The organism is Altererythrobacter aquiaggeris, from assembly GCF_037154015.1.
Taxonomy (GTDB): domain Bacteria; phylum Pseudomonadota; class Alphaproteobacteria; order Sphingomonadales; family Sphingomonadaceae; genus Aestuarierythrobacter; species Aestuarierythrobacter aquiaggeris.
On record NZ_JBANRL010000001.1, the window covers coordinates 456958 to 512513 of the forward strand.

60 protein-coding genes and 1 tRNA gene (2 of these 61 only partly in view) are annotated in these 55556 nt (G+C 58.8%); 33 read left to right on the forward strand and 28 right to left on the reverse strand.

What is annotated here, in order from left to right; genetic code table 11:
• The 5 genes from WFP06_RS02205 to WFP06_RS02225 all read right to left on the reverse strand — a co-directional run.
• Positions 1–653, reverse strand: partial view of a DNA cytosine methyltransferase gene (locus tag WFP06_RS02205; protein ID WP_336987606.1) — the start only. Its footprint begins 1573 nt before the window's first position; the window shows 653 of its 2226 coding nt (coding positions 1–653); its start codon is at positions 651–653; its stop codon lies off the left edge, out of view.
• A gap of 452 nt (positions 654–1105) precedes the next feature.
• A complete protein-coding gene (locus WFP06_RS02210) occupies positions 1106–1423 on the reverse strand; it encodes a hypothetical protein (protein WP_336985619.1) in 318 nt (105 codons plus the stop codon).
• A complete protein-coding gene (locus tag WFP06_RS02215) occupies positions 1420–1683 on the reverse strand; it encodes a hypothetical protein (protein ID WP_336985620.1) in 264 nt (87 codons plus the stop codon). The genes WFP06_RS02210 and WFP06_RS02215 overlap by 4 nt, the downstream gene beginning before the upstream one ends.
• Positions 1684–1718: 35 nt before the next feature.
• Positions 1719–2465 (reverse strand): hypothetical protein, encoded by a 747-nt coding sequence (locus WFP06_RS02220; RefSeq protein WP_336985621.1) that lies wholly within the window; start codon positions 2463–2465, stop codon positions 1719–1721.
• A 263-nt stretch (positions 2466–2728) separates the two neighbouring features.
• The gene (locus WFP06_RS02225) at positions 2729–3307 is read right to left on the reverse strand and encodes a hypothetical protein (protein ID WP_336985622.1); all 579 of its coding nucleotides are present in this window, start codon (positions 3305–3307) and stop codon (positions 2729–2731) included.
• Between the two features lie 147 nt (positions 3308–3454).
• On the opposite strand from WFP06_RS02225, the gene WFP06_RS02230 reads away from it, so the two are divergent.
• A complete protein-coding gene (locus WFP06_RS02230; RefSeq protein ID WP_336985623.1) occupies positions 3455–3817 on the forward strand; it encodes a ribbon-helix-helix protein, CopG family in 363 nt (120 codons plus the stop codon).
• Positions 3818–3932: 115 nt separating this feature from the next.
• Here the strand turns inward: WFP06_RS02230 and WFP06_RS02235 are convergent, their stop codons facing one another.
• The 4 genes from WFP06_RS02235 to WFP06_RS02250 form a co-directional block, all read right to left on the reverse strand.
• A complete protein-coding gene (locus tag WFP06_RS02235) occupies positions 3933–4517 on the reverse strand; it encodes a hypothetical protein (protein WP_336985624.1) in 585 nt (194 codons plus the stop codon).
• A gap of 75 nt (positions 4518–4592) precedes the next feature.
• The gene (locus WFP06_RS02240) at positions 4593–5156 is read right to left on the reverse strand and encodes a hypothetical protein (RefSeq protein WP_336985625.1); all 564 of its coding nucleotides are present in this window, start codon (positions 5154–5156) and stop codon (positions 4593–4595) included.
• A gap of 117 nt (positions 5157–5273) precedes the next feature.
• Positions 5274–5651 carry a hypothetical protein gene (locus WFP06_RS02245; RefSeq protein WP_336985626.1) on the reverse strand — a complete coding sequence of 126 codons (378 nt, stop codon included), beginning with the start codon at positions 5649–5651 and terminating at the stop codon, positions 5274–5276.
• 617 nt (positions 5652–6268) lie between these two features.
• Entirely contained in the window at positions 6269–8569 is a 2301-nt protein-coding gene (locus tag WFP06_RS02250) for a DUF5906 domain-containing protein (RefSeq protein ID WP_336985627.1), read from the reverse strand.
• Between the two features lie 624 nt (positions 8570–9193).
• Here WFP06_RS02250 and WFP06_RS02255 point away from each other — a divergent pair.
• A complete protein-coding gene (locus WFP06_RS02255) occupies positions 9194–9595 on the forward strand; it encodes a hypothetical protein (protein WP_336985628.1) in 402 nt (133 codons plus the stop codon).
• Between the two features lie 97 nt (positions 9596–9692).
• Here the strand turns inward: WFP06_RS02255 and WFP06_RS02260 are convergent, their stop codons facing one another.
• Positions 9693–10889 carry a tyrosine-type recombinase/integrase gene (locus WFP06_RS02260; RefSeq protein ID WP_336985629.1) on the reverse strand — a complete coding sequence of 399 codons (1197 nt, stop codon included), beginning with the start codon at positions 10887–10889 and terminating at the stop codon, positions 9693–9695.
• 337 nt (positions 10890–11226) lie between these two features.
• Here WFP06_RS02260 and WFP06_RS02265 point away from each other — a divergent pair, with 337 nt between their 5' ends.
• A complete protein-coding gene (locus WFP06_RS02265) occupies positions 11227–12009 on the forward strand; it encodes a SpoIIAA family protein (protein ID WP_336985630.1) in 783 nt (260 codons plus the stop codon).
• Positions 12010–12139: 130 nt separating this feature from the next.
• Here the strand turns inward: WFP06_RS02265 and WFP06_RS02270 are convergent, their stop codons facing one another.
• The gene (locus WFP06_RS02270; RefSeq protein WP_336985631.1) at positions 12140–12412 is read right to left on the reverse strand and encodes a hypothetical protein; all 273 of its coding nucleotides are present in this window, start codon (positions 12410–12412) and stop codon (positions 12140–12142) included.
• 135 nt (positions 12413–12547) lie between these two features.
• Positions 12548–13723, reverse strand: coding sequence for a DUF8173 domain-containing protein (locus WFP06_RS02275; protein WP_336985632.1), 1176 nt, complete (start codon positions 13721–13723; stop codon positions 12548–12550).
• A 355-nt stretch (positions 13724–14078) separates the two neighbouring features.
• On the opposite strand from WFP06_RS02275, the gene WFP06_RS02280 reads away from it, so the two are divergent.
• Positions 14079–14276, forward strand: coding sequence for a hypothetical protein (locus WFP06_RS02280; RefSeq protein ID WP_336985633.1), 198 nt, complete (start codon positions 14079–14081; stop codon positions 14274–14276).
• A 122-nt stretch (positions 14277–14398) separates the two neighbouring features.
• Positions 14399–14764 (forward strand): hypothetical protein, encoded by a 366-nt coding sequence (locus tag WFP06_RS02285; protein ID WP_336985634.1) that lies wholly within the window; start codon positions 14399–14401, stop codon positions 14762–14764.
• Between the two features lie 88 nt (positions 14765–14852).
• On the opposite strand, the gene WFP06_RS02290 is transcribed toward WFP06_RS02285, so the two are convergent.
• The 3 genes from WFP06_RS02290 to WFP06_RS02300 are packed head-to-tail and all read right to left on the reverse strand — an operon-like array spanning position 14853 to position 16886.
• Positions 14853–15470: a response regulator transcription factor gene (locus tag WFP06_RS02290; protein WP_336985635.1), complete on the reverse strand. Its 618-nt coding sequence runs from the start codon at positions 15468–15470 to the stop codon at positions 14853–14855.
• Positions 15463–16623, reverse strand: coding sequence for a PAS domain-containing sensor histidine kinase (locus WFP06_RS02295; RefSeq protein WP_336985636.1), 1161 nt, complete (start codon positions 16621–16623; stop codon positions 15463–15465). The genes WFP06_RS02290 and WFP06_RS02295 overlap by 8 nt, the downstream gene beginning before the upstream one ends.
• Before the next feature lie 2 nt (positions 16624–16625).
• On the reverse strand, positions 16626–16886 hold the full coding sequence (locus WFP06_RS02300) for a hypothetical protein (RefSeq protein ID WP_336985637.1): 261 nt from the start codon (positions 16884–16886) through the stop codon (positions 16626–16628).
• A gap of 265 nt (positions 16887–17151) precedes the next feature.
• Here WFP06_RS02300 and WFP06_RS02305 point away from each other — a divergent pair, with 265 nt between their 5' ends.
• The 10 genes from WFP06_RS02305 to WFP06_RS02350 all read left to right on the forward strand — a co-directional run bounded on the left by WFP06_RS02305 (position 17152) and on the right by WFP06_RS02350 (position 24426).
• Positions 17152–17469, forward strand: a complete 318-nt coding sequence (locus WFP06_RS02305; protein WP_336985638.1) for an ArsR/SmtB family transcription factor — start codon at positions 17152–17154, stop codon at positions 17467–17469.
• 76 nt (positions 17470–17545) lie between these two features.
• Complete coding sequence (locus WFP06_RS02310) at positions 17546–18475, forward strand: MBL fold metallo-hydrolase (RefSeq protein ID WP_336985639.1); 930 nt, start codon at positions 17546–17548, stop codon at positions 18473–18475.
• A gap of 9 nt (positions 18476–18484) precedes the next feature.
• Entirely contained in the window at positions 18485–18913 is a 429-nt protein-coding gene (locus tag WFP06_RS02315; protein ID WP_336985640.1) for a YeeE/YedE family protein, read from the forward strand.
• A 4-nt stretch (positions 18914–18917) separates the two neighbouring features.
• Positions 18918–19361 (forward strand): YeeE/YedE family protein, encoded by a 444-nt coding sequence (locus tag WFP06_RS02320; protein WP_336985641.1) that lies wholly within the window; start codon positions 18918–18920, stop codon positions 19359–19361.
• Between the two features lie 9 nt (positions 19362–19370).
• Positions 19371–19733, forward strand: a complete 363-nt coding sequence (locus WFP06_RS02325; RefSeq protein WP_336985642.1) for a protein tyrosine phosphatase family protein — start codon at positions 19371–19373, stop codon at positions 19731–19733.
• A 5-nt stretch (positions 19734–19738) separates the two neighbouring features.
• Positions 19739–21499 carry a SulP family inorganic anion transporter gene (locus tag WFP06_RS02330; RefSeq protein ID WP_336985643.1) on the forward strand — a complete coding sequence of 587 codons (1761 nt, stop codon included), beginning with the start codon at positions 19739–19741 and terminating at the stop codon, positions 21497–21499.
• 73 nt (positions 21500–21572) lie between these two features.
• Positions 21573–22097: an ANTAR domain-containing protein gene (locus WFP06_RS02335; protein WP_336985644.1), complete on the forward strand. Its 525-nt coding sequence runs from the start codon at positions 21573–21575 to the stop codon at positions 22095–22097.
• A gap of 51 nt (positions 22098–22148) precedes the next feature.
• The gene (locus WFP06_RS02340) at positions 22149–23156 is read left to right on the forward strand and encodes a 2-hydroxyacid dehydrogenase (protein ID WP_336985645.1); all 1008 of its coding nucleotides are present in this window, start codon (positions 22149–22151) and stop codon (positions 23154–23156) included.
• A gap of 248 nt (positions 23157–23404) precedes the next feature.
• Complete coding sequence (locus WFP06_RS02345; protein ID WP_336985646.1) at positions 23405–23980, forward strand: NAD(P)H-dependent oxidoreductase; 576 nt, start codon at positions 23405–23407, stop codon at positions 23978–23980.
• 8 nt (positions 23981–23988) lie between these two features.
• Positions 23989–24426, forward strand: a complete 438-nt coding sequence (locus tag WFP06_RS02350; protein WP_336985647.1) for a hypothetical protein — start codon at positions 23989–23991, stop codon at positions 24424–24426.
• A 77-nt stretch (positions 24427–24503) separates the two neighbouring features.
• Here the strand turns inward: WFP06_RS02350 and WFP06_RS02355 are convergent, their stop codons facing one another.
• Positions 24504–25568, reverse strand: coding sequence for a YihY/virulence factor BrkB family protein (locus WFP06_RS02355; protein WP_336985648.1), 1065 nt, complete (start codon positions 25566–25568; stop codon positions 24504–24506).
• Between the two features lie 83 nt (positions 25569–25651).
• On the opposite strand from WFP06_RS02355, the gene WFP06_RS02360 reads away from it, so the two are divergent.
• Genes WFP06_RS02360 through WFP06_RS02370 form a run of 3 tightly spaced genes read left to right on the forward strand, consistent with a single transcriptional unit; the run spans position 25652 to position 32423 of the window.
• Positions 25652–28012 (forward strand): autotransporter assembly complex protein TamA, encoded by a 2361-nt coding sequence (locus WFP06_RS02360; RefSeq protein WP_419716211.1) that lies wholly within the window; start codon positions 25652–25654, stop codon positions 28010–28012.
• Positions 28012–32262 (forward strand): translocation/assembly module TamB domain-containing protein, encoded by a 4251-nt coding sequence (locus tag WFP06_RS02365; RefSeq protein WP_336985650.1) that lies wholly within the window; start codon positions 28012–28014, stop codon positions 32260–32262. The genes WFP06_RS02360 and WFP06_RS02365 overlap by 1 nt, the downstream gene beginning before the upstream one ends.
• Positions 32262–32423: a hypothetical protein gene (locus WFP06_RS02370; protein ID WP_336985651.1), complete on the forward strand. Its 162-nt coding sequence runs from the start codon at positions 32262–32264 to the stop codon at positions 32421–32423. Before WFP06_RS02365 ends, WFP06_RS02370 begins: the two co-directional genes overlap by 1 nt.
• 241 nt (positions 32424–32664) lie before the next feature.
• Here the strand turns inward: WFP06_RS02370 and WFP06_RS02375 are convergent, their stop codons facing one another.
• Together WFP06_RS02375 and WFP06_RS02380 are read right to left on the reverse strand one after the other, a co-directional pair.
• Entirely contained in the window at positions 32665–32943 is a 279-nt protein-coding gene (locus WFP06_RS02375; protein WP_336985652.1) for a hypothetical protein, read from the reverse strand.
• Positions 32944–32950: 7 nt separating this feature from the next.
• A complete protein-coding gene (locus tag WFP06_RS02380; RefSeq protein ID WP_336985653.1) occupies positions 32951–35833 on the reverse strand; it encodes an MASE1 domain-containing protein in 2883 nt (960 codons plus the stop codon).
• A gap of 62 nt (positions 35834–35895) precedes the next feature.
• Here WFP06_RS02380 and WFP06_RS02385 point away from each other — a divergent pair, with 62 nt between their 5' ends.
• The 3 genes from WFP06_RS02385 to WFP06_RS02395 all read left to right on the forward strand — a co-directional run bounded on the left by WFP06_RS02385 (position 35896) and on the right by WFP06_RS02395 (position 38700).
• On the forward strand, positions 35896–36672 hold the full coding sequence (locus WFP06_RS02385; RefSeq protein WP_336985654.1) for a TonB family protein: 777 nt from the start codon (positions 35896–35898) through the stop codon (positions 36670–36672).
• Between the two features lie 76 nt (positions 36673–36748).
• On the forward strand, positions 36749–37837 hold the full coding sequence (locus WFP06_RS02390; protein WP_336985655.1) for a mannose-1-phosphate guanylyltransferase: 1089 nt from the start codon (positions 36749–36751) through the stop codon (positions 37835–37837).
• Positions 37834–38700, forward strand: coding sequence for a class I mannose-6-phosphate isomerase (locus WFP06_RS02395; RefSeq protein ID WP_336985656.1), 867 nt, complete (start codon positions 37834–37836; stop codon positions 38698–38700). Before WFP06_RS02390 ends, WFP06_RS02395 begins: the two co-directional genes overlap by 4 nt.
• On the opposite strand, the gene WFP06_RS02400 is transcribed toward WFP06_RS02395, so the two are convergent.
• The 4 genes from WFP06_RS02400 to WFP06_RS02415 are packed head-to-tail and all read right to left on the reverse strand — an operon-like array spanning position 38646 to position 41323.
• Positions 38646–39029: a response regulator gene (locus WFP06_RS02400; RefSeq protein WP_336985657.1), complete on the reverse strand. Its 384-nt coding sequence runs from the start codon at positions 39027–39029 to the stop codon at positions 38646–38648. The genes WFP06_RS02395 and WFP06_RS02400 overlap by 55 nt on opposite strands.
• Before the next feature lie 46 nt (positions 39030–39075).
• Positions 39076–39372, reverse strand: coding sequence for a polyhydroxyalkanoic acid system family protein (locus WFP06_RS02405; protein WP_336985658.1), 297 nt, complete (start codon positions 39370–39372; stop codon positions 39076–39078).
• Positions 39373–39374: 2 nt separating this feature from the next.
• A complete protein-coding gene (locus tag WFP06_RS02410) occupies positions 39375–40118 on the reverse strand; it encodes a hypothetical protein (protein WP_336985659.1) in 744 nt (247 codons plus the stop codon).
• Positions 40118–41323: a toxic anion resistance protein gene (locus WFP06_RS02415; RefSeq protein WP_336987607.1), complete on the reverse strand. Its 1206-nt coding sequence runs from the start codon at positions 41321–41323 to the stop codon at positions 40118–40120. Before WFP06_RS02415 ends, WFP06_RS02410 begins: the two co-directional genes overlap by 1 nt.
• A gap of 134 nt (positions 41324–41457) precedes the next feature.
• Here WFP06_RS02415 and WFP06_RS02420 point away from each other — a divergent pair, with 134 nt between their 5' ends.
• Entirely contained in the window at positions 41458–42999 is a 1542-nt protein-coding gene (locus WFP06_RS02420) for a DUF389 domain-containing protein (RefSeq protein ID WP_336985660.1), read from the forward strand.
• Here WFP06_RS02420 and WFP06_RS02425 read toward each other — a convergent pair whose 3' ends face one another.
• Positions 43000–44739 (reverse strand): fatty acyl-AMP ligase, encoded by a 1740-nt coding sequence (locus WFP06_RS02425; protein ID WP_336985661.1) that lies wholly within the window; start codon positions 44737–44739, stop codon positions 43000–43002.
• A 109-nt stretch (positions 44740–44848) separates the two neighbouring features.
• On the opposite strand from WFP06_RS02425, the gene WFP06_RS02430 reads away from it, so the two are divergent.
• The 4 genes from WFP06_RS02430 (at position 44849) to WFP06_RS02445 (ending at position 46923) form a co-directional block, all read left to right on the forward strand.
• Positions 44849–45430 carry a regulatory protein RecX gene (locus WFP06_RS02430; RefSeq protein ID WP_336985662.1) on the forward strand — a complete coding sequence of 194 codons (582 nt, stop codon included), beginning with the start codon at positions 44849–44851 and terminating at the stop codon, positions 45428–45430.
• Positions 45430–45912, forward strand: coding sequence for a DUF192 domain-containing protein (locus WFP06_RS02435; protein ID WP_336985663.1), 483 nt, complete (start codon positions 45430–45432; stop codon positions 45910–45912). Before WFP06_RS02430 ends, WFP06_RS02435 begins: the two co-directional genes overlap by 1 nt.
• 85 nt (positions 45913–45997) lie before the next feature.
• Positions 45998–46390 carry an NADH:ubiquinone oxidoreductase subunit NDUFA12 gene (locus WFP06_RS02440; RefSeq protein WP_336985664.1) on the forward strand — a complete coding sequence of 131 codons (393 nt, stop codon included), beginning with the start codon at positions 45998–46000 and terminating at the stop codon, positions 46388–46390.
• A 2-nt stretch (positions 46391–46392) separates the two neighbouring features.
• Positions 46393–46923 (forward strand): DUF2155 domain-containing protein, encoded by a 531-nt coding sequence (locus WFP06_RS02445; RefSeq protein WP_336985665.1) that lies wholly within the window; start codon positions 46393–46395, stop codon positions 46921–46923.
• Here the strand turns inward: WFP06_RS02445 and aat are convergent.
• Entirely contained in the window at positions 46833–47543 is a 711-nt protein-coding gene (aat, locus tag WFP06_RS02450; protein WP_336985666.1) for a leucyl/phenylalanyl-tRNA--protein transferase, read from the reverse strand. The two genes, WFP06_RS02445 and aat, sit on opposite strands and share 91 nt — an antisense overlap.
• Before the next feature lie 84 nt (positions 47544–47627).
• Here aat and WFP06_RS02455 point away from each other — a divergent pair.
• Together WFP06_RS02455 and WFP06_RS02460 are read left to right on the forward strand one after the other, a co-directional pair.
• Positions 47628–47703 (forward strand) — tRNA-Trp (locus tag WFP06_RS02455).
• Between the two features lie 168 nt (positions 47704–47871).
• Entirely contained in the window at positions 47872–48018 is a 147-nt protein-coding gene (locus tag WFP06_RS02460; protein ID WP_336985667.1) for a hypothetical protein, read from the forward strand.
• Positions 48019–48139: 121 nt separating this feature from the next.
• On the opposite strand, the gene WFP06_RS02465 is transcribed toward WFP06_RS02460, so the two are convergent.
• The gene (locus WFP06_RS02465; protein ID WP_336985668.1) at positions 48140–49681 is read right to left on the reverse strand and encodes an alanine/glycine:cation symporter family protein; all 1542 of its coding nucleotides are present in this window, start codon (positions 49679–49681) and stop codon (positions 48140–48142) included.
• A 299-nt stretch (positions 49682–49980) separates the two neighbouring features.
• Between WFP06_RS02465 and secE the strand changes: the two genes are divergently transcribed.
• The 4 genes from secE (at position 49981) to rplA (ending at position 52046) form a co-directional block, all read left to right on the forward strand.
• Complete coding sequence (gene secE / locus WFP06_RS02470; protein WP_336985669.1) at positions 49981–50187, forward strand: preprotein translocase subunit SecE; 207 nt, start codon at positions 49981–49983, stop codon at positions 50185–50187.
• A gap of 37 nt (positions 50188–50224) precedes the next feature.
• Positions 50225–50761 carry a transcription termination/antitermination protein NusG gene (gene nusG / locus WFP06_RS02475; RefSeq protein ID WP_336985670.1) on the forward strand — a complete coding sequence of 179 codons (537 nt, stop codon included), beginning with the start codon at positions 50225–50227 and terminating at the stop codon, positions 50759–50761.
• Between the two features lie 147 nt (positions 50762–50908).
• Positions 50909–51340 carry a 50S ribosomal protein L11 gene (gene rplK, locus WFP06_RS02480; RefSeq protein ID WP_336985671.1) on the forward strand — a complete coding sequence of 144 codons (432 nt, stop codon included), beginning with the start codon at positions 50909–50911 and terminating at the stop codon, positions 51338–51340.
• A gap of 4 nt (positions 51341–51344) precedes the next feature.
• On the forward strand, positions 51345–52046 hold the full coding sequence (gene rplA, locus WFP06_RS02485) for a 50S ribosomal protein L1 (protein ID WP_336985672.1): 702 nt from the start codon (positions 51345–51347) through the stop codon (positions 52044–52046).
• A gap of 165 nt (positions 52047–52211) precedes the next feature.
• On the opposite strand, the gene WFP06_RS02490 is transcribed toward rplA, so the two are convergent.
• From WFP06_RS02490 to WFP06_RS02500, 3 genes are all read right to left on the reverse strand, one after another.
• On the reverse strand, positions 52212–52766 hold the full coding sequence (locus WFP06_RS02490; RefSeq protein WP_336985673.1) for a lipocalin family protein: 555 nt from the start codon (positions 52764–52766) through the stop codon (positions 52212–52214).
• Between the two features lie 362 nt (positions 52767–53128).
• Positions 53129–53890: a competence/damage-inducible protein A gene (locus WFP06_RS02495; protein WP_336987608.1), complete on the reverse strand. Its 762-nt coding sequence runs from the start codon at positions 53888–53890 to the stop codon at positions 53129–53131.
• A 33-nt stretch (positions 53891–53923) separates the two neighbouring features.
• The gene (locus tag WFP06_RS02500; RefSeq protein ID WP_336987609.1) at positions 53924–55417 is read right to left on the reverse strand and encodes a flavin-containing monooxygenase; all 1494 of its coding nucleotides are present in this window, start codon (positions 55415–55417) and stop codon (positions 53924–53926) included.
• 110 nt (positions 55418–55527) lie between these two features.
• Between WFP06_RS02500 and WFP06_RS02505 the strand changes: the two genes are divergently transcribed.
• On the forward strand, positions 55528–55556 hold the 5' end (the start) of the coding sequence (locus WFP06_RS02505; protein ID WP_336985674.1) for a TonB-dependent receptor plug domain-containing protein. 1993 nt of this gene lie beyond the right edge of the window; only the first 29 of its 2022 coding nucleotides appear in the window; the start codon lies at positions 55528–55530; the stop codon falls past the right edge of the window.

Sequence of the window (55556 nt, forward strand, 5' to 3'; positions counted from 1 at the left end):
CGAGAAGTTACTATTTCCGAATGGTTCAATGCTATATGATTTGGAACCTCAGTCCCTTTTTCAGCAAGATCAGATATCGCAGCCCAAGTGGTATTGTAGGCGGATGAATGATTGGGCCCATGCGTTGGTTTTGGAAAAGTAAATGCACCATTTTCCTTCGTTCCAAAGAATATAACGCGCTTTCTAAACTGGGGCACGCCGTAATCAGCCGCGTCTAAGACTTTCCAATACATCCGATATCCGAGATGTGAGAAGGTTTTCAGAATGCTGTCCTTAAACTTTCCCCCATACATGGTAACTAGAGACTTGACGTTTTCAATCAGAATGAATCGAGGATCTAAGTCAGCGACTAGATTGGCGTATGCGTTAAAAAGAACATTTCGAGGGTCGCCCGACAGTTTGTCGCCGAGCGTGGAAAACCCTTGGCACGGCGGTCCGCCGACTATTATGTCTGGCCGTATCCCGCCCGTTACTTTGAGAAAGTCATTTGACGTAAGAGTCCTGATGTCCCCGCGTAGGAATGGTATCTCTTCCTGGTTGCGCAAATGGGTAGCTTCAGCACCTGGCGCTATATCTGATGCTGCAATGAGCTTGAGGCCCGCCTGCTCCAACCCGAGATGAAGACCGCCACCCCCCGAAAATAGGGCAATCATCTTCAACTGACTCTCTTCAACCAAAGGCCTAACCCCTACTATTGACGCGCCGAAAATATGAAAATTTGCAAACGGCAAATTCGCTTAGTGACTGGCATTCATCACCCTAGGCTAAGAACATCTAGGGAACAAATCCAACCTTGCGTGGCTTACGTCTCAGTGTCTAGTGTTAGTCAGGCAAAACTGCCGTTGGCTAGCAGAGCAAGCACGAGAATCGCATTTGTCCACAGTGCAGCCAGAACCAACCCAAGAGCCATACGGCTTGTTTTAGACCTTCGGCGCGTGTGACCGCATGATCGCAGTTTTCGGTCACCGAGAGCTCGTAGCGGTGCGATCCGGTGAATTTACAGGCATCCTTTTGCATGGTCGTCTCCTTCCACTGCACTGTGTCATGCAAAAGGCCGCCCGGGAGCGTCCCGAGCGGCCTAATGTTTGCGATCATGTTTGGTTGTTCAACTCATTGAGACGAATGCCGTGAATTCGCGATTGGCGTTTGCCCTGAAATCACTTGGCCAGGAATTGCGGACCCAAAGGTGCTGCATCTTACTGCGACCGAGTTCTGCCACCCATTGGCTTTCGTAGCCAAGCTCCTGCAACAGCCACCGCAACCAGATTGATTCAAACGGATCAATGTCATCGGGTGCAATGCCGGTCGCCATGTTCCACGCCTGACCGAATGCGATGACCTGATTGCCTGCGAAGCGCCGAACGCCCCAGACAACCAGTTTCATCGCATCAGCATCAGTCATCCCTTCGGGCAGATCGCTCATTCGCCGAGCTTGGCATTGCCGCGGGTGCGGTTCGGCCAGGTTGTGCCGTCATGGGCGCCGACCGGCATCCCTTCGACAGCAACCGGTTCCATACCGGCTTCAACCGCCACGGCAGTCCATGCGGACAGATTGCTTGCACCGATCAGTGCGGCAGCGGCAGAACGTGCTGCAACCTCATTGGTGCCTTCGGCGATTGCGAAATTGATACCGTCAGCACGGCGGTTGACGGCTTCAGCGGGATAGAATGCAAAAATGGCCATGGCCTAATTCCTTAAGTTAAGATTGGGGGGTATTCTTACGCAGCAGCTGCTTCGCGTTCGGCGTCATCGTCCTGAACGTAGGCGCCGATTTCCTTCTCTTTTTTCCTGAGAAGTGCGATCTGAAGTGAGCGCTGCGCATTCACCTTGCCGGTTTCGAATTCTGTGTCGGCCTGCAAGGCTTCCAAAACGCGTCGCTCGCATTCAACCAGTGCCTGGCTCAATTCACGATGCAGATCGCCGCAGATGACATCGGCAAGTTCATTCGGGCTGAATGGCCGGTCATCGACCTTCATGCCTGAAACCCTGCTGCACAGGGCGGCAGCAAGATCGCCATCGTGCTTGGCAGCGGCGAGTTCAGCGAGGCTTGCCAATTCGACCGGACCGGAATGTTCGATCTGCTGCATCAGCCGGCTACGCTTCTCGCTGCCAAGGTTGGCGCGCATCAGCATCTGGATGGGTGAGCGGTAGTGGCCTGCTGCGGATTTGACCCGTTCGGCCGTCTCGCTCAGTTCCCGTATGTATGCCTTGCGGGTATCAGCGCTTTCGCGAACGAATTCGCCGCGACGGCTGGAAACTGACTTGGCGATGATTTGCTTGGGGTTCGGCAGTCCGACACCGGCCAGAGACCGCTTCGCGCTCTCTTCATGAATGTCGAGCTTCTGCTTCATCTGACGAAGCATGGTATCGTGGCGGTTGCGATTACCGTTGATCTTGGTGAGTGCGGCACGGATGTCATTATCATCCATCCATGCAGCACCGAGTTTTGCAGTGGGGTTGGGCATTATCTACTCCTTTAAGGCTCAAGGCATCGCGCCCGAGGCTTCCGGTTTCGACCATGCCCGGGGTCACACCCGGTCAGCGGCCCGCCACTTGCGAACCATGGTCGAAGCGCAAATGCTTCGAACTCGACACGGGTTGATGAATGCGCCTGGCGGGAAAGAATCTGGACCAGCAAACATTGTCCGCCGCGGTGCTTGTGAACGACCGCGGCGGACAAGTGTTTGGCTTGGTTGGGCTATCAGCGGGCGAACCCGCTGATAGTCTGTTAGGCGGCCATCGGCAGAGCGGAGGGGAAGCTCACAAGCGCCTCCTTCCCATTACAGTGTGCCCAGGACTGAAACGCATTGGCGAACTGTGCGGGCTCGCCGCTTACAAACTCAAGTGCGTGAATGATCATTTCCAATGTGCGCAAATCGTTCGCTGCGGCCTCATCTCCAAGCTTGGCCTTGGCGCCTAATTTCGTAGCTTCCAAGACAAGTTTATCCCGGTTCTTCTTCCAATATCCGACAAGGAATTCTTCCGACACTCCCATTTCGACGCGAGCGAGCTGGCCTTCAATCTCGGCCTGATACCCGATCCGCAGACTGGTCTCCGGCAGCGAAGTTTCGTCGTCGTTGTCGTGTGGTATCCGCAGTTCCATTGTCGCGCTCTTGTATTCTCCATCGACCGGATCGACGCATTTTTCTGCATCCATCAAGCGATAAATGAGGGCAACCAGGTATGTTAAGTCTTCCGGTTTGATGTCAGTTTCGAACGTAACGACACCCCTTACGGTCAGAGCAGCCATATAAGGCTCGAAGGCCAGTGAGGTGTTTTCGTCAATCTGGATATTCAGGGTATTCATAATCATTCTCCAAGTTGGCTTCAAAGGACACCGGCGGCAGCCATATCCGTCCGGTGAAGCCCCTCTAGACGAGTGATTCGGTTCTTGTCAAGGACCAGTGCGTCCATTAAAGCCTTTGGCAGCCACAGACGCATAAAGGAGTTTCGCATGAGTGGAGAAAAGCCATCCCCCGGAAGAAAGCTAAAACGCATCTCGGTCAGTCTTCAGGAAGACCAGTACATTGGGCTGGAAGAGATTGCCGAGGATATGGGCATCGGACTTTCGGATGCAGCTCGCGAGGCCATCAACAGCTACCTGCTAAAAGAGCACTGGGGACATACAGTGGGCAAATTGGCGGAAGCCGAAATTGCCAAGGGGCTGACTAACGAGGAAGTCTTAGAAAAGGTGTTGGCAAAGTTTCCACATGCCAAGACGAGCCGAGAATCAGTAGCTTGGTATCGCAGCATGATGCGAAGGGATGACCCTACAATACCGACTGACAGGGAGGCGCGGGTAAGGCGCGAGGGCTGACCGTCGGTGCCCTGTCCGATGCTTGCGGGTAATTGGGGAGGCCAACGCGCTGGAAGCGTTAGCCTTTCCCTTGCCACCCCGCCGAATTTCTAATCAGTAGGGAAGTTTGCCGCGGCTAAGACTGCGCAGAATGCGATCGAATTTGGTTAAGAGTTTCGGATATAGTGTCTCGAAAAACCTTTGCCTCTTGGAGCGTAACCTCAGCATCCGAATTGTTCGCGACCCGATTGCGCAATTCACGAAGTGAATGGATGGCGTTCTTAGCAGCCCTAGACATTAATCCAGCATGCTGCAATTTTGTAACATTCACCCAAAACATCAAGGGATCCCATTCTACGTTATTTGATTCCGCGACATCTCGAAGTCCTTCTTCGAGTTGCAGCCATGAAAGCATGACTGTTCCTGTCGCAGATGTCTTTGAGAGCTCTTCTGTGATTTGGTCCAAGCGCTTTGCAGCATCGCTCTTCTCTGTTGGAGGCAACTCTGGTGCATTACCAATGGGAACCCGCGCAGCTTCCAGCTCCACTTGGATGGCTTCTAGTTCGTCACTGATGCCTAGTTCAGCGCCAAACATCTTCGCAGTCTTCACCCGCCCCATTAGGCGGCTGATCGGCTCTCTCTGGCTCAAGCCAAGAATAACTACAGCGGATGGCCAAGCTAAGGATGCTATAAGTGAAGCGGTAAATTCGAGTGTGTTCATAAATTCACTGAAAACGATAAAGGGCCGCTAGTAAAGAGCGCCTCTCGAATTGCAGCTGTAACAATCAACCTGAGATTAATTGGGCAGATCGCCCTTCCTCGGTTTGTTCAGCCGCAAGCCTTCTATGCCTGCTGTCCCGGTGGATCGTATCTCGCTCCTCTGGGCATCACGTCGGGCATCAGCCATCTGCCCCTGAACTTCGTCGCTCGCTTCCCGATACTGGGCCTGTTGCTTGAGTGCAGCGATGCTCCACTCATCAAGCGGCATTGTGCCAGGCACGACTAGGACGCCGACGGCTGCATCGGTTTCCAGCTTGAGTTTGGTATCGTCGCGATCGCGCCAGCCGAACTGGGCCTTCGCCAGAAAGATGCCTGCCACTGTGTCGCCCATGCGGGCTTGGCCCATTAGGATGTCGCGCAGTTCCTGCTCTTCGACATCTTTGCGGCAATCAACAGCATCGGTCAGGATCGGGTCGTCATTGATGATGCGCCGCAAGGTGGCGACAGTTGTGCCTAGCGCCTTGGCAATCTGATTGCGGGCATATCCGTCCAGCAATGCACGTGCCACGGCTTCGCGACTGTCATCGGTCAGTGCCAGCTTGTTGTAGGGAATTGCTTGCAGTGGTGGCCTGTTGGCCATTGCAGGTTCGTCTAACGGATCAGCCGCAGCCGCTATCCGCTCTCGCCTCGCTCGTTTTTTCGGTGATCCAGCCATTGCGAGCATATGCCGCGCAGGTGCGCGCGTGGGGAGCCAGCACTATGCTCGAACGTCCGCCAGATGTTTCTTGAGATCATGATTGAGGGCGAATTCGACCTTGGGTAATTGGACTGCAGTTCCATCCACCTGGATCTCATCCCAGCCATATGTACTTGTATTTGCCTTTGGTCCAGGTTCGTCCAGGGGCACACGAATTCTGTAGATATTGAGCCAGGTGCCTGTTTTCCAATCGGCATCGTATTGGCTGTCATCTGGATCATAAGGACGCCAGACGGCCACGTATGAATATTGTACCTGCACGAGCCCAGTTTGCATTCTTTGGGCGGGTATTTCACGAACACTGTAGACTACGCGCTGTTGAACCGACTGAGCTCCATCCAAACGGACATATTGGGTGTTATCGATGTCTCCACGCATTTCTAATTTACCTTGATTATTGGGAGCAGGCCAAGTTGGTTCTGTTCTCTGCACAGTGTTTGAATGGAGAAGCAACTGAAAGGTAGATGCATCTCAAAGACTTATCAGATTAGTTCATCCAATCAACGATCAGTGGGTGTCCTTCATGCACGCATACGTGTGTGCATTATGCGTGCGTGCGCGCCTTTTGGGATCGGACAGATGGGATGGAGTGGAGCACCCCAAATGCGACCAAGGGGGCAGCTTCGAAAGCCATAGCGTCAGATTTCAACTCAAAGCGTCAAAAGCGTCAGATATTTTTCTATTAATTTCATAGCTTTGTACACTTGTGAAACTTTTGACACTTAATAATATTAAATAACAGAATGAATACCATGCCCCTGCTTGGCGCGTCCCGGTCACTCCCACTAGGCATAATGCCGATCGACCTGTTCCCGGTGTGAATTTGCCCCAAAATACTGTCAAAAGTGTCAGAAGTGTACAAAGGACTGCAATCGCTACGCTTTTTGGGCCATACAAGTGTCAAATCAAAATGGCACAAGTGTCAAAGCGTCAGAAATGAGAAGGGCGGCTGGACCTTCGCCCAACCGCCCCAAAGCCCGCAGGGGGTGGTTTTGTCACTCTCCCCAATCAATGCTGCCACCTACGTATTTCTCAAAGGCAGTCCGTGCCTGGTCAAGAGGAGGGACTGCCCAAACCCTTGCGCCTTTCCTGTCCCTTGAATTGACATCCACACCGACGCGACCAAGAAACTGTGCAACCTTCTTCTTGGAAAACTCGGCGCGATGACGGGTGGCCTTTGCGCTGACCCCCAAGGAGTCCAGCATATCTCCCTTGCCTTCGCTGCCGACAACAAACGCATCGGGCCATGATCCCTCGGCTGTAAGGTAATCAATCTCCCCATCCTCCAATGCGCGGTGCCACCAATATGCGATGGGATCAGACCTGAAGCCTTCCACCTTCTGGGCAACAAGTGCCTCGGTCTGAGGAATGCCCTTGCGTGGGTGCCAGTCGCCAAGGTCCATTTCTAACAGATCATAGAGCATCGCTGCTCTGCCGCCGTTATCCATCTGCTCTCGCAACTGGTCAAAAAACCCGTTCGGCAACGCCTTGAATGCTTCCTCATCAGTTTCGAAAACTGCGAAGCGGCGTTCATCTGGCGTTGCAGGAATTACCCAGTCTTCATTCGATGCAATGACGATGTGAAGGTGGTTCGGCCCTTCGATGATAGGCTTGTTCTTTCCTTCAAAGCTAAGAACCGGCTCGGTGATGAGGTTCTTGAGGACACCCTCAACCTTCTTATCGCCTGCCCACAGACCTTCGTCGACAAACAGCAAAATGGTGTCGGCCAGATGCTCATTGAACCGCCCTGTGAAGTGCTCGGGCTGCGCGACCTGACGACCATGCTGACCAGCAAGTTCCTTGAGTGACCGGCAGAAGGTGCCCTTGCCAGTGCCTTTCCGCCCCTTGAAGACCAAAGCAACCTCGGCTGGCGTGTCAGGATGCTGGACCATGAATGCGCACCACCGCATCACATAATCATAGCTCTCCTGGTCACCACGGCAGAGGACATTGTGCAAAAGCTGCTTGAGATGGGACCAGTTGCCCTTCTTTGGGTTAACCGCCCATCCACGCCAAAGGTTGTAGACGTTAGGGCTATCGTTCCTGCCGCTCGGATCGAAAGTGACATAATCGTACTGGCGACGGCTGGAATGATCGAGCCACCAGTTGCCGAGTTTCTCTTTCTTGCCATTCGGCAACTCGAGGGACCTGATATTCATGTGCTTGCGGATCGCCTCGTCAGGGCTCCATTCGACCAGATGTCTCTGCATCCGGTCATCATACCGCTCACTCCCGACCAGATACTTGCCACTAGTCAAAACTGTGAACCGGTCCGCGTTGATGCGATCGAGAAGCGTGTTCTTAGGCTGCTCGCCGATGAAGTCAGGCAAATCAGCCAGATCATCAGGGAAGTCATCAAGCGGATCAGACCGTATCGCCTGTTCAATCAGGTCACCCTGACCGGCAGCGTGTAGCGCCTTGAAAAGAGTCTTAGCAGTTACCCGTTTGCCGCCATCATCGCCGTGAAGGCTATCCCATCGCCGACCGATCACATATTCGTGGTCGGCGTAATCGGCGTCTGAAGTGGACCAGGCAATGAATTCTTCCCTCGCCTCACCGGCAGAAGCGTGGTGGCAAGCCATCATCATTTCGAGCCATTTGCTCTGGTCACGGTAATTTGAAGCATCAAGGCCGGTCAGCATCAATTCTACATCTTCAGGATCGAAGTCGCCTGCACCGACCGAGGCAGCGACATCAGGGCGGCGGATCAAATCGATCAGAACGTCTGGCGCTGGCGAAGTTTCTGCGATCGGTTCGGCAAGCAGATCCCAGCAATATGGCTTGCCTGTTGCAGGGTGGCTGCTGCCAGGCGCAACCATCTGGCGGCCGTGCGCCTTGAACTCTATGCCGGGGTAGCTTTCAACTGTGTCCTGCACGAGTGTTCCGGCTGGCATCGTCATATAGTAGTGACTGCCATCCGATCCGGTTTCAACCTTTGGCCAGTTGTCGAGTTTGATGCCAAGGTCTGCCTGCAACCGTGCAACCGGATCATCGCCATCATCAAAGGCGCGAGGGTCCACGTCGATCACCAGATCAGTTTGACGCAGGCGAACGCCTACGTCCGTGCCGCCATCAAGCAATGCCTTGGCTTCAACAACATCGAGCGGATCGACTGTCCGCCAACCATGACCAGGGGCTTTGCCAATCGGCCTGCCACGCGCATCAAGCGCGTTCGGCACATTCAGGCGGACGAATTCATACCCGGTGCCGCGGAACGGCTCCAGTTCGTCAGAGTTAAATTCAAACGCTGGCTGCTTGGGAGGAGCCGAGGGGCTATCGGTATTCTTATCAGGCACGGTAATTTCCTTTGGCGGGGGTCACGGTTCTTGTCCCGAGTTGAGTTTATCCCATTCCGGCTCAAATTCAGGGCGTCCTCATCAGGCAGTGAGGGCGCCCTTTTTTATGGTCACCCGTTTCTTAACGTTTCGTCTTTTCGCTGCTTCGGACGAAAATATTTAAGTCGTCGACGTGGTATCGAACGAGCCTGTCCTGGACGATGTGGTACTTCGGACCCTTGCCAGTAGCTCGCCAGTTGCGCAGCGTTCCTCCAGTTGATCCAAGGTATGCGGCTGCATCATCGCTGTTCAGCCAAGGGCTGCGGGCAGAGCTAAGCTCATCTCGCACTACGCTGCGTATATTCTCGATCGTCAATTCCATCATATCGGCTCCTAAAATGGAGAGAGGCCGGAACCCGCAAGTTCCGACCTCTCATTGGGACTTGCCCAATCCAGATATCTGACGGTCGCCCGCCGCTATGCCATCATTCAGGAGCAGGCAGCGCTAATTGAGACATGGCCAGCCCATGTATCTGACAGCATTCGGCTGCCCGCCAATCATTGCTAGAAGTTTCTGCTTGACCCATCTTAAATCTCTAATTATAGCAAATCTCAGTAACAAGGAGATTAAGGATGTCTAAGCGTATGATTGAAATTTCGACTGATGTTTATGCTGCAATATGGAGCGCTCGGCTGCCCAGCGAGAACAATGAGAATGAAGTGCTTCAGCGTATCTTGAAAGTGGAAAAGCCTAAGTCATCAAGCAATGGGTCAGTTAAAGTTTCGTCGGGGCTCGGCTTCTATGACAGCAGAAACGACGTGTCGTTTGAGGAGGGGTTCCGGATTTTCCGCGACTACAAAGGAAAACGGTTTGATGCCGTAGCTACAGGAGGCCAGTGGGTCCGTGCAGACAACGGTAAGCCCTACGCTTCACTTAACCAGTTGAACGCGTCAATTGCAGCAGGAGCGGAGAACGTTTGGAACGGAAATTGGAAGTATCAGACATCTGGTGGAAGGGTCTGGTCCATCGATAATCTGCGCAATTGAAATGCCAAAAAAGCAAAGAGGTCGGAACCCGCAAGTTCCGACCTCTCATTGGGACTTGCCCAGTCTGGGTATCTGACAGCCCCTGGCCGTTATCCCATCATTCAGGAGCAGGCAGCACTAATGTGAATCCCATAGGGTCGATTACAGTCCCATCAGGAGCCTCGGTGAACTTCGCACCGGCAGACGCAAAGATCATGTCTTCGAGTGCCTGAACATAGCTTCTTAGCTGTTCTACAAGGTGTGAGGCATGGACGTAGCCACCTGAAGCGCCAGGCAGTTTCTGGCCAAGTAGCAAGGCACTTTCGGCATAGGGAACACCTGCTGCAATAAAGAGTGTTCTGGCGTGGTGGCGATATTCATGCGGGCTGGGCAGTCCATCATCCCTTGGCTCTGCGATATGGCCACTGCGGCTGTTTGGCGATGGCCACAGCCAGTCACTGCCCAAGGGTGCATCAGCCCTCATCCTTTGCTCCAGTATCATGGCCAGACCGTTGCCAATTGGTAGCTGAAGCGGTTCGTCACTGGTTTTCATGTGGGTGAGGGTGAGAATACGGCGATCAAGGTCCACATCCTCACGTTTCACCAGCAGGATTGACGAGCGGCGAGCACCAGTCAGCAACATTGCAACATGCAGATCACGGCGCTGCGGCTTCAGTTTCATCACCCGCTCCCACCAATCTGGAATATCGAGTGGGGCGACCTTGCGCCGCTTATTGGAAGGGACATGCAGAGCAGCAACCGGATTGCCGGTCAGGGTTTCATCAATCCGCATGGCCGTGTTTATCACAGCCCTCAATGTCCGCATGACCGAACCGGCGGTGGTGTTGCCATTCTTGCGCTTCATCTCGGCATACAGGTCACGCACCATCTGGCGGGAGATATCGGCCACGGCCTTCTTCTTCCAATGCTTCAGGTAGTGATTGAGGTGGTAGCGATAGCCTTCCTCACTGCGCGGGCGAAGCGGCTTTTCTTCGATGTGCGCTTCCATCGCCCGTTCAAGCGTGATCCCTGTTTCATCAGGTCCATCGGTCGGATCGATACCGGACTGGATTTGCGACATCAGAGCCTTTGCCCTGTTGCGGGCGTCACGCAGACCGATACGGTCCACCCTGTCGATCTTCATCCGAACTGTGCGCACATGCCGACCATTACGCCTGACATCGCCCTGGCAGGCATAGGACTTTGTGGTCTTGTGGCAAATCACCATCAGGCCTTTGACCTGACTGTCTCTGTGTATTCCTGACCCTAGGGGCAATTCCCTGATGCGGGCTTCTGTTAAATTCAAACCGGCCATACGACATTCTCCATAAACACCGCGCCGAGTACCGAACGGCCCCTATCCTTGGCTGCCGTCGGCTGACGCTGAATGACTGAATGTCGTAGTTTTACAGCCTCGCGAGCCCTAAACGGCCCCTGATTAGCACCTAATTACAATAGGTTGCGGGGCTTTTAATCAGTAGGTCGCTGGTTCGAACCCAGCAGGGCTCACCACCTTTTTTCCTTATATACGCCGCGCCGACGGGCAGGCGCGCGGATAAGGACATGTCCCTACAGAACGGCCGCCGGCTGGCTGTTATTCAACGCTTCTTGTTGTTTGATACTGGCACTCGACAGCCAGCGAGGAGGCCGACATGCTCGACTTTTTGCCACAACCTGCCGGAACTGTTGCCATGCGGCTGACTGGCCGGATGCATTACGAGGATTTCGAACGGGCCTATCAGAAATTGGAAGAAGCGCTGGCATCTGCCGCAAGTGTTAATGTCTATGCGGAGATTATGCAGTTCAAAGGCTTCGATCTGGATATCCTGTTCAAAAGCATATCGATCGACCGGACGCTGCTCGACAGGCTGGACCGCTTTGGACGCGTCGCGGTAGTCAGTGACCAAGGCTGGATACGCGCATTGGCACGGGTCGAAAGCGCCATACTGGACAAGGTAACCTACCGCATATTCACACCCGGCCAGCGGGATGCAGCCTTGGCCTGGGTCGAGGGCCGCGATGATCTGCCTTATGGGCATAATATCCGGATTATCGAGACCGACAAAAACGATGTGCTGGGATTCGAAGTCAGCGGCCATCTGGGGCATGAAGAGGTGGACCGGATGGCCCGCGAAGTTAACGCGCTGCGGGCCGAGCATCGCCCGAGAGCAGTGCTCGTGCGGTACACATTATACGACGGGTTCGATCCTGCCATCCTGCTGGACCGGGAATATGCGAAAATGAAACTGGGCCTGCTCAGGCTGAACGAGAAATACGCCTTGGTCGGTGGGCCGGAGTGGATGCGCGAACTGGTCAAGACTATCGATCCGCTTCTCAAAGCCGATCTGCGCACCTTCGATCTGAAAGACGAGGCGCGGGCATGGGAATGGCTCGCCGCGGAACCGGTGATCGAACGCCCGCTCGCCGAAGCCTGACCGGGCGGATAATGTCTTGCACAGTTTCCTCCCGGCTATCGCGCTGTCATTCGCCCTGTCATTCGTCCTGTCATTCGCGCTGTCATTCGCCCTGTCATTTCGTACCGGAAGCACGCAACTCCGGGCGGGTTCAACCGGTTGGCTCAATGTCTGGTTGGCCTTCTTCGGGTGCAGGTTCCTCCAACGGCGCATTGGTCATCTGCGTTTCGGGCAAGGTAACCGGGACACCGCCTTCGGGCGCCGTTGTCCATTCGGGTGACGGGTTGGTGGTCGTTATCGGCGCGGGGGCCTGTGTCTGCTCGGACTGGCGCCAGATCCAGAAGGCACCGATCAGACCCGCTGCCAGAACCAGGGCTATCAGCAAGTTACGCAGTAACGGACGGTTCTGATCTACCTGTGACATGATATTCTTCCCCTTGAAGTACCCACTCCCCCCGCAATGACCGGGCAATTGACTTCAATAAATATGTAAATGTCCCTAGCCAGATGGTCCTGGCCTGATGTCCATGGCCTGCCTTAAGTCGCGACGCCGGTCGTGTCAGGCAATGCTGGCAAGCGCCTTGCCGCCTCTGCTCGCGACAGCTCCCAAACCCAGCAGCATTGCAAGCAGCCACACAAGCATACCCAGAAACGGGATCAAACCCAGTATCAGGATGACGGCGGCACCCGCTGCAGGCCAAAGTAGCCGCGCGGGCAGACGGGCTGGTGGTTCACCCGCACCGGACATCACCCGGCGCATCTCCATGCCGATCAGAAAGGCTGTGGCGGCAATCGCAACGGGGGTGACAGCAAGGCAAATCGCGCCAAGCAGCAAACCTAGCGGTGCCCCCACTACCGTGAAAAACAGCAGGATTATCGCGACCGGCACACCAGCCGCGATGATTGTTCCGATCCCCAGACTGCGAAGGGGCGAGGTGCGGATGAACCGGGCTGAAGATCGCATCAGACCCGGCACCGCGAAAGCAATTGCCACGACAAGGATGGCAAACCCGGCCGCGGCGGCCAGAGTGATGACAGGAAACAGTTCGCCCGCGCCGCGTCCCCAGCTTTCGAAAGCCGACTGGTCTTGCGCAGGCAGGATTAGCCGCCGGCCTGTTATGACCGCGCCGGGCTCGATCACGAGATTGCTTGTCCGGTATAACAGATCACCCGCGATCCGCGTCGCCGGGCCAAGCCGGACCGCATCGCCGCTCAGCCGCGCATCACCGCCCACGGCTGCATTGACATAAACACTTCCCGCTCCGATCCGCAGATCGGCCGGGACGGATGTTTCCATCCGCACATCCCCGCCCGCCATTACCGCCGACCCGCCGATGGAAAATGTTGGCCGGACCTTTATCGAACCGCCAGCGACCACAATATCGTCTGCTACGGTGCCGCTGTTCAGGTCCATTTTTCCGCCGACAGCAAACAGGTCTTGCAAAGCCGCGTTGCTGACCGAAATTTCACTCCCGGCGATAACCAGATGGTCTGCCCTCGTTGCATCGACCCGGACTCTGCCGCCTGCAGCAAAGACATCGTCGATCGAATTGATTTTGAGGTTGATGTCTTCGGCCGAGAAGAACGACATGTCGGGCGCCTTGATACCGACATCGATGTTCTCGCCGATTTCGCCGGTGATCTGCGGATTGACGCGGTTGGCAGCGAACAAGGCCAGGATTACGAGGATGGGCAGCGCCACGAGACGGGAAAACATGCGCGAATGGAAAGCCATTTTGTGCCCCTTCCAGATGCAACCGGCCAACACGCCGGTTTGGCATAGGGACGCATGATTGCCGAAAGCGCGGTGCCGATCTGTAGGGAATTGTCCTTACCAAGCGTGGCATATCTCTACGCGGCAGCGATCGCCGCAGGCACGCCGCTTCCCGCGCAGATCCGATTGGCGTCCATATCCGGCCCGCTGCCGCATTTTTGGACCCGGTTTGCGCTGGGTAACCATTTGCGCCTTATGTTGAATTACGTATGGTCAGAAATAACGGGATCAAGCGAAACCGGATAGTCGCACCCGGCAACCCGCGTCATCTACAGTGATACAAGGCGCGTTCCATTTACGAGAAAGGCACCAGACCATGGCCACTACGCCGCCAAACGACCCGGACCGGATCGATCCGCAGTCTCCGCCAGAAACGCCGGGTTTGCCGGACGAGCCTGCACCAACCCAGCCGCCCGAAGTGGACCCGCCGCAGCCCGATGTCGAAGAACCCGGTCGCAGTCCGGAGGAATTTCCTTCGGTCAATACCGGGCGCAGCCAATCCGGACAGCGCTAGCGGTTCGCCGGCGCGCGGCCGGCAAACACGCACGGTTGCGGCCCGTCATGCGTAGGTTTGCGTATATTTACCCGCGCAGACACCCGTAAATTGCGAGAGCTACTGATTTGCGGGAGATACCCATGAGCAACTGGTATATCGTAAAGTTCGAACTCGCCCGGACTGACGAGTTTCCATCCGGCTCCGCCAGCCGGTCATACCTCATCCGTATCCCGCTGGACGAGGCAGGATTTATCGATGAGGCAGAACGCAGTGCCGATCCGGGGAGCGCCACTATCAGGCGCTTCTGGCCCAACGAGCCCGATCAGTCAGGCTATATACTGAAATCGCCAAACGGCTGGGTTTTCTCTTATGCCGTCGGTGACGATGATGACGAGAACCTGTTTCATCTGGAAAACCACCCGATCCGGCAAGGAGAGTACATTACCGTGACCGAACCCGGCGGTGACCGGCTGCCCTATCGCATCGCATCGGTGGTGCCGGTCTGAACCCGGCCCGTCCGCACCGGCTATAGTCTGGCGGCTATCGTCTGGCGGCTGTTGATCGGCGGGGTGGGGGTGATTGCTTCGCAGGCCGTTACTCTGCTTCGCCGACGCCGGCTGCAAAGGCGATGCGAAGCAGGTCGGAAAGATTGTTGACCTGCAGTTTGCCCATCACATTTGCGCGGTGGATTTCAACCGTGCGCGGGCTGATCCCCAGATCATAGCCGATGGTCTTGTTGGGATGCCCCCTGACCAGCCCGGCAAGCACGTCGCGCTCTCGCGGTGTCAGGACGTTGATCAGAACCCGCGCTTCATCGCGCCGCGCATGGCGGCGGTCGTTATTCGCCAGCCGGTTCGCGGCATGTTGCAGCGCCTCGAACAAGGTAACTTTCTCGAACGGTTTTTCGATGAAATCGGTCGCGCCGGCCTTCATTGCCGTCACAGCCATTTCGATGTCGCCGTGGCCCGTCATCACGATCACCGGATAGCTGACCCCCCGATTGTTCAGTTCGCTCTGCACTTGCAGTCCGTCCGTGCCGGGCATCCGCACGTCGAGCAGGATACAACCCGGAGAAAGCTGGCCTATGGCCGCTAGGAATGCATCGCCGGTATCGAAAGATTCCACCCTGTAGCCCGAAGTCTTGAGCATGAAGCATAGCGAACGGCGCACGCTTTCGTCGTCGTCCACCAGATATACCTGACAATCAGCCATTGTCTGCTGCCGTCCTTTCCGTAACCAGCGAGAAGTGGAACTGTGTGCCGCCCATGGGCGACGGTTCGGCCCAGATCTTGCCGCCATGCGCGTTGATGATTGTGTTGCAGATCGACAATCCCAGCCCCATTCCGCTGGCCTTGGTACTGACGAACGGATGGAACAGGCGTTCGGCAATATGCTGGTCGAGGCCCGGTCCGCTATCGCTGACGGTTACGACCATCAGATTATCCTGCCCCATTTCGCTGGTGATCAGCAATCGCTTGACCGGGCTGTCCTGCATCGCTTCGACCGCGTTTCGGATCAGGTTCACCAACACCTGCTGGATCTGCACTGCGTCGACGAGAACCCGGTCATCCTCCTTGGCGAGCACCTGCCCGAATTCGACATCACGGGCATCGCCGTTGATCAAAGCCAGCGCAGTGGCTTCGCGCACGATTTTGGACAGGCTGACAAAATGCCGGGTCGTTTCGCCGCGGGAAATAAATTCGCGCAGCCGTCGCACTATCTGCCCTGCACGGATTGCCTCGTCGGCGCTTTCCTGCAGCGCATGGCGAACATGGGTAATGTTTTCGGCAGTGGGATCAGCCAGCAGATCAATCGAGGCTTCGACATAGTTGGCGATTGCCGTCAGTGGCTGGTTCAATTCATGTGCCAGTGACGTTGCCAGCGTGCCCATAGCGGAAATACGCGATACATGAGCCAGTTCGGACTGCAGCGAATGAAGCTGTTTTTCGGTTTGCCTGCTGTCGGTGAGATCGCGGATAAACCCGGCAAACACACGCCTGTCCTCAAGTTTGACTTCGCCAACCGACAGATCGATCGGGAATGTGGCACCGTCGCGGGCGCGTGCAGTGGTCACGCGGCCAATACCGATTATGCGCCGCTCGCCGGTGGTCATGTAATGCTGCAGGTAGCTATCGTGCCGCTCGCGATCGGGTGAAGGCATCAACAGGCTGACATTCTCGCCTGCCACTTCGGCCTCCGAATAGCCGAACATACGCTCGGCCCCCTGACTGAATGACAGGATCTTCCCCCCGGTGTCGATCACGATCATCGCGTCGGGCACTGTGTCGATCAACGCGTGCAGGCTGGCCAACTCGCCGAAAAGTTGCGGAGCAGGTGCGCCAGACGGGGCCGGGTTATTAATCATACTCAAGCAGGGTGCCCGTCCGGGGCGCGCTTGACAACAGCGCGCGCTTTGCCCCGATTATGCCGGACACCCGGTTCGGGCGGGCTCCGCTCACGTCCGCTCACTGTATCGGCTGCAAATGACGGGCAAACGCTGCCGGGGCTTGCTGCCATTCCGGCGAAAATAAGCTGGTTGAAAACTCCCGGAATGCGCCGCGTTTGCGCAATAGATGCGTGACGCTGCCGGCCCGGGACGCCGTGAATGTCGGACAAGGTCTGCATCATTTCCGGCTCCCTGGGTGGCAGGTATTTGCCCCGGCTATCCGATCGATCGGGAAATCTCTCTAAGGGGATGTCCGTACGCGCTCGGCACCACTTTTGGGCCGCGTTTGGGTCAAGATTGGGCGCTTTGGAACTGTGTATCGCCATTCCATCAGCCGGGAGAACCGCAAATAATCCCGCTGCAAATGCGGATGCCGGGATGCCAACTCACTCTCTCACATATCATATTAGGCCTTGCTAATTTAGAAACTTTGAATATATTGTTTCTATGAAAATGATGGACGATCTGGCCGCGATGACAGCAAGCGCGGGAGAAGCGGCAGCGCTGATGCGTGCACTGTCCAACAATTCGCGCCTGCTGATCCTGTGTCATCTTGCGGCGGCAGGCGAATTGCCGGTCGGTTCGCTTGTCGAACGCATCGGTATCAGCCAGTCAGCACTCTCGCAGCATCTGGCGAAGCTTCGCCAGCAGGGGCTGGTTGCTTACCGGCGCGATTCGCAGACACTTTATTACCGTGTGGCGGACCCGCGCGCGCTGCAGGTGCTGGAATTGCTGCATTCGATTTATTGTCCCCGGCTTGCCTAGCGGCGGCGTTACGGAACTTCCCGTAATGTGCACGGGCAGCATATCTTTAATTCATACCAGTACCGAGGAGCGATAAATGCATACCGACCCAGCCCTGAAACTGGCACAGGAACAAGTAAAAGGTGCGCTGCGGGGCGACGTCCGGGCCCCAGTAGTACAGGCCTTTTTTGACGAGGCGACCTTTACTGCCAGCTATGTCGTTCACGATCCGGCCCTGAAGCGTGCCGCCATCGTCGATCCGGTGCTTGATTTCGATCAGGCGTCAGGCCGCACTTCAACGCATTCGGCCGACCTGATTATCGAATATGTCCGTCAGCACGGATTGACGGCCGACTGGCTGCTGGAAACCCATGCGCACGCCGATCACTTGTCGGGAGCGCCCTATTTGCAGGAACATCTGGGCGGCAAAATCGCTATCGGGCAGGAAATCCTGACTGTTCAGAAAGTCTTCGGCAAGATTTTCAACGAAGGCGCCGGTTTCGCGCATGACGGTTCGCAATTCGACCATCTGTTTGCCGATGGCGACAGAATGGAAATAGGCGAAATCCCTTTTACCGCATTGCATGTCCCGGGACATACCCCGGCGGACATGGCCTATGTCATCGGTGATGCGGTATTCGCGGGTGATACGATGTTCATGCCTGATTACGGCACTGCACGCGCGGATTTTCCCGGCGGCGACGCTGCGGTTCTGTTCCGGTCGATCCGCCGCCTTATGCAGCTGCCTGACGAAACACGCGTATTTCTTTGCCATGATTACAAGGCCCCTAGCCGGGCCGAATTTGCCTGGGAAACCACCATCGGTTCGCAGCGACAAGCCAATGTCCACGTTCATGAAGGCGTGAGCGAGGACGAATTCGTGGCCATGCGCACAGCCCGTGATGCGACGCTGGGTGTGCCGCGGCTGATTTTGCCGTCGATCCAGATCAATATGCGCGCCGGACACTTCCCCGAACCGGACGATAACGGAACCCGGTATCTGAAGTTGCCGCTCAACACACTGTAAGGAAAGAATATGGAACCGCTCAATCCGCTGGTCGCCTTGTCGGGAGGGGTCCTCATCGGGCTCGCAGCAGCATTGCTTCTGCTTATGTCCGGAAGGATTGCAGGGGTCAGCGGCCTGACAGCGCGCGCATTGGGAATTGCCAGCAGCGGGCCCGGGCGGGGCGAAGCCGCAATGTTTGTCGCCGGGCTCCCGCTTGGGGCCGTCGCCGTCAATATGTTCTTGCGCCAGCCGGATGTGATAGTGACATCGTCGGTGGCTATACTGATTGCGGCCGGATTGCTGGTCGGATTTGGCACCCGGCTTGGCAGCGGCTGTACCAGCGGACACGGCGTGTGCGGCATGTCACGTCTGTCGCCGCGCTCGTTCGCGGCCACCGCAGCCTTTATGACTGCCGGCGTGATCGTGGTGGGCATGGCGCGCTACATGGTGGGGGGCTGAGCCGATGCGCAAATTGTTCATCGCATTGCTGACCGGGACGATTTTCGGTGCTGGACTGACATTGTCCGACATGGTCAATCCGGCGCGGGTCATTGCATTTCTCGATCTGTTCGGCAGTTGGGATCCCTCGCTCGCCTTCGTGATGGGCGGCGCGCTGATCCCGTCGGCTATCGCATACGCTATGTCCCGCAGGATGCAGGGTCCGGTCTTTCATCCGACCTTCCACATCCCCGAAAACAAAGTGATCGATCCCCAGCTTATGGTTGGCGGTGCGATGTTCGGGGCGGGGTGGGGGCTGGCCGGATATTGCCCCGGTCCGGCATTGGCGGGGCTGGCATTCGGTGCCTGGCAAACCGCGGTGTTCGTTGTTGCGATGGTCGCGGGAATGTGGCTGCACGGCATATTGGTCGATCGGCGGCCGGGGTTCATCAGCTCGCTGGCAAGCTAGGACATGACAATGGATATCACTCGCCTTTCACCGCACTATGCGGTTAGCGCGCAATTGACCCGGGATGATCTGGAGCACGCGGCCCGGCTCGGGTTCCGGACAATCGTCGATAACCGGCCAGACGGCGAAGCGCCCGATCAACCATCAGCCCAGGCGATGGAAATTGCCGCGCAGAAACTGGGCCTTGGATTTGCCTATATCCCGGTTGTGCCGGGCGAACCCTGCACGCAGCAGGCGGTCATGCTGAAGCAAGTGCTGGCGACGATGGAAACACCGGTTCTGGCATATTGCCGCAGCGGCGCCCGCTCGACCTTGCTCTGGCAGGAATATTGCAAAATGCCGCCGGCACACCGTGAACCTGACGCGCGATAGCGCAGATGGCATCGCTTTCGCGCTATTTACCGATCCTTCAATGGGGGCGGACCTACAGCAAAGCAGCGCTGGGCGCTGACCTTATGGCAGCGGTGGTCGTGACCATCATGCTCATCCCGCAAAGCCTCGCTTACGCATTGCTGGCCGGACTTCCGCCGGTTGTCGGTCTTTACGCATCGATCCTTCCGCTGGCGGCCTATGCTGTTTTCGGGACCAGCCGGACTTTGGCGGTGGGGCCGGTCGCGGTGGTGTCGCTGATGACCGCATCCGCGGCGGGTGCGGTTGCCGCGCAGGGGACAGCCGAATATCTGGAGGCGGCGATAACGCTCGCAGCCTTGTCGGGTATCATGCTTGCTATCATGGGAGCGCTGAGGCTCGGGTTTCTGGCAAATCTGCTCTCGCATCCGGTTATATCGGGCTTTATCACTGCCAGCGGCATCCTGATTGCCACCAGTCAACTCAAACACATTCTCGGCGTGTCCGCCCCGGGTGATAATTGGCCGGACATGCTTGCCAATCTGGCCGGGGCGGTCGGACAGACCAATTGGTGGACGCTGGCACTGGGGATTGCGGCGGTCGTGTTTCTGTTCTGGGTTCGGGGCGGGGCCAAGCCCGCGCTGCATAGGCTGGGAGCTACGGATGCTGCTGCCGGTGCAATCGCCCGGGCCGGTCCCGTCGCAGCGGTGGCCGTGACGATTCTGGCTGTTGCCGGGTTTGATCTGGGCGCAAAGGGCGTCACGCTGGTCGGCGCGATTCCGCAAGGGCTGCCGCCCTTCGCGCTGCCCTCGTTCGCTCCGGAACTGATCGCACAGCTTTGGGTGCCTGCGCTGCTGCTCTCGGTCATCGGGTTCGTCGAAAGTGTCTCGGTTGCCCAGACGCTGGCCGCCAAACGCCGCCAGCGTATCGATCCCGACCAGGAATTGATCGGGCTCGGCGCCTCGAACATCGCCTCCGCCCTGTCGGGAGGGTATCCGGTCACCGGGGGCTTTGCGCGGTCGGCGGTAAATTTCGATGCGGGGGCCGAAACACCGGCTGCAGGCGCGTTTACGGCAATCGGAATAGCGCTGGCTGCACTGTTTCTTATGCCGCTGCTGTTCAACCTGCCCGTCGCGACGCTGGCCGCCACGATAATCGTGGCAGTCCTGAGTTTGGTGGATCTGAAGACTCCGGTCCAACTGTGGCGGTATTCGCGGACCGACTTTGCCGCGCATATCGCAACCATAGGCATCACGCTGCTGCTGGGAGTTGAAATGGGTGTGGTCGCGGGGGTTTCAGTCGGTCTGCTGCTTTATTTGTGGAAGGCATCGCGCCCCCACGCGGCGATTGTCGGCCGCGTGCCGGGAACCGAACATTTCCGCAATGTCCTGCGCCATGAAGTCATCACTTTGCCTGAACTTCTGTCGATCCGGGTTGATGAAAGCCTGACTTTCCTCAACGCGCGGTGGCTTGAGGAATTCGTCCTTGAACGGGTTGCCGAACGCCCCGCACTGCAGCACGTCATCCTGATGTTCTCGGCAGTCAATTCGGTCGATGCATCGGGCTTGAAGAGCCTGGAGGCGATCGCCCACCGCCTCGCCGACGGGAAGATCGTTCTGCATCTGTCCGAAGTCAAAGGCCCTGTGATAGACCGGCTGGCCGAAACCGGTTTCCTGCGGAATTTGAGCGGAGATGTGTTTCTTTCGCAGGACCGCGCATTTTCTGCAGTTGTGGCTATTATCAAAGCCGAACCGAGCGATGATCCGTTTCAGGCGCGCGGCATGATCTGAGGCGGCAGGTCTGCCGCACCAAGATCAGGAGATTCCCCTATTCGCGACTCTCTGGCGATCAGGCAATCAGCCAATGCCGCGTCGGGCCGTCAGCAGGATGCCCGGAATAGCCGAACCCGGTCATGCCGAAAAACCGGCAGGTGATACGGCCGTGGCTGTTGCGGAAACTGCTGCCGGACAGGCCGCAGCATTGCTGACCGGGTCCGGTAACGCCGATGATGAGAAAGGGGAGAATCTTATGGCCCAGGCATTGATTATCGAAGGTAACATGCTGATTGGCTGCGAATTGTCCAAACGCCTTGCCGAGATGGGGTTCGACAGTCTCGACCATGTCTGGACCGAAGAAGATGCGATTGCGATGGCCGCAATGCATCCGCCGGATCTGATTGTCGTGGGCGATCACGTGCAATCCGGCGACGGCGTGATGGCTGCCAGAAGAATATGCGGAACGCGCGATGTGCCGGTCCTGCTCGTCACCCGTGATGCCGCCCGCAAAAGCCGGCGTTTGGGACGGGGTGCCGTGCTCGACGGGCCATTTTCCTTCAACAAACTGGCCGAGGCGGTTGATACCGCCCGGCGTCTGCCGCAAGGTGTATGACGGAGGCGCCCATGTGCGCCAAACGACATTTCGGCTTGCGAAGCTAATGCGGTGAAGATCGCGGTGTTCAGCACGAAGCCCTATGATCGCCGGTTTTTGGAGGCAGCCAATCTTGCTGTTCCTGCACCGCACAGGCTGATCTTTCACGAAGCGCGGCTGGATGCGTGCAGTGCGGTCGCCGCCAGCGATGCCGAGGGTGTTTGCCCGTTCGTCAATGACCAGGTTGATGCGCGTGTTCTGCGGATCCTGCGCGGTAATGGCACACGTCTGATCTGCTTACGCTGCGCCGGGTACAACAACGTCGATGTAAAGACCGCCCATGCCCTGCAAATGGCCGTCGCCCGCGTTCCGGCATATTCGCCGCATGCCGTGGCGGAACACACGCTCGCCATCCTGCTTTCGCTCATACGCCGTATCCACCGTGCCTATGCCCGCGTGCGCGAAGGAAACTTTGCGCTCGACGGGTTGCTGGGCTTCGATCTGCACGGGCGCACAGTGGGGGTTATCGGGACAGGCAATATCGGACTGATCGTGTCGCAAATTCTGGCCGGGTTCGGCTGTGAAGTATTAGGCACCGATCCGGTGGAGAACGACCATTTTCCCGGCAGCTATGTCGCATTGAACGATCTGCTGGCCCGCAGCGATATCATCAGTCTCCACTGTCCGCTCAATCCCGAAACGCGGCATATGATCGACGCCGGCGCAATCGCCCGGATGAAAGACGGGATCACGATCATCAACACCAGCCGCGGGGCCGTGATAGACACACGTGCGATCATTATGGGCCTGAAATCCGGCAAGATCGGGCAGTTGGGGCTTGATGTTTACGAGGAGGCAAGCGGCATATTTTTCGAGGATTTATCGGATCAGCCCATCGTCGATGACACGTTGGCCAGATTGCTGACTTTCCCCAACGTGCTGATTACCGGTCATCAGGGCTTTTTTACCGCCGATGCATTGCGCGCCATTGCTGCCACCACGATTGCCAACGCCACTGCTTTCGAAACACAGGGAGCACCGCTGCACCCGGTCGGGATATCACAGGTGACGCCGGGTTAGCCCGTTCAAGTCCCTATCCGGTGATACTCGAAATGTGCGGCGCGAAGCGAGGCATCGGGCAGTTTTGGTTCGTCAAAGTCCGCGCAAGCATTCGGCCAACAGCACCAGCCGACAGGAGTTTCGGGCAGGACGCAGCAACTGGCGATCCCCGTTCGCGGGATTTGTTGCGGCAGGTCCGGTCCGCCGATCATCTCGGCTAAGGACATATACGCATTCCAGCCTCGGCGCGGTGTGGATAATCCCATGCCATGCGCTGCATACTCGTTCTCGATGGTCACCCGCACAACGACCCTGACCATTACGTCCATGCGCTTGCGTCCGCTTATATCAAGGGCGCCGAAGAACTTCACGAGGTCCGCCGGGTCGATTTGTCGAAGCTCGACTTCCCTGTGCTGCGCGACCCCGACGACTGGAATTCACATACGGCGCCGCAGGGCCTGGCCAAGGTGCAGGAGGCAATGCGCTGGGCGGATCACATCGTGATACTCTATCCGCTTTGGCTAGGAGACGTCCCGGCCTTGCTCAAAGCGATGCTTGAACAGGTGGCGCGGCCCGGATTTGCCGTCGAACCAGCCGAGAACGGGCTGTATCGCCAATTGTTAAAAGGCAAATCTGCGCGGCTTATCGTGACGATGGGAATGCCCGCCGCCGCCTATTCGCTGTTTTTCCGAGCGCATAGTGTGAAGAGCTTCAAACGAAACATCCTGCACTTCGCCGGGGTGTCACCAGTGCGCCTGTCGCTGATGGGCAGCGTGGCCAAAAGTGATGATTACCGCAAGACATGGCTGCGCAAAGTCGAAAGGCTCGGCCGGTCCGGGAGATGATGTGGGTCATGAAAAGCAAACCGCGTGTTCTGATGCTGGCGCTTTGCGCCAGCCTGTCCGCCAATCTGTCCGCCTGCTTGGGGGCCTACAAACCTGCGGCTCCCGCCATATCCGGCAATGGTAACCCGCAGGCCGGTGAGGGCTTGTTCCGTCACGAACCGCCGAAAGCATCCAGTAGCGATGATCAGGCGCTGGCGTTTGCGCAGGCTGCCTGCGCCGATTGCCATGCCGTCGAAGCGCCTGACCTGTCCCCTCATCCCGGCGCGCCATCCTTTGCCGCTGTCGCCAACCGGAAGGGCCTGACGAGCGAAACCCTTTCGGCATATCTGCGCGACGCGCATAATTATCCCGAAGCCATGGATTTCGACCTGGACGCGCCGCAAGTCGATGCGCTGACACGATATATACTCACGCTGCGCGACGACGGTTTTGCACCGGCGATCTAGCGCGGGCGGCAGTTCAGCCGGGTGAACCGTGCAAAATCGCCTGGGCAAGCGCGGGCATAGCGCCAAGCTGTGCAGCTTCAGTTTTTGGAGGCATTGCGCGCGACACGTGCGGCCTGGCGGCGGCGTTTCTTTTCCAGCACGCCGGAATCGGGCGCGAGACTGACGGCACTGTCAGCCATGACCGCGCCGCGTTCACCAATCGGCCGATCAACGCCCACTGTGGTGTCGATCAGCGTCTGGCGTTCGATTTCGGCATTGAGCAGCGCGCCCAGCAAAATCGCGTAGCTGGTAAGAAACAGCCACATCAGGAACACGACAATGGCGGACAATGATCCGTAGGTCGCGTTGTAATCGCTGATGTAGCGGACGTAGAGCGAGAAGCCGAAGGAGACTGCCACCCACGCGAATGTGGCAAGGATCGATCCGGGCGATAACCAGCGCCATTTTGCCGCGCGGCGGTCTGGCCCGTATTTCATGATCAGGGCAAATCCGCCTGTCCCGAGCACCATGGCGACCAGCCACGTCAGCGCCTGATATCCGGTGTCCGCCGCGGTGCCGATGAACGTTTCCGTTCGCGTTTCGAGCCATGCGACCAACCCCCCGCTGATCAGCCCGGTCATGGCTATCAGGATCGCCGCCAGCGTGAGCCCAGCCGCGCGCAGCGTAAGTGAGAATATATTGCGGCTTTCATGTTCCGAATTGATGATGTTGAGCGCACCGATCAGGCCGGTTGCAGCCCGCATTCCGCCGTAAATCGCCAACAGCAGCGAAATTGCCAGCGTTACGCCGGTCACCCCCGCGCTCGTGGTGACAACGGCGACCAGTTGCGATTCGATCAGAGCGGCAGCGTCTGCCGGCATCCAGCTGGAAATGGCGTTCATTTGCGACTGGACGGTCTGGACATTGCCCAGCAGACCGTACGTCATCACCGTAGCGGCCAGTAAGGGCGTGATCGCCAGAAACGCGAAGAAGGCCGTACCCGCCGCAAGCAGCGACAGATTATGGAACCCTGCCATTACCCATATCCGCTTGCCAATTTGCTTCCAGGCTGCCCACGGCAGGGCGTGCGGAGATGCCGCCATTGCGCCCGGCTGCAATTCCTTTATATCTTCAACATCTTGGTCATTCAGCCCTATGTTCATGTCCGTTGTGTCAGACGCTTTGGCGGAGCTCGCATCGGCGATCCTTGTGGTAAATTTTTGAAAATACGGTTGAAGGCAGTTTGATGGGCATAGTGTCAGTAGTAACGTCGCACAGGCGCAAACGTGCCTTGGTTTCTTTGCCGTTTTCGCTCACAACCGCATTGGCAGCAGTGTTGACGGCGACTTTGTCGGGGCAGTCTGCATCGGCCCGCAATGCGGTTTTGCAGGACAGTGAAATTGGCGCCGGAACGCAGCCCGTTGATAATTTGCAAGCCGGCGAAGTTCCTGTGCCGCCGTCACCAGCCGATTCGGATTTGCCGCAGGTGGAGCCGATTATTTCGGACGAGGAATTCAATTCCTCGATCCCGCCTTTGGCCGAAGATGATCCCGAACTGGGCGGCGAACTGGAATCGATTGCCGACTTCGAGCGGCGCTTTGCTTCCGAACAAGCCGGTGCCGAACCGCTGGACGGTGTGGCCGCGCCGCTTGGTCTGCCCGAACTTGCCGATGGTGACCGTGTCGAAGAAATCGGCGATGCGCCGATCCGCGATGCGGAGCTGGCCGCTCCGCTTGCGCCGCTGGAATCTTTCGATGTCGAAGAAGTACAGTTCGCCGAAGAGGCGGGCGATGAAGAAGTTCTGGTTGTCAAATACGGCACACAGATCAACGGTCTAGAGGAAATCGACGAACTGTCGGATGCCAATCTGGCCGCAACCTTCAAGGGCCTTTCGGCGCTGGAATCGGCCGATGGCGAAGCGGCCAATGTTGCCATGCTGGCGGCCCGCGTGACCGAAGACAGCGCTTTGCTGCAGCGGATCTTGCGCGCCGAAGGCTGGTATGACGCCAAAGTCACCACGCGGATTGACCGTTCGGAGGAAGCGAGCGGGCAGCCGCTGCTGGCTGTGCTGGATGTGGCGGCGGGAGAACGGTTTACCTTTGCCGAAATCATCGTCGATGCGGAACCGACGATACCGGCTGATCTGATCGCGAAAAACCTCGCATTACAGGTGGGCGAACCGATTATCGCCGCGCGCGTTCAGGGGGCCGAAGCGCAAATTGCGATCGCGCTGCCGCAGGAAGGATATCCCTTCGCGGAAGTTGGCCAGCGCGATATTCTGCTGGATCAGGAAACATTCGACGGTGTTTATACGCTGCCCGTCACCACCGGCCCCCGCGCACGGTTCGGCGGCTTTGCAAGCTCAGGCAACCAGGCCTTCGATGCCGATCATGTCGAAGTGCTGGCCCGGTTTGAAAAAGGTGAGCTTTACGACAGCCGCAAGGTTGACGATCTGCGTCAGGCGCTTGTGGCAACCGGCCTGCTCAACACCGTGTCGGTTGTGCCTGTGCGTACTGGCGACGCGGCCGATCAGGACAGCGAATTTGTCACTATCGCGGTTGACCAGGACGCCGGCCCGCCGCGCACGCTTGCGGGCAGCGCCGGTTTCGGCACCGGACAGGGTTTCAGGGTGGAAGGGAGCTGGAGCCACCGCAATCTGTTCCCGCCCGAAGGTGCGCTTATCGCGTCGGCCGTTCTGGGTACGCAGGAACAGGGCGCAGGTGTCAATTTCCGCCGCTCGAATGCCGGGCAACGCGACAGGACAGTGGAACTGGGCCTTAATGCGCTACACGCCGATTACGATGCGTTCGAAGCGTTTACCGGCAGACTGGGCGGGCTGGTCAGCTATGTCTCGACACCGATCTGGCAGAAAAAGCTGACTTATGCCTATGGCGCTGAAATCATCGGCACAATCGAGGAAGACTTCGACTTCGATCTGGGTGAACGGGTGGACCGCACCTATTTCATCGGGGCGCTGACCGGGCAGGTCGGCTTTGACACATCGAACGATCTCCTCAATCCGACCGACGGGTTTCGCCTGACGCTGCTATTGCAGCCGGAAGGGTCGTTGCAGGATGGCTTCAGCCCTTACGCGCGCGGCTTCCTGAACGGATCGGCCTATTATCCCGTCAGCGATGCGCTGGTGGTTGCCGGGCGTTTCAGAGTGGGGAGTATCCAGGGGGTCGACCGTGAAGATATTGCCCCCTCACGCCGGTTCTACGCGGGCGGGGGCGGTTCGGTTCGCGGCTTCGGCTACCAGCAACTGGGCCCGCAGGTGCTGGAACCCAATCCCAAATTCGACGCCGCCGATCCTGACGAAAAGGATGACGAGTTTCTGATCCGTCCGATTGGCGGCCTGAGCGTTAACGAGCTGGCTGCAGAAGTGCGCTACCGCTTCGGTGACTTCGGGGTTGTCGCGTTTGTCGATGCGGGCCAGGTTTATGAAAGTTCGACCCCTGATTTTTCCAACCTGCGATATGGTGCGGGTATCGGCGGGCGTTTTTACACCAATTTCGGCCCGCTCAGGCTCGATGTCGCAACGCCTATCGGCCGCAGAGACGGTGAAAGCCTGATCAACATCTATATCTCGATCGGGCAGGCATTCTGATGGCCGATACGCCAATCGATACCGCGTACGAAGGTGACCCGGACGTAAGCGGCGACGACGCCCGCCCAACCGTCTGGCCGCGCCGGATTTTCAGGATTGTGTTGTTCACGTTCTTGGGCCTGATTGCTCTGGCGGGTATTATTCTGGTCGGGCTGAATACCGATCCTGGCCGCAATATCATCGCAAATCAGATCGAAGCACTGGAATTCGAAAACGGCATGGAGATCGGCATCGAGAGGATCGATGGTTCGATCTACGGCGATATGACAATCCGCGGGCTGACCCTATCCGATCCCAAGGGTGTATTTCTGAGCGCGCCTGCAGTTGTGGTTGACTGGCGCCCGTTTGCATTTGCGCGCAGGCACATCGATATCCGCTCGCTCACGGCCAAGACAGTGACGCTGGGCCGTTTGCCCGAATTTCGCGAAACCCCGCCCAGCGAAGACCCGCTTTTGCCCGATTATGATATCGATATTGACGCGCTGGAAATCGATCGTTTCATCGCTGAGGCCCCCGTTTCCGGCGAGCGACGCATCGCGAAACTGGCGGGCAAGTTGCACATCGCCGATGGCCGCGCGCAAGCCCGCTTCAACGGCGCTACGCTGGCCGGCGAAGGCCGCGCCGGCGGGGACCGGATCGCATTGAAGCTGGATGCGGTGCCCGAAGCCAACAGGCTGGGGCTTGATGTCGACATCAACGCACCGGGTGACGGCGTGATTGCCGCGCTTGCCGGACTGACGGAACCGCTGCAGGTCAAGCTGTCGGGCAAGGGTGACTGGGCCAGGTGGAACGGCAAACTGAACGCTGCGCTGGCAGGCAAAAGCCTCGCCGATCTGAACCTGACGGCCAGAAATGGCACATTCAATCTTAAAGGCCCCGCGAGCCTCGCGCGCTTTGCCCCGCCAGCAACCGCGGATCTGCTGGGCAACACGACCGATCTGGATGTTACCGCAACCTTCGAGGAGCGTGCGGCCAATGTCGCAGGGCGCGTATCAAGTGATGCCTTCAACCTGACAACCAACGGGCTGATCGATCTGTCAGATAACAGCTTCGACAATTTCAAGGCTGCGTTCGTGCTGCTGAAACCATCCGCGCTTGCGCCAAACCTGCGCGGTAACGGGCTGCGCGCGATGGTCACGCTGGATGGACCCTTCACCAAGCCGCGGGCGATCTACGATATCAATGCCGCGCGCATAGTGATGAACGATATGGGCGTCGAAAACCTGCGCGCCAGAGGCGATGTGCAGGTCGATACGGCGCGGCTGATCATTCCGGTTTCGGCCACTGCTGCGCGCATCACCGGGCTTGATACTGTGGCCGGAGGCACGCTCACCAATATCCGGCTGGACGGCGACATTGCCATTGATGGCACGCGGTTTCTTTCCGATAATATGCGGATGCGGTCGGACCGCATCGATGCGAAACTGATCCTGCTCGCCGACACGGCGACGGGTCTTTATACCGGCGCAATTGACGGGAAGATCGATAATTACCGGGTCGAAAGCGTCGGCGTTTTCAACATCGAAACCGATATCGACCTGCAATCCGAAGCTAGCGGCGGGTTTGCTCTGGCGGGCAAGGTGCGCGCCCGTTCAACCAGCCTGACCAATGAAAACCTGCGAACGTATCTTGGCGGCAATCTGACCGCTTCCAGTGACGTGCGATATGGCAGCGACGGTGTGGCCCGGTTTGCCAATGTGCGGATGAATTCGCCCTTGCTGCGGATTACCGATGGACGCGGCAGTTACTCGCAATCCGGCCAGATCGATCTTGTCGCTAGCGCAGTTTCGCAGCAATACGGCCCTGTCGGCGTGACTTTGACAGGCACGATTTCCAATCCGCGCGCCACTATCAGAGCGGCCAACCCCGGCCTTGGTATCGGCCTTGCCGGACTGACCGCCGAAATTCGCGGCGACAACGGCAATTACCGCATCGATGCAAGCGGGCAGACCGATTACGGGGCGTTTACGGCGGATGTGACGGTCGCCACCGCACGCGGCCCGCTTTCGCTTACGATCAACCGGGCGGATTTTGCCGGTATCGGTCTTTCGGGACAGGTCCGCCAGAGCCCCGCCGGCCCGTTCATCGGCCAGCTTGATGCCAACGGACGCGGTCTGGGCGGCATTGTCCGGTTGGGGGCAACCGGGAAATACCAGTCCGCCGTGGTCAATCTTCGCGCGAACGACACGGTCCTGCCGGGCCCTGCAAACCTGCGGATCGGGTCGGCCATCGTCGATGCGACGATCGTGATGTATGACCGGCCAGAAATCGTCGCAGACGTCCAGTTGGCCAACACCGATTACGGTTCGCTCAACATCAATGCGATGCGTGCGCTGATCGATTACCGCGACGGGCGCGGCAAGGCTAAACTTCTCGCCGAAGGCACCAGCGGCGTGCCGTTCCGCATATCGGGCAATGCCGATCTGCAACCGGAATTGTGGCGCGCATCGCTGCAGGGCAAGGTGCGCGGTATCGCGTTCAGGACAACCTCACCTGCCCGGATCATCCCGGGCAAGGGAACATATGAACTGCTGCCCACGCGGATCGATTTCGGTCAGGGTAACATGCGCGTCGCGGGGAATTACGGTCAGGGTATCAAACTGCAGAGCCGGCTTGACGATATGGATCTGGCTATCCTCAACGCATTTTCACCCGGTCTCGGCATCGGGGGCAAGGCCACCGGAAGCCTCGATTTTGCGCAGGCCAATGCCGGCGCGTTCCCCACCGCGGACGCCCGGATGACGATCACCGGCTTTTCGCGGACCACCGCGGTTTCGGTCAGCCAGCCGGTCAATGTCAATTTCGTGGGACAGCTGCAGCGCAATGGCGGTGCGGCGCGCGCGGTGATCAGACGGCGCGGCACCGTTATCGGGCGCATGAATGCTGCGCTGACCCCGCTTCCGCCCGGCAGCGGGCCGTGGACCACGCGGCTTCTGGAGGCTCCGCTTGGCGGCGGCATCCGCTATAACGGACCAGCCGACACCTTGTTCTCGCTCGCTGGCCAGCCCGATCAACGCCTGTCGGGCGCACTGGGCGTGGCAGCCGACTTCAGCGGCCGCGTATCGCAGCCTTCGTTGTCGGGTATCGTGCGGGCCAACAACCTGACTTACGAAAACCAGACTTATGGCACGCGGCTGACAAACATGGCGCTACGCGGCAGTTTTACCGGCGACCGGCTGGAGATCGAACAATTGGAAGCGGTTGCCGGTGACGGCAAGGTTTCCGCAACCGGCTATATCAGTCTGGCTGCCGATAGCGGTTATCCGATGGATGTGCAGCTGAAGCTGGACAATGCCCGCCTGGCGAAAAGCGATGCGATCGGGGCCACGGCCACGGGCAACCTAGCTTTCACCAAACAGGCGGGTCAGATCGCCTCTCTGTCGGGCCGGATATTGCTGCCCGAAACCCGTTACGAAGTGATCCGGCAGGGTTCTGCCGCTGTGCCCGAACTTTCCGGCGTACGCTTCAAACCGCCGCGCGGAAGGCCGCGTGTTACGGGTGATGAGCCTGCCTCGCTATCTGCCGGGCTGCTGGGTCAGGTGCGGCTGGACATAAATCTGGTCGCGCCGGAAAAGCTGTATGTCTCGGGCATGGGCCTCGAAAGCGAATGGAGCACCGATATCCAGTTGACCGGCACCAGCGCCGAACCGCGGATGTCCGGTAGTGTCAATCTGATCCGCGGTACGCTGGGCTTTGCCGGCAAATCGTTCGTCCTGACCGAAGGGCGCGTCGGCTTCACGGGCGGCAGAGCGCTTGACCCCACAATCAGTCTGGTCGCAAGCGAAGAGGTCGAAGATGTGACCGTCAATGTGAATGTCAGCGGCCGCGCGTTCAACCCGCAGATCGTGTTTTCCAGCACGCCGGGATTGCCGCAGGACGAAATCATGTCGCGCATCCTGTTCGGCAGTTCGGTCGGCAATCTGTCCGCAATCCAGGCGGTGCAGCTGGCCGCTTCGCTCAACTCGCTACGCGGAACGGGCGGCGGTCTGAACCCGCTGGGCAAACTGAGATCGGCGACCGGTTTTGACCGGCTGCGCATTGTCGGCCCCGATGATACCACCGGGCAGGGCACCTCGCTGGCCGCGGGCAAATATCTCACCGACGATATTTATCTCGAGGTCATTACCGATGCGCGCGGCTTCACCGCGACCCAGCTGGAAATCAGCCTGACCCCGGCGCTATCGGTGCTCAGTCAGGCGGGCGGCGCTGTCGGGACCAATGTGAACGTGCGTTACAAGAAGAATTACTGATGCGCGTGATCGTGGTTCTGGTCATTCTGGCGCTGGCATTGATCGCGGCGGCGGTAATGCGGAGCGAACGCGAGAGCGACTTCAATTACCGGTTTGAAAGGGCAGAGCAGCGTATCAAGGATCTGGCCCGCGACATTGATGAGGATCTGGAGAAAAAATAACGCGGATGCAGCGCGGCGTTTTTTCGCTGGCCCGCCTCCGAAATCCGCCGCTATTTCTGGCCGAACCGTGCCGTCCAGGGTTACACTAGTTACACCCTGTAACCCTGCCCGATCTGTGATTAAGTGATTCTATTTCAGATGTTTAAGGCGCAAATCACACGGGGTGACACTTCACGCGGTGGCGCGCAAAACACCCCGGACCACGCCAAACCGACAATATCAAAGAACCGCTGGCAGCATATCAACACAGGCGGATGTAGGAAAATGCTGAGACCAGCGGCATCCAAATACGGGCGTTGTTATAATACATCCCGGTTTCGCCAAGCCATGCCTGGCCGGTATGTTGGAACCGGCCCTGATTGCTATTGCCGGGAATGCCGTATTCGTCATAGGTGTTGATCACGGCCGAGGTGCCGGCCATGTCAGTGCTCAAGACGATCGAGCCGCGCGGATCGGCATCGAGATAACGCGGATTGCCCGGGGTTAGGAGCCCGCCCGCACGCCGCACAATTGCGGTCAACGCCGGATCAGGCTGCCTGCAGCAAATCCTCGGCCAGCCGGGCGTATTCGGACTGTCCGGCACCGGTTTTTATCGCGCGTTCCAACTGGCCGGCCATTTCGCCAAGCCCGCCTTCGCCGAACATACCCGCCGTTCCCGCCAGCTTGTGCACCGTCCGGGCGATATCCTGCAGCTGATCGGCAGACATTTTGCCGGGACCAACCAACAGCCTGACCGCGGCAAGTGCTTCGCCGCGCCGCCCAAGCCATCTGGTTTGCAAGGTATCGCCGCTGCTTTCGCAGCCATTATCCTGCGCGCGATCAACACCCGCGTTTCGTTCTGCGGCGCTTGCATCCGCGGCAGCGGCCATCGGTAGCCAGCGTTGCAGCACCTGCACCAGCGAACCAAACACCAGCGGTTTGGCCAGATGGGCCTGCATCCCGCTTTCGAGCGCCGCCTTGATATCTTCCTCATAAGCATTCGCGGTAAGCGCGACGATGGGTAATTCTTCGGCGGTAAAGCCAGCGGCGCGGAGCGATCTGGTTGCTTCATAGCCATCACATTCGGGCATCTGGACATCCATCAGAACCAGCTGGAACGGCTGGCCGCGATCATGCGCCGCCAACGCGGCAGCAACAGCCTGTTTGCCGTCCGCCGCAATTTCGACGGTCTGGCCGCAGCGTTCGAGCATGGCGGTCGCCAGAATGCGGTTGATATCGTGATCTTCCGCCAGCAGGATGCGCGAAGGTGCGGGCATCGTCTGCGGGCCGTCCGGCAGCTTTGGTTCGGGCGAAGGCCCCGCGCCAGGTGTGACCGCCGCAGGGACAACCAGAGGTATCCGCAGTTCGAACCGTGAGCCCGACGGCCCGGGGCTGGCAGCTTCCAGCGTGCCGCCCAGAAGTTCGGCGAGCTGGCGGCTGATGGCCAGCCCCAGACCCGTCCCGCCAAACCGGCGCGAGGTGGTTTTGTCCGCCTGCTCGAACTGGCCGAAAATTGCCGCGATGCGCGCCGGATCAATCCCGATGCCGGTATCCTCGATCGCTATCGCCAGCGTCCCGCCGTCGGCGCCGGCCTGCAGCGTAACCGATCCGTGGCCGGTAAATTTCACCGCATTGCCCAGCAGATTGTGAATGATCTGCCGCAGGCGAAGGCCATCGGTTACCACCATGGGCGGGAGCGATGGCCCCGGCTGCCAGACCAGCTCGACACCTTTCTGTGCGGCATTTGCCGTATGCAGTTTCAGGCACCCTGACAGCAAATGGCAGAGATTGACCGGTTCTTCGGACACGACGATCCGCCCGGCCTCGATCTTCGAAATATCGAGAATGTCGTTGAGCAGCCGCATCATGCTTTTGCCCGACTCCTCGATCAGTTCGACGTGGCGCCGGGCCTCGACCGGCAAATCGCTTTTGAGCAGCAAATCCGCAAAGCCCAGCACGCCGTTCATCGGGGTTCTGATTTCATGGCTCATGTTGGCCAGAAATTCGGACTTTGCATGGGCGGCATTTTCGGCGTGACGCCGCGCGCGAACCAGTTTGTGCTCCAGATCGACGCGCTGCGTAACATCGCGGCACGAAACGATAATTCCGCCCGAATCCTCATCGTTTGCGTTGTCTGCGGTGATCAGCCTGCAGTTCGCCTCGATATAACAGGGCTTGCCATCCTTGCCGTCGATAAACCGGCGGTAAGTAAATCGTTCGGTTTCGCTGGTGCCGTTGACCAGCCGGCGCTGTGCCTGTTCAACGCGCTCTCTGGCGTCAGGATGGACCCGGTCGGATGGCCGTTTGCCCACGAAGGTAGATGGCTTTTCCGCCAGCACCTCGCGCACCGAGGGGGAGGCGTACACACACAGGCCGGTGCTGTCGTAACTCATGACCGCATCGCTGACATTGTTTGCCAGCAACGCCAGTTGCGCCTCGCGCAGCCGCAACCGCTCTGTCGCGGACCGCCGCCCGTCAACAGCTGCGGCAATCGGCAGTCCCATGACAAACCCTGTCGCCAGAAACACCTGCAGCACGATCAGTCCCACACCGATCGTATTTGAGGCGAGCATGATCGGGCCGTGACCCTGCCAGGTGAAGATGGTGGAAGTGACCGCGACTTGTAACAGCGCGATCGCAGTCCCCAGCACGCCCAGCCGGAAGGCGGCAAATGCAATGCCGGGAAGCACGATAAACAGCAGCGGATAATCGCTTTGAATGAACACCGCCGAAGTCAGGATGAAGCCGCCCGCGATGATCCCGGTCCATTCGGCAGGGTGGCGCACGGTCACGCGTGTCCGGCCCGTGAGGGTGTCGAACATGATAAGCAGGATGGGCGTGATCAGGATCATCCCCAACGCATCGGCAATATACCAGTCGGCCCAGGCACTCGCGAAATCGCCTCCAGCCGATGCAAGCGAAATCGCCGCGATGGTGGCCGATATTGCGGGGGCGATGATGCCCGCAGAAAATACCAGCTGCGCCAGATCTTCCATGCGTTCCATCTTTGGCTTGCGGCAGCCAAGTTTGCGCAGGAAATAGCTTGCGGCGATGACTTCCATCATATTGGCAATCGAAAAACCGATCGTCGCGGCTTCGATGGAACGGGTTGCGGCGTTGGCCGACAGGCTACCCAGGAAAATGGCGAGATAAACCGGCGCAGCGCGTTTTGGCCGCAAATGCAGCAACAGCGCCAGTGCGATCGCATTGGGCATCCACACAGCGGCAAACACGCCGTCCCCGCGCGTCAACATGATGCTGCCATAAGCGAGCAGCGCATAGGCCAGCGTGGCCAGACACATTGCCATCGCCAGTCTGCGGCCCCCCAGATCGAGCCGCCCCTTCTTCCGGCCGAACTTGCTTCCCATCCGCCCGCCAAGGCTGGTCATGATTAATTCGGCATCCGGTTTCAACCGCGTCATAAAGCTCATCGCTTCCCCCTCGAGTTTACATTATAGAGGGGCGAAACGCACTTCGGGCGGAGGACGACATTTTGGTTAACGAGGCGCGTGCGGGCAGCACGGCGAATTCCGGCTATCTGGCCAATAACGGACGCAGGAAGATCAAGCCCGGGTTATTGGCGCTGATCCTGCTGATCCATCTGGTGATCGGTTATGGACTGGTTCGGGCCTTTGCGCCCGATTTCACCGCATCGGTGGAACGGCAGGTTTTTTCACCGTTCACAGTCACGATTACCGCGCCCGAGCCCGAGCCCGAGCCCGAGCCCGAGCCTGAACCTGTCGCAGCCGATGAACCTGTGCCCGACGAAGGAGCAGCCGCGCCTCCCGGAAAAAAAGCCACCCCGCGCGAAGTAACCGCGCCCGAACCCAAAGTTGTCGTCAAACGCAATCCGCCGGCGCCCAAGGCGGCTTCGACCGGAACCGCGAATTCTTCGGGGGCCGCAGATGCCGGCAGCGGAACGGGTGCTGGAGGGGCAGGTGATGGCACCGGCAGCGGCACCCGGGGGAGCGGCGCCGGCAATGGTTTCCGCAAGCTGCAGAAAACCGCCGGCGACATCAATTCGGCGCGTGATTACCCGAAAAAAACCCGCGAACTGCGGCTTGGCAGCAGCGTCACCATTCTGCTGACGGTGGGCGCGGATGGCCGCGTCAGCAATTGCCGGGTAACCCAGCCCAGCCCCGATGCGCAGGCTGATGCAATCACTTGCCAGCTGGCGACCGAACGTTTCCGGTTCGAGCCGGCTACCGATGCCAGAGGGAACCCGGTTGCGGGCCAATACGCATGGCGGCAGCGCTGGTTCACGAATTAGCCATTGATTTGTGCGATCACGCGGCCGGGTGGCTGATATGTGCCGGGCCGCAGATGCGAAACAACAGGTGTTTTGAATGGGTTTGATAGTTCCGGTGATTTTATGCGGTGGCAGCGGCACGCGTTTGTGGCCGCTCAGCCGCAAGCATCGCCCCAAACCGTTTCTGCCATTATCGGGCGACCGCACGCTGTTTCAGCAAACACTGGCCCGTGTGGCCGACCGGGCGATCTTTGCTGCGCCCGTGATTGTTGCCGGACCCGCGCACGTCGGACAGATCGAGGCACAGATTGCCGGAGTTGCCGGAGATGCCGGAGATGCCGGAGATGCAGGCGATGCAGGTGATGCAGATGATACCGGCGCAGTCATTATCGTCGAGCCACTGGCGCGCAACACCGCTCCGGCGATTGCGCTTGCGGCAGCGCGGCTGCCGGCGGGGGCTGTGATGCTGGTTTGCCCCAGCGATCACCATGTCGGCGATACGGCGGCATTTCTGGCTGCCGCCCGGTCCGCTGCTGCACTGGCGCGGGAAAACCATCTGGTATCCTTCGGCATTGCGGCGACGTCGCCCGAAACCGGTTATGGCTACATCCGTCAGGGCGAGGCGATTGCGGGCGGGTTCAAGATCGCCAGTTTCGTCGAAAAACCGGACAAGGCGCGCGCAGGACAATTTCTGGCGGAGGGCAACTATTGCTGGAACGGGGGGATTTTTGCATTCCGCGCAGGCGATTTTCTGGCCGAACTTGCACGCCATCGGCCAGCCATGCACGGCGCGGTCCTTCGCGCGGTCGACGGCGGGAGTGCCGACGGTATGAAATTTCACCCCGAAGCTGCTGCGTTTGCCGCAATCGAGGGCGAATCGGTCGATTACGCAGTCATGGAAAACACCGGCCGCGCGGCCATGGTGCCCGCCGATATGGGCTGGTCCGATATCGGCAACTGGCAGGCATTGCAGGAAGCGATGTTGGGCGACGGCGCAGGCAATATCGCCGGCCCGAATGCCGATCTGATCGATTGCCGCAATGTGATGATCCGCAGCGACGGGCCGCGCGTATCGGCCATCGGGCTGGAGGGCATCGTGATCGTGGTGGACGGCGATGAAGTGCTGGTGACAACGCATGAAGGCGCGCAGTTGGTCGGTAAATTGCCGGGTGCGGCCGAACAATGAGCGATTCGTTCGCCCTGAACACGCGGACGGTGGAAAAGGTCTGGGGCCGTGATGTGCTGCCCGCGCCGTTTACCGCACCCGCCGATCAGCGCATTGGCGAGATATGGTTCGAACCGCCGGAAGATTTCGATCAATTGCTGATTAAATATCTTTTCACCAGCCAGAAACTTTCGGTGCAGGTCCACCCTGACGATGATCAGGCGCAGGCCGCAGGCCTTGGCCGCAATGGCAAGGAAGAATGCTGGCTGGTGCTGGCCGCCGATGTGGATGCGATGCTGGGGATCGGTTTCAGCAAACCGCTGCCGGCAGATGCAATGCGCCGCGCCGCGCTGGATGGTTCGATTGAACAACTGCTCGCATGGCATCCGGTCAGCGCGGGCGATTTCTTCCATATCCCGGCCAACACCGTCCATGCCATCGGCCCCGGTGTCAGTCTGGTGGAGGTCCAGCAAAACAGTGACATAACCTACCGGCTGTATGATTACGGCCGCCCGCGCGAATTGCATCTGGACGCGGGAATAGCTGTCGCTCTGGGCGAGCCCTATCCGGATCAATTGCGAAGGGCGGTTGGCCACGCAGGCTCGGTCAATCTGGTCGATGGTCCGCATTTCCGGCTCGACCGGATAGACGGCCCCGTCAGCAGCGCCATCGCCGATGAGTATCCGGGAAGATTGCTGGTCTTGCCGCTGGATGGGCCCGTAATGGTCGGTGACTGCACACTGGAAGCCGGCGAATGCGCGGTGACAGCGTCAATTGGCGATGTGCATATCCCCGCAGGCACGCGCTGCCTGCTTACACGGCCCGTTATTCAGGACCGGGGAAAATCTGCGCCGACCACCCGGGCCAGATCAGCTTTCGAATAAGGTTTGCTCAGCACGCCTTCTGACCCGAGGCTTTGCAGTTCATTGTCCTGTTCGTCATAGCCCGTGGCGAAATAGAACCGCACTTTCAGCTGGTTCAATTTGCGCGCGATCGGCTTGCTGGTTTCTTCGCCAAGATTGAAATCCAGCAGGGCAAAATCAGGCACGCGCGCGTCGATCGCTGCCAGCGCGCCGCTGACATCGGTTTCGCTGCGCACCTGACCGACGTTCAGTTCCTTGAGCAGCGCAGCCGTATCCAGCGCGATTATCATGTTATCTTCCACCAGCAGAAGATCCTGCGGAATGCCGCGTGTGGCGCCTGGATCGCTCAATCGCCAACCCCTCGAGGGCAATCTGCAAGGCGCATCACAGCCGCAGTCAACTGAGCAACTTCTGACCCTGCTTGCGCACAGCGCCTTCGATCAACGGTTTCACGAAGCTGAGGGCTGCGGGAATATCGACGGTCAAAACCATCCGGCTGTCTTCGACTTCGACTTTACCGACCAGATTCTGGCCCATCGCCTTGATCGTCATGTCCATCTGGTCTTCGCTCGACCAGACTGTCTCCACCTGTGCCATGCCGCCGGGAATGTGATCGGCAATTTCATGGCTGCTTTCACGCAGGCGGCGGCGGACTTCTTCCTTGGGAAGATTGTGCGGGATAGGAACTTGCATGATCAGTTTTCCGGTCTGGTTGCAGCGGTTTCGCCGTAACGGTAATCGAGGTAGCGGGTGCGGACGGCCAGATCGTCGATCGCGCCATCGGCCAGTTGACGGGTGACTTCGCCGATTTCCTTGCTGATCCGCGTCAGGCTGTCGGTAACCTGCTTGTCGGGTGTTGCGCCGGCGCGCTCCTCATGGCGCAAATGCGCCGGAATCTTGCGGTAGCTGTCAATTGTTTCGGGCAGATGTTCGCCCACCAGCTTGCGGATATCGCGCGCGGCAGGATGGTTCTGGTCGATCGCCTCGAGCTGCAAGCCAAGCGAATCCAGCTGCACGCCCAGATCGTCAACAATCTTTACTGCCGGCGCGGGCAGGGCCGGGCGCTGCGCCTCGAGCCATAATTCGGTATTGCCGACCATTTTGCGCACATCGCCCTTGTTGAGGTTTTCGCGGCGGGGAACCTTGACCTTCTGCGATGCGATTACACCGAACATCAGCGCGGTTACCAGCAGCGTGATCATGATGCCCCAGAAACCGATCCCGTTCAGGATCGCCCCGGCCACACCCACCGCTGCCGCCACGGCGACAACCCCGACTGCCATCTGGATCAGTTTTCTGGTAAAGTGTTTGGCCTTGATATGTGCCGAACCCTTGCCGATGGAACCGCCGGGCCGGTGATAGCCGCCCTCGCGGTTGACCTGCAGCGATGTGCCCGCAGCGGTCAGAATCCGGTCGCTTTCGTTGGTTGTGTCGCTCATCAGCTGTCCAGACTCAGCAAGGACGGTTCGGTGAGTGTCTTGGCAGCCTGCGCCTGCCCTTCGGCGCGCGCTATATAGCCTTTCGATTTCTCGACTTCGCCGGATAGGACATCGACCGTCTGTTTCATGGAATCGAGCGCCTTCAGCTTGAAAGTGTCCACTTCGTCCATCGTGTCGTAGATATTCTGGAAGGCGCGCTGCAACGTTTCCATCGGGATGGTGCTGCTGGCGGCCTGTTCGTGGATCTTGCCGGTCTGTTCGCGCAGCAGTGTGCCGGTCGAATCGATAATCCCCGCGGTGGTTTCGTTCAGTGCGGTAATCTGCTGCAGAACCAGCCGCTGGTTGGTCATCGCCTGCGCCACCGTAACCGCGGTGCGCAAGGCGCCGACAGTGGTTGTGCCCGCGCGGTCAACACCCTTCACCAGTTCGACATTGTTTTTCTTGACCAGATCGAGCGCAAGATAGCCCTGCACGCTGACCGCCATCTGGGTCAGCAAATCCTGCGTACGCTGGCGGACATAGAACAGTGCGGTTTCGCGGATCGCCTTGGCTTTCTGCGGATCGGTGGCGTCCAGATCCAGCGCCTTTTCTTCAAGCCGGCTGTCCAGCGTTTTGGAAATATGGATCATCTGTTCCAGATTGCCCATCGCTTCCCACAATTTGGCGCGTTCCTGCTCGATCGAGGCATTGTCCATGATCAGTTCGTCCTTGCCGCTTTCCAGCCGCGCAAGAATTGCCTGGATGTGGTTCTGACTGCTTTTGTAGCTGTCGAAATACTTTTTCATGGAATTGCCGAACGGGATGATGCCGAACAATTTGCGCCCGCGAAGCTTGCCCTTGCGGCCGGGATCGAGATCTTCGACCGTGCGCCGCAGTTCCGCCAGATCACTGCCCACGCCGCTTTCCTGATCCATCGCGCGCACAGGGCGGTCGAGAAAGCGGTTCGACATGCGCGCCGCAGCGGCAATTTCCTTGCGGCCCATATTGGTCAACTGGTCGACCTTCTGGCCAAATTCGGGCGAATTGGCATCCGCTGCCAGCAATTCATCGACATAGCTTTCGACTTTGGTGGCGAGCGCGGACTTTTTTTCGTCCGAAACCGGAACCAGACCCGCGGCCTTATCGGCGGTAACCGCCGGCACGGGTTCTGGCGGCGTCAGTTCGAAAACGGTGGCCGTTTTCGTCTCGTTGGCGGAAGTACCCATGGCTGTGTCTGCTCTTTCATAAATCACGAATGCGTTAGTCATTACTGTATTAGGATAACAACACACAAGTTTCAAGAACACTCTCGGTCAGAAATGCCTTCCGCGCAACTTTCCGATGCTCTAACCGGTCGGCTATGGCGGATCAGAATGTACCACCCATTGATAACGAGCCGAATTCACTGAAGGCAGAAGGCTTCGCCGCCGTCCTGCTCAGCTGGCGCCGCTGGTGGCGCGATGATGTGGTGGGCACTGTCGATCAGGCATCGGTGATCGAAAAGCGGCGGCTGGAATGCGAAACGTCGCCGCGCTATCTGTTCATGACAGCGATGTCGGCGGGGATTGCGGTGCTGGGGCTGCTGCTCAGTTCGCCGGCGGTGGTCATCGGCGCCATGCTTCTCTCGCCGCTGATGGACCCGATTATCGGCGCGGGATTCAGTCTGGCGACGGGCGATTACCGCTGGCTGCGCCAATCGGCCATATCGCTGGCCTGGGGCACATTACTGGCGGTGGCGTTATGTGCGCTGATCGTGTTCCTGTCGCCCATCCAGGCGATGACGGAGGAGATTGCCTCGCGCACGCGGCCCAATCTGTTCGATTTGCTGGTGGCATTGTTTTCGGCGCTGGCCGGGGCATATGCGATGATCCGCGGGCGTGAGGGCACTATTGTCGGCGTGGCGATCGCAACCGCGCTGATGCCGCCGCTGGCAGTGATCGGTTTTGGTCTGGCGACCTGGAACTGGACGGTTTTTTCGGGCGCGCTGCTGCTTTATGTGACCAACCTCATGACGATTGCGCTGACCGCCGCAGTGATGGCGCGGATTTACGGGTTCCGCACATCACTGTCCGAACGGCAAACGCAGTTCCAGACGGCGGCTATCATCACGGTCTTTGTCGCCTTGGCCGTTCCGCTGGCCATTTCGCTGCGCGGGATTGCGTGGGAAGCGCAGGCGGGCCGGACGATCAAGAACGAGATCGTCGATAACTTTACATCAAGTGCGCGGGTGTCGGAACTCGATATCACGTATGACACGGATCTGATTCGCATTTCCGCCACGGTCCTCACACCCGAACTGCTGTCTGCCAGCCGCGAGAACGATATTCTGACGGCGCTGGAACGCAGGCTGGAACAACCGGTGCTGCTGACGCTGGCGCAATATCAGGTCGGAACCAGCGCCAGTGCTGCTGAAAAGGCGCAGCTGGCTGCGGCAAATGCACAGGAGCGGGCGGCTGCCGAAACGAAGCTGAGGGCGCTGAAGGAGCGGTTGGCGCTGGCAGCAGGTGTGACCACGAATGATCTGTTGATCGACCGCGAAGCGCGGCGCGCCATGGTCAGGGCCAAGCCGCTGCCCGGCGCCGGGCTGGCGACCTATTATGCGCTTGAAATGCGGATCGCCCAAAGCGAACCGGGCTGGACGATCGAACTTGTTCCCCCGGCATTGCGCCTGCCCGCGATTGCGCTGGAAGATGGCGCGATGAACGAAAGTGGCCGCGCATCGTTCGATCTGCTGCGCTGGGCCGCCACGCGGGTTGACGCGCCGGTTGTTCTGAGCGGAGACAGCCGCGCGGTCGCGACAATCGAGCCGCTGCTCAGCGAAGCCGGCGTGCGGGTGTCGAAGCGCGCGGACGGCGGGCCGGCAGACCGTGTCAGCGCAAGCTGGGGCGCGCCGGGCGAATAGTCAGGCCGCCACCAGCAGTTCGATCGGCTGGATTTCGCCCGACAGATACAGCTTTTTGGCTTTTGCCCGGCTGAGCTTGCCCGAACTCGTGCGCGGCAATGTGCGAGGCGGAACAAGTTCGACCACGCAATTCATCCCCGTAATCGACCGCACTTTGTCGCGGATCGTCTCGTGCAGCCTGATCCGTTCTTCGGGATCGGACACACGGCAATGGACCAACACCGCCGGCGCTTCTTCGCCATTGTCCGTCTCGACCGAAAAGGCAGCGATATCACCGTGATTGAAGCCGGGCAGTTGTTCGACCGCCCATTCGATGTCTTGCGGCCAGTGGTTCTTGCCGTTGATGATGATCATGTCTTTGGCGCGGCCGACGATGAACAGATATCCGTCCACCATATAACCCATGTCGCCCGTATCCAGCCAGCCATCGACGAGGCATTCGGCGGTCGCTTCGGGGTCGCGGAAATAGGAATGCATGACGCTGGGGCCCTTGCACCAGACCTTGCCGATCTGGTGATCCGCCTTGAGCGAACCGTTCTCGCCGCGAATTTCGAGCGCCATGTCGCGCACTGCCTTGCCGCAGTTCACGATGGCCCGGTAGCGCGCGGGGCGCGACAGATCGCGCTCCTTGCCCGACAGGCGTTCTTCCTCGACCAGTTCGACGCGGATGCCCTCGCCCGGCGGCATGATGGTGACCGCCAGAGTTGCTTCGGCAAGGCCGTAGCTGGGCAGAAACGCATCGGCCTTGAACCCGGCGTCCGAAAATGCATTGACGAAGCCCTGCATCACGTCGGGGCGGATCATATCCGCGCCATTGCCGGCCACGCGCCAGCGCGACAGGTCGAACCGCTCATCGACATGGCTCTGGCTGGAAATGCGGCGCGCGCAAATGTCATAGCCGAATGTGGGTGAATAGCTGAGCGTGGTCCCCTGGTTGCGACTGATCAGATCCAGCCATGCAAGCGGGCGGCGGGCAAAATGTTCGGTCCGCAAGTAATCGGTCGAAACCTGATTGGCGATAACCGACAGGAAACATCCGACCAGACCCATATCGTGATACCACGGCAGCCAGCTGATACAGCGATCACCGTCGTCAACTTCCATGCCGTGTGAATGACCCGCCAGATTGTTGAGCAGAGCCTCGTGCGTCACCGCCACACCATGGGGAAACCGGGTTGAGCCGCTGGAATATTGCAGATAGCAAATGTCGCCGGGGCTGAGTTCTGGCAAAGCAGCATCGGGCACTTCACTGCGGGCGAAATCTTCCCACGCGATCCCCTTGCAGCCCTGGCTGTCGGCGGCGGCTTGTGCCATTTCCGTGATCTCTGCCGGATATAGCAGCATTGCGGGGTCCGAACTGGCAAGCTGGACCGAAAGCTGTTCGACATAACTGTCGCGGCCGCCAAAGGTCGTCGGCAGCGGCAGCGGTACGGGCCACGCGCCCGCATACACCGCCCCGCAGAATAATGCGGCGAATTCGGGGCCCGTTTCCGCCACCAGCGCGATCCGTGTTCCCGGCGTCGCACCGGCCGCAATCAGACGGCGCGCCATGGCAAGCGAATCGCTGCGCAATTCGGAGAAAGGGTAAGCGCGCACAAGTTTGCCGCGCGGATCGTGAAAATTAAGTCCCTTTTTGCTCGTCGCGGCATAATCCAATGCCTCGTCAAAGGTCGAAAAGTCGGCATAACGACGCGGCAAAGCGCAATCATTAGGCGTTGGTTCGTTTACGGGTATGGTCATATTATTGGGGGATATCCGTTTGTTACCAGTGTTTGGTGCGCGTGTCGGGGTTCGCGTTAAGGATGTCAGGCTTTTCCATTCGGGGCCGTTTGTGGCACGAATATGGCCAATGAGACATGAACAAGGTCAAAAGGGGCGCGATCACCGCCAGAAACGCCGCCCGCCAAAGCCGCTCACCCGGCAGCGGTTTGACGAAATGTCGCTGGCATATGTGGCCAGATTTGCGACCAGTGCCCATAAGCTGAAAGATTATCTGCGGCGCAAACTGCGCGAACGCGGCTGGGATGAAAGCGAAGGCGAATTGCCTGATCTTGATGCGATGGTCGCCCGTTATGTCGAACTGGGTTATGTCGATGACGAAGGATATGCCCGGATGAAGTCTGGCGGTTTGCTGCGCCGCGGCTACGGCCCGGGGCGGGTGAGGCAGGCGTTGAGTGCTGCAGGCATCGACGAGGCCACACGTGAAGCCGTCTCCTCGCCAGCGCAGGTCAGCCGGCAGGCTGCGCTGACCATGGCGCGCAAACGGCGGTTCGGCCCGTTTGGAACAGACGGGCTTGACCGCGCGAAGCGCGACAAGCAGATTTCGGCAATGCTGCGCGCGGGACATTCATTTGACAGTGCGAAAGCAATGATCGACGCAGAAACAATGGCTGCAGCCGAAGAATGGGCCGGATTGGCGGAGGATTATTGATGCGACTGATTTTGACGATAATATTGGGGGCGGCGCTGGCATCCTGTTCGCCCGGCGGCGCGGAAACCGCCGCGGAAGCGACCCCGGCGGCTGACAGCCGGCATCCGGAGTCCGGTCTGGAAGTTATCCCGTTGACGGTGACAAGCGGCGAAACCGTTCACCGGTTTCAGGTCGAAGTCGCTGCTTCTGCCGAAGCGCAGGCCCGCGGGATGATGTTCCGCACACAAATGGGCGCGGACGAGGGGATGCTGTTTCCCCGCGACGGCACGGCACAGGCCAGTTTCTGGATGAAAAACACGGTCATCCCGCTCGATCTGATATTTGTGGGTGTGGATGGGCGGATCAGCAATATCGTTGCCAATGCGGCGCCGTATTCGCTCGATCCGATCCTGTCCGAAGGCGCCGCGGCTGCGGTGCTGGAGTTGAACGGAGGCCGATCGGAAGAACTGGGTATCGCGCCCGGTGACAAGGTTGCCTGGTAGCGCGCGTGCGCCGCTGGCTGCGCGGCCCTTACCAATCGCTGCAATGCTCTTTTCCTTGCCCGGCTAATGGGCTAGGCGCTGCGCCATGATCGGGAAAATATTCACGTGGTGGAATGGCGCCACAATCGGCACTTTGCTTCACAGCTGGCGTACGGGCGAACAAGTGGGCACCGATGCGCAGGGCAACGCCTATTTCCGCGCGAAGAAAAAGCACGCTGATGGCCGCGAGCGGCGCTGGGTGATTTACGAAGGCGCCAACGATGCAAGCCGCGTGCCCGCAGAATGGCATGGCTGGCTTCACGGTTCAGGTGACGATGTTCCCGAAAGCTATCTTCCCCCGGCCAAGATCTGGGAAGTGGAACATATGCAAAACACCACCGGCACCAATCTGGCATATCGCCCGCAAGGCGCGCTCGAGAGGGGCGGCCGGCGTGCGCGGGCAACGGGGGATTACGAAGCCTGGACGCCGGACGCCTGACAATGCGCGCAGCCATTGCCATCCTCCCGTTACTGGCTCTTGCTGCCTGTTCGGGTGAACCCGACCGGTCAGCCCAGCCTGATCAGGAAGTGCCTGAAGAACTGAAACAGGGCTCTGCTGCTGCGGTCGATCCTGTGCAGGTGGAGGGCGCCACGCCGCTGGCAGACCGTGTCGCCACGATCGGCCTGCTGAACAAACGCAACAATCTGTCGCAGGATATCGAGATGAAACCGGGCGAATCGCGGCGGATCGAAAATGTCGTGATCCGGCTTGCAAGCTGCGAACGCACCGCCCCGTGGGAACTGCCCAAACAAACCGGCGCTTTTTTGCAGGTGCTGGTGGAAGAACGCGAGAATGCCGGCGACGATCTCGAATGGCGCAAGATTTTTTCGGGCTGGCTGTTCAAGGAAGCGCCATCGCTCAATGTGGTGGAACACCCGATTTATGACGTCTGGGTCAAAGACTGTGCAATGAGCTTCCCCGGCGAAGAAGCGCCCGCCGAGGAAAGCAGCGAGGAAAGCAGCGAGGAATAGGCATCGGGCAGTTCGGGCACGCCGCGGCATTGCTGCTGCGTTCTTGTCAGCCGCGCAACATATTCGGTTTGCGGAATTTCGGCCGCGCCGAGCGATGCCAGATGATCGGTCATAAACTGGCAATCCAGCAACCGGTGCCCGCCGTGGCGCATTGCCGCAACCAGCGTTGCCAGCGCCACTTTCGAAGCATCGGGCACCCGCCGAAACATGCTTTCGCCGCAAAAGACCCCGTCAAATCCCACGCCGTATAACCCGCCGACCAACGCCCCGTCCTGCCAGCATTCGATCGAATGCGCGTGCCCCAGCGCGTGCAGCATCACGTAGCTTGCTTCGATCCGGTGGCTGATCCAGCTGCCGTCCTGCGGCTCCCTGGGTGCCGAACAGGCGGAAATTACCTGGCTGAAGGCCTTGTTGCAGGTGATTGCAAACCTGCCGCGTTTCAATGTTCGCGCCAGCGATGCGGAGCAGCGGAAGCCGTCCAGCGGGATTATCGCGCGTTTTTTGGGTTCCACCCAGAATACTTCGTGATCGTCGCGGCTGTCAGCCATCGGGAATATGCCGCTGCGATAGGCAGACAGCAGCAAATCGGGAGGAATTATGGGCGGGGCGGGACTATGCACGGGCCAATGACTACAACGCTGCTGCGAATAGTCAAAGGCCGCTTGCCATGCTGCCACCTTGGCCTTAAACGCGCCTTCGCCTGTAGGGGTGTAGCTCAGTTGGTAGAGCGTCGGTCTCCAAAACCGAAGGTCCAGAGTTCGAGTCTCTGCGCCCCTGCCAGGCAAATTTCCCGTCATAACCTGTTGCCGGCATGGCGTCCGACCGGCGCATTAACCTTTCGCGCGCGCCGCGTGCCGATCTGGCGCACCTGTCAGTTTACCGTGGAACTTGTTGCCCAACCGTTCATTATAAGCGGTGTACCGAGTTCACAACTGAAAGGAGTTCGTCATGGGTAGTACAAGTTTTCGGAGCAGTCGTCCCGACGGTTGGACGCTTCCGCGTCCGCACCGCGACGCATCTTCGCGGTTTATGACACATGGGCCGATCCAGCCGATGGAACAGCCAGGCTTTATCCAGCGCCTGTTCGGATTTTGATTTGAATAGCTGCGCTGAAATCAGCGCAGGGCTGAAAAAAAGGGGGCGCGAGGCTTGATTGCTTCGTGCCCCCCTTGTTTTGCCGCGTCATGTCGGCGTGCGCCGGGATGTCGGCTCTGGATCAATATTCGTTCGGTTCTTCCGGTGTGTCGGCGTGGAAGTCCTTTCCGGCGGTCTTGTCGCCCTGCGCCAGTTTGAACACCACGCCCGACAGCAAGGCCAGCGCCAGCAGGTTTGGCAGCGCCATCACCGCATTGGAAATATCGCCCAGACGCCAGACCAGCGTAAGATCCTGCGATGCGCCGATATAGATCACGACGCACCACAATACGCGCCAGATCATATGCAGCACCTTTTCGCCGCCGCGGGTGGAGCCCGGCACGCGGTCATAGATGAAGGTGATCGCCCGCTCGCCGTAATAGGACCAGGTCAACAATGTGGTGAATACGAACAGGATGAGCGCAATCGAGGCCACCAGAGTTCCGACCGGCACATTGGCGATTTCAAACGGAAACGCCGCGGCAAATGCGCCGCTGGTCATGGCGAAACCCTGAAGGTCGGAATTCCATGCATGCGCCACCGCCTCCCCGCCGGCGGTAAAATCACCTTTGACGGTCAGCATCACCAGTGCAGTCATGGTGCAGATCACGATGGTGTCGATAAATGTTCCCAGCATCGCCATCCGGCCCTGCTGTTCGGGATCATTGGTCTGCGCCACCGCGTGAGCAATCGGGGTGGAGCCCTGACCAGCCTCGTTCGAGAACAGCCCGCGTGCCACACCCGCGCGAATGGCGAGCATGATTGCCGCGCCCAGGAAGCCGCCGGTTGCCGCCTGCGGATTGAACGCGCCGTTGAAGATCAGCGAGAAGGTCGCGGGCAAATCACCAAAGTTCAGGATCAGCGCGATAATTGCCATCAGGATATAGGCACCGGCCATGAAGGGAATGATTTTTTCCGCTACACCGCCGATGGATTTGATGCCCCCGATGATCACCACGAACACCAGCACAGCGACAATCAGCCCGCCCAGCCATTCCTCGATCCCGAACAATTCGTTCAGTCCGTCCGCAACCGCATTGGCCTGGATCGAATTGCCTGTGACCAGCGCGGAGAACAGCGTGCCCAGGCAGAACAGGATTGCCAGCCAGGTGTATTTCTTGCCCAGGCCCATCATGATGTAGCTCATCGGGCCGCCGCGATAGACACCGTCGGAGGTTTTCTCACGGTAGCGAATCGCCAGTGAGCCTTCGGCAAAGGCGAGCGCCATACCGACCAGCGCGGTGATCCACATCCAGAAGATCGCGCCTGGCCCGCCAAGCGTGATGGCGGTCGCCACACCCGCCAGATTACCCGTGCCGACCTGTCCCGATAGCGCGGTGGATAGTGCAGCGAAGGGCGAAATTTCCCCGTCACCGGAGCTTTTGCGGCCTTTGAACAATCCGGCAAAGGAACTGCCCAGTTTGCGGATCGGATAGAATTTCAGCCCGATCATGATCCACATGCCGACACCCAGCAGGATCAAGGTCATCGGAGGGATTGGCTGGCCGCCTATCGAGAGCCAAGAGAGCGCCTCGCCGTCCCAGGTTCCGCCCCAGATGAAATCCGAAACATTGGTTACCTGATCGATCAGTGTGGTTGATTGCGCTTCGCTTGTTGCGGCCACGGATGGCTCTCCCTCAATTATCCCGGTTGCGGGCTTTGCTATCGGCGGCGGCGGCAATGCGCCACCCCTAAGTTCCGGTTGTAACCATCACAGCAGCGCGAGCGAACACGGCGAAGGGCGAATTCGCAGGAGCACAGCCTTGCTTTTCATCTGTGCGGTAGCTAAATGGCGCTTCGTCTTCCGACATCGGAGAACATTCAGCCCCTCCCGGACAATACGACCGGGGCGGCGATGGTCCCGTGGCGAAAGGCAATAGAATATAACGATGTTCGCAAGCAGACAGGATTAGGTACGCCATTATGGCTGAAGGCAGCAAGAAAACGTCTCCGGGCGAATTCATCCGCCAGGTCCGCACAGAAGCCTCCAAGGTTGTCTGGCCGACCCGGCAGGAAACGATCACGACCGCAATTTTCGTGGGTATCATGATGGTCGTGCTGTCGCTGTTTTTTCTGGGCATCGACACTGTTTTCGGCTCGCTTGTGAGCTGGCTCCTGACGCTCGCCTGAGCGTTCACCACAGCGTTTGACGGGATAAGATTAGATAATGGCTCGCTGGTATATCATCCACGCCTACTCCGGTTTCGAGAACAAGGTTCGCGATTCGATCATTTCGGAAGCTGCACGGCTTGGTCTGTCCGATGGTGTCGAAGAAGTCGAAGTTCCGACCGAAACGATTACCGAAATCAAGCGCGGCAAGAAAGTTCAGACCGAACGCAAGTTCATGCCCGGCTATGTGCTGGCCAAATTGCAGCTGACCGATGATGTCTATCACCTCGTGAAGAACACGCCGAAAGTTTCGGGCTTTCTCGGCAACGACAACAAGCCGCAGCCGATTTCCGAAGCGGAAGCGGCGCGTTACTTCGGCGCGGCCGAAGAAGCGGCCAACGCGCCCAAGAAACAGATCCACGTCGATTACGAAATCGGCGATTCGGTCAAAGTGCTCGACGGTCCATTCGCCAGCTTCAACGGCATCGTGGAAGAACTCGATTTCGACAAGGCCAAGGTCAAGGTTTCGGTCAGCATCTTCGGGCGCGCGACGCCGGTGGAACTGGACTTCGAACAGGTCGAACTGGTTAAGTAATTGCAAAACCCGGGCACGCCTGTATAGGCGCGTCCTCCGGAACATCCCGTTCCGGCCAATGTGGGAGGAGGTTAACCCCTCTGTCTGACCACTTAACATGAGCGCTGGCCTGACCGCCGGGGCAACAGTGAGAAAAGGAGGCCATCCATGGCCAAGAAGATTGACGGCTATATCAAGCTGCAGGTGCCCGCGGGCACTGCCAACCCGTCACCCCCGATCGGCCCGGCACTGGGTCAGCGCGGCGTGAACATCATGGAATTCTGCAAGGCATTCAACGCTGCTACGCAGGATATGGAAAAGAACGCTCCGGTCCCGACGGTCATCACCGTCTATGCCGACCGTTCGTTCAGCTTCACGACCAAGACCCCGCCCGCCAGCTATCTGATCAAAAAGGCCATGAAGCTGAAGTCGGGTTCGGCCGAGCCGGGCAAGGTTTCTGCCGGAACCATCAAACGTTCGCAGCTTTCCGAAATCGCCGAGGCGAAGATGGCTGATCTGAACGCAAACGATATCGATCAGGCAACCAAGATCATCGAAGGCTCCGCGCGTTCGATGGGCATCGACGTGGTGGAAGGCTAGGAACATGGCAAAACTGACCAAAAAGAAGAAGATGCTGGCCGAGAAAATTGTCGCGGACAAGCTCTACAATTTCGACGATGCGCTGAAACTGCTTCGCGAAATCGCCGACACGACCAAGATGGATGAAACCGTCGAGGTCGCGATGAATCTGGGTGTTGACCCGCGCCATTCCGACCAGATGGTCCGCGGCGTCGTGTCGCTGCCATCGGGCACCGGCAAAGATATCAAGGTTGCGGTATTTGCGCGCGGTGAAAACGCTGAAAAGGCGCTGGCTGCCGGTGCCGACAAGGTCGGTGCTGAAGATCTGATGGAAGACATGCAGGCCGGTAATCTCGATTACGGCCGGGTGATCGCCACACCTGACATGATGGGCGTCGTCGGCCGTCTGGGTAAGGTGCTTGGTCCCAAGGGCCTGATGCCGAACCCGAAACTGGGAACTGTGACCCCTAACGTGGCACAGGCAGTCAAGGACGCAAAGGGCGGCCAGGTTGAATATCGCGTCGAAAAGGCGGGTATCATCCACAGCGGCATCGGCAAGATGAGCTTCACCGATGAACAGATCAAAGCCAACTTCAAGGCGCTGACAGGCGCTGTCGTAAAGGCCAAGCCAAGCGGCGCGAAGGGCAAATATGTCCGCAAGATTTCGCTCAGCACGACGATGGGGCCAGGCCTCAAGCTCGATACGGCCGCAGTCGAAGGCGCGTAATCTGCGCATGTAAACGGGCCACGTGATCGGCGTTTGTCGTTGAGCGATAAATCAGGGCTGCGAGGGGAAACCTTCGCGGCCCTTTTTTTCGCGAGCCCGGCCTCGGCAATTTCAGGCGGCGCGCCCGGCGTTTGAGGTTTGAGGCGCGGCGAAGCGACCGGAGGACTACGGCTGCGCGGTCATCCGCAAATACCCGGTGTCAAATCCCAGCGCCTCAGCCCGTCCGACCAGCTTGGCAATCTCGGCATCGCCTGGTTTTGCCTGGCGTGAGAGCAGCCACAAATATCGTCCCGATGGATCGCCCACCACGGCCCAGCTATAATCGTCGGCCCGGTCGAGCACCCAGTAATCGCCGTAAAACGGGCCGAAAAAACTGACTTTCAACTTTGCGCCGGCGCTGTCATCCACGACTTTCGCCTTGCCTTTGGCAGTGTCCACCTTGCCGCCGGGCTTTCGGCACCTATTCAGCACATCGATATTGCCATCGCCGCGCAAGGTGTATTCAGCCGTCACGCCGTCGCAATCCTTCTGGAATCCCTGCTCGTATCGCGCCAGTTCGTACCACAGACCGGCATAGCGGTTCAGATCTACCGGTTTTGCGGGTTCAGGCACTGCAATATTGCCGACGGGATGTTTCTTCAGAACCGCCGAGCAGCCCGGCAGCGCAAGCGCAGCTGCAACGATAAGCGAAACCCGTGCGGCCTTACGCAGAAATGACATGAAGAACCTCGCTCGATTGTAATGATATGCGCTGCCGGCGGTTCCGCGAACAACACCGCGCCCGGATTTTACGCGGTCCGCGGCGGACAACAGTCAAATCGAGTGGGTGGCGGAGCTTGCCGGTACTTGCCGGTACTTTGAAAAGGGCGGACCCGCGCATCCGCGTGGTTTACAAAACGCCCAGAACCCGCAGGACAATAACGATGATCACAACAGTGACGATAAGTCCGATAATTCCGCGCATTTCCATTCTCCCATAAATTACCGATGGCAATAAAGTGCATCATCAGTCGGGTTTAGAACCGTTCGGCAAGCTGTTGGTTCCAGTTGGCGCAGGGAGTGCACCGCGAAGCAGGCGTGCGCTATATCCCGCCGGGCGTGAAATCCCAGCCGCGCTCGCCAAGCCCTTCGCACAGCACATCGATACAGCTGTCAACGTCATCCTGGCTGGTCGATCTGACGACGAAGTTGGCGCCGACCTTGCCTTCGCGGAAGAAAGGGTAGCTGCCGATCTGGCAGGTTTCATGCGCCTTTTCGACTTCGCGCAGCAGGTCTGCAACCTCGCTTTCGGGAATAAAACCGCCGACTGTTTCGCTGACCAGCGGCGCGCCGCCCTGCAGCGTCCCGGTCAGCGCGTCGAGCATCCCTGCGGTGATATGCGGCACACCGGCCATCATATGGATATTGCCGATCCTGATCCCGGGCGCGCCCGATTTGATATTCGGGATCAAATCGCCGCCATCGGGCACACGGGCCATGCGCAGGCGGCCTTCGTTGAGGCCCCCCTTGTCGGCATAATAGCGTTCCAGGATCGCGCGCGCCTCAGGGTGGATCACCACCTCGACACCCAATGCCGCCGCGACGGCATCGACGCTGATATCATCATGTGTGGGGCCGATCCCGCCCGTGGTGAACAGATAGTCGTTTCGCTCGCGCAGAATGTTCACCGCCTCGACAATATGCGCTTCCACGTCGGCAACCACGCGCACTTCCGCCAGCCGGATTCCTTGCACCTGAAGCCAGCTGGCGACCTGCGCGATGTTCTTGTCATGCGTGCGGCCGGAAAGAATCTCGTCGCCGATCACGACGAGAGCGGCGGTGTAGATCTTGTCGTTTGCGGTCATGGTCACTGCGTTAGGATATACCGCGCCGCATAGCTACTGCGCAGGTTCCATCTGCGGCGTTTTGACATCTGCGTTGCCGAATTTCAGGATTCCGTCATCGACCGGCTGTTTCGCCAGATCCTTTTTATCCTTCCGGTAATCCTGATTGAGCCGCCACGGCAGATCGACCGCGTTTTTGGGCATGATGTGTTTGGACCGCTGGATATAACCGCTGGAAAAGTCGAAAATGTCGTCTTCCACAAGTGCGTGATCATCGGGCAAATGCGGCGAAGCGATGGTCGCGCCGCGGTTTCTCATTTCATTGAGCACTTTACAGACATATTCGGAATTTATGTCCGATCGCAGCGTCCAGCTGGCGTTGAGATAGCCGAACACGACCGCCAGATTCGGCAGGTTCGAGAACATGCAGCCCTTGTAATAAAACCGTTCGGAGAAATCGACGCTGGTGCCTTCCTGACGGATATCGATTTTGCCAGCGACGGCGAGCGCGAGACCGGTTGCGGTCACGATGATGTCAGCAGGAAGAACCTTGCCCGATGCCAGTTCTACGCCTTCTGCGACAAATCGCACGATACGATCGGTTACGACATCGGCCTTGCCGGCCTTTATCGCGCTGAAAAGATCCGCATCGGGCACCAGGCAAAGCCGCTGGTCCCACGGGTCGTAAGGGGGAGTGAAAGCCTCGGCATCATAAGCCTCGCCCAATTCGTTCTTGATCCGCTTGGTCAGCGCGTCGGCGATCTTTTGTGGTTGGCTGCGCGCTTTCTTGAAAACAAAGTCCTGCATCCAGATATTTTTCGCGCGGGTAACTTTGTAAGCGACCTTGTCGGGCAGGAATTTACGCAGGATATTTGCGAGCGGATCTTTCGACGGTGCAATACCGCACCAGGTCGGTGTGCGTTGAAGCATCGTGACCTTTGCAGCCTTGTCGGTCATCGCGGGCACGATCGTTACCGCGGTTGCGCCGGATCCGATCACCACGATATTCTTGCCGGCATAGTCCAGACCTTCCGGCCAGAATTGCGGGTGGATGATCTGACCTGCAAAATCATCGCGGCCCGCGAACTCAGCTTCGTATGGCTGGTCGTAATCATAATAGCCGGAGCCGAGGTACACCCAGTTGGCGGTAACTTCCTTTTGCCAGCCATCGGCGTTTTCCAGAGTTACGTGCCAACAGGCATCCGCCGCGCGCCAATCGGCTGAAATGACCTTGCGTTCGAACTGGATGTGCCCGCGAATCCCGCGCTCATCCACGATGCGATTAAGATATTCGAGGATCGAGGGGCCGTCGGCGATGCTTTTCTCGTGCGTCCAGGGTTCGAAATTGAAGCCGAGCGTGTGCATATCGCTGTCCGACCGGATACCGGGATAGCGGAACAGGTCCCATGTTCCGCCCAGATTTTCGCGCCGTTCGACGACTGTATAGGTGCGGTCGGGACACATCATTTCCAGATGCGCGGCCATCCCGATGCCGGAAATACCGGCGCCCACGATCAGCACATCGAAATCAGGGTTGGGCGCTGTCATCATTATCTCTCCTGCTGCCGGTGATGTAAGCACAGCACAGCGACCAAGGCCAGTGGCATAATAGGACTGATTGGGGCTGACCCGCCGCCACGGACGCGTTAGTAGGCAATATGCGTCTGATATTGTTTGCACCGCCCGT

Bases quoted from the DNA above. Each gene is read 5' to 3' on its own strand.
- WFP06_RS02210 (WP_336985619.1), bottom strand. From the start codon at position 1,423: ATGAGCGATCTGCCCGAAGGGATGACTGATGCTGATGCGATGAAACTG.
- WFP06_RS02215 (WP_336985620.1), bottom strand. From the start codon at position 1,683: ATGGCCATTTTTGCATTCTATCCCGCTGAAGCCGTCAACCGCCGTGCT.
- WFP06_RS02220 (WP_336985621.1), bottom strand. From the start codon at position 2,465: ATGCCCAACCCCACTGCAAAACTCGGTGCTGCATGGATGGATGATAAT.
- WFP06_RS02225 (WP_336985622.1), bottom strand. From the start codon at position 3,307: ATGAATACCCTGAATATCCAGATTGACGAAAACACCTCACTGGCCTTC.
- WFP06_RS02230 (WP_336985623.1), top strand. From the start codon at position 3,455: ATGAGTGGAGAAAAGCCATCCCCCGGAAGAAAGCTAAAACGCATCTCG.
- WFP06_RS02235 (WP_336985624.1), bottom strand. From the start codon at position 4,517: ATGAACACACTCGAATTTACCGCTTCACTTATAGCATCCTTAGCTTGG.
- WFP06_RS02240 (WP_336985625.1), bottom strand. From the start codon at position 5,156: ATGGCCAACAGGCCACCACTGCAAGCAATTCCCTACAACAAGCTGGCA.
- WFP06_RS02245 (WP_336985626.1), bottom strand. From the start codon at position 5,651: ATGCGTGGAGACATCGATAACACCCAATATGTCCGTTTGGATGGAGCT.
- WFP06_RS02255 (WP_336985628.1), top strand. From the start codon at position 9,194: ATGATTGAAATTTCGACTGATGTTTATGCTGCAATATGGAGCGCTCGG.
- WFP06_RS02260 (WP_336985629.1), bottom strand. From the start codon at position 10,889: ATGGCCGGTTTGAATTTAACAGAAGCCCGCATCAGGGAATTGCCCCTA.
- WFP06_RS02265 (WP_336985630.1), top strand. From the start codon at position 11,227: ATGCTCGACTTTTTGCCACAACCTGCCGGAACTGTTGCCATGCGGCTG.
- WFP06_RS02270 (WP_336985631.1), bottom strand. From the start codon at position 12,412: ATGTCACAGGTAGATCAGAACCGTCCGTTACTGCGTAACTTGCTGATA.
- WFP06_RS02275 (WP_336985632.1), bottom strand. From the start codon at position 13,723: ATGGCTTTCCATTCGCGCATGTTTTCCCGTCTCGTGGCGCTGCCCATC.
- WFP06_RS02280 (WP_336985633.1), top strand. From the start codon at position 14,079: ATGGCCACTACGCCGCCAAACGACCCGGACCGGATCGATCCGCAGTCT.
- WFP06_RS02285 (WP_336985634.1), top strand. From the start codon at position 14,399: ATGAGCAACTGGTATATCGTAAAGTTCGAACTCGCCCGGACTGACGAG.
- WFP06_RS02290 (WP_336985635.1), bottom strand. From the start codon at position 15,470: ATGGCTGATTGTCAGGTATATCTGGTGGACGACGACGAAAGCGTGCGC.
- WFP06_RS02295 (WP_336985636.1), bottom strand. From the start codon at position 16,623: ATGATTAATAACCCGGCCCCGTCTGGCGCACCTGCTCCGCAACTTTTC.
- WFP06_RS02300 (WP_336985637.1), bottom strand. From the start codon at position 16,886: ATGATGCAGACCTTGTCCGACATTCACGGCGTCCCGGGCCGGCAGCGT.
- WFP06_RS02305 (WP_336985638.1), top strand. From the start codon at position 17,152: ATGAAAATGATGGACGATCTGGCCGCGATGACAGCAAGCGCGGGAGAA.
- WFP06_RS02310 (WP_336985639.1), top strand. From the start codon at position 17,546: ATGCATACCGACCCAGCCCTGAAACTGGCACAGGAACAAGTAAAAGGT.
- WFP06_RS02315 (WP_336985640.1), top strand. From the start codon at position 18,485: ATGGAACCGCTCAATCCGCTGGTCGCCTTGTCGGGAGGGGTCCTCATC.
- WFP06_RS02320 (WP_336985641.1), top strand. From the start codon at position 18,918: ATGCGCAAATTGTTCATCGCATTGCTGACCGGGACGATTTTCGGTGCT.
- WFP06_RS02325 (WP_336985642.1), top strand. From the start codon at position 19,371: ATGGATATCACTCGCCTTTCACCGCACTATGCGGTTAGCGCGCAATTG.
- WFP06_RS02330 (WP_336985643.1), top strand. From the start codon at position 19,739: ATGGCATCGCTTTCGCGCTATTTACCGATCCTTCAATGGGGGCGGACC.
- WFP06_RS02335 (WP_336985644.1), top strand. From the start codon at position 21,573: ATGCCGCGTCGGGCCGTCAGCAGGATGCCCGGAATAGCCGAACCCGGT.
- WFP06_RS02345 (WP_336985646.1), top strand. From the start codon at position 23,405: ATGCGCTGCATACTCGTTCTCGATGGTCACCCGCACAACGACCCTGAC.
- WFP06_RS02350 (WP_336985647.1), top strand. From the start codon at position 23,989: ATGAAAAGCAAACCGCGTGTTCTGATGCTGGCGCTTTGCGCCAGCCTG.
- WFP06_RS02355 (WP_336985648.1), bottom strand. From the start codon at position 25,568: ATGAACATAGGGCTGAATGACCAAGATGTTGAAGATATAAAGGAATTG.
- WFP06_RS02360 (WP_419716211.1), top strand. From the start codon at position 25,652: ATGGGCATAGTGTCAGTAGTAACGTCGCACAGGCGCAAACGTGCCTTG.
- WFP06_RS02365 (WP_336985650.1), top strand. From the start codon at position 28,012: ATGGCCGATACGCCAATCGATACCGCGTACGAAGGTGACCCGGACGTA.
- WFP06_RS02370 (WP_336985651.1), top strand. From the start codon at position 32,262: ATGCGCGTGATCGTGGTTCTGGTCATTCTGGCGCTGGCATTGATCGCG.
- WFP06_RS02380 (WP_336985653.1), bottom strand. From the start codon at position 35,833: ATGAGCTTTATGACGCGGTTGAAACCGGATGCCGAATTAATCATGACC.
- WFP06_RS02390 (WP_336985655.1), top strand. From the start codon at position 36,749: ATGGGTTTGATAGTTCCGGTGATTTTATGCGGTGGCAGCGGCACGCGT.
- WFP06_RS02395 (WP_336985656.1), top strand. From the start codon at position 37,834: ATGAGCGATTCGTTCGCCCTGAACACGCGGACGGTGGAAAAGGTCTGG.
- WFP06_RS02405 (WP_336985658.1), bottom strand. From the start codon at position 39,372: ATGCAAGTTCCTATCCCGCACAATCTTCCCAAGGAAGAAGTCCGCCGC.
- WFP06_RS02410 (WP_336985659.1), bottom strand. From the start codon at position 40,118: ATGAGCGACACAACCAACGAAAGCGACCGGATTCTGACCGCTGCGGGC.
- WFP06_RS02415 (WP_336987607.1), bottom strand. From the start codon at position 41,323: ATGGGTACTTCCGCCAACGAGACGAAAACGGCCACCGTTTTCGAACTG.
- WFP06_RS02420 (WP_336985660.1), top strand. From the start codon at position 41,458: ATGGCGGATCAGAATGTACCACCCATTGATAACGAGCCGAATTCACTG.
- WFP06_RS02425 (WP_336985661.1), bottom strand. From the start codon at position 44,739: ATGACCATACCCGTAAACGAACCAACGCCTAATGATTGCGCTTTGCCG.
- WFP06_RS02430 (WP_336985662.1), top strand. From the start codon at position 44,849: ATGAGACATGAACAAGGTCAAAAGGGGCGCGATCACCGCCAGAAACGC.
- WFP06_RS02435 (WP_336985663.1), top strand. From the start codon at position 45,430: ATGCGACTGATTTTGACGATAATATTGGGGGCGGCGCTGGCATCCTGT.
- WFP06_RS02440 (WP_336985664.1), top strand. From the start codon at position 45,998: ATGATCGGGAAAATATTCACGTGGTGGAATGGCGCCACAATCGGCACT.
- WFP06_RS02445 (WP_336985665.1), top strand. From the start codon at position 46,393: ATGCGCGCAGCCATTGCCATCCTCCCGTTACTGGCTCTTGCTGCCTGT.
- WFP06_RS02460 (WP_336985667.1), top strand. From the start codon at position 47,872: ATGGGTAGTACAAGTTTTCGGAGCAGTCGTCCCGACGGTTGGACGCTT.
- secE (WP_336985669.1), top strand. From the start codon at position 49,981: ATGGCTGAAGGCAGCAAGAAAACGTCTCCGGGCGAATTCATCCGCCAG.
- nusG (WP_336985670.1), top strand. From the start codon at position 50,225: ATGGCTCGCTGGTATATCATCCACGCCTACTCCGGTTTCGAGAACAAG.
- rplK (WP_336985671.1), top strand. From the start codon at position 50,909: ATGGCCAAGAAGATTGACGGCTATATCAAGCTGCAGGTGCCCGCGGGC.
- rplA (WP_336985672.1), top strand. From the start codon at position 51,345: ATGGCAAAACTGACCAAAAAGAAGAAGATGCTGGCCGAGAAAATTGTC.
- WFP06_RS02490 (WP_336985673.1), bottom strand. From the start codon at position 52,766: ATGTCATTTCTGCGTAAGGCCGCACGGGTTTCGCTTATCGTTGCAGCT.
- WFP06_RS02495 (WP_336987608.1), bottom strand. From the start codon at position 53,890: ATGACCGCAAACGACAAGATCTACACCGCCGCTCTCGTCGTGATCGGC.
- WFP06_RS02500 (WP_336987609.1), bottom strand. From the start codon at position 55,417: ATGACAGCGCCCAACCCTGATTTCGATGTGCTGATCGTGGGCGCCGGT.